The 57,420-nt window shown below is 70.8% G+C and carries 53 protein-coding genes, 1 rRNA gene and 1 pseudogene (1 of these 55 only partly in view); 19 read left to right on the top strand and 36 right to left on the bottom strand.

Translation table 11 applies throughout. The annotated features are described in order from the left end of the window. Nucleotides 1–739: the 5' portion of a PrsW family intramembrane metalloprotease gene (locus ABZ815_RS36395; protein WP_357705754.1), read on the bottom strand. 458 nt of this gene lie to the left of the window's left edge; 739 of the gene's 1,197 nt are visible here — the first part of the coding sequence; its start codon is at nt 737–739; its stop codon lies off the left edge, out of view. A gap of 115 nt (nt 740–854) precedes the next feature. Next, entirely contained in the window at nt 855–1,799 is a 945-nt protein-coding gene (locus ABZ815_RS36390) for a heme o synthase (protein ID WP_357705753.1), read from the bottom strand. 257 nt (nt 1,800–2,056) lie between these two features. Between ABZ815_RS36390 and tkt the strand changes: the two genes are divergently transcribed. From tkt to pgl, 6 genes are read left to right on the top strand one after another with little or no spacing between them, the layout of a single operon-like run. After that, complete coding sequence (gene tkt, locus ABZ815_RS36385) at nt 2,057–4,165, top strand: transketolase (protein WP_357705752.1); 2,109 nt, start codon at nt 2,057–2,059, stop codon at nt 4,163–4,165. Between the two features lie 7 nt (nt 4,166–4,172). Further along, nucleotides 4,173–5,264 carry a transaldolase gene (tal, locus tag ABZ815_RS36380; protein ID WP_357705751.1) on the top strand — a complete coding sequence of 364 codons (1,092 nt, stop codon included), beginning with the start codon at nt 4,173–4,175 and terminating at the stop codon, nt 5,262–5,264. Continuing rightward, nucleotides 5,261–6,877 (top strand): glucose-6-phosphate isomerase, encoded by a 1,617-nt coding sequence (locus ABZ815_RS36375; protein ID WP_357705750.1) that lies wholly within the window; start codon nt 5,261–5,263, stop codon nt 6,875–6,877. Before tal ends, ABZ815_RS36375 begins: the two co-directional genes overlap by 4 nt. A gap of 1 nt (nt 6,878) precedes the next feature. Further along, a complete protein-coding gene (gene zwf, locus ABZ815_RS36370) occupies nt 6,879–8,480 on the top strand; it encodes a glucose-6-phosphate dehydrogenase (protein ID WP_357705749.1) in 1,602 nt (533 codons plus the stop codon). Continuing rightward, nucleotides 8,480–9,394, top strand: coding sequence for a glucose-6-phosphate dehydrogenase assembly protein OpcA (locus ABZ815_RS36365; protein WP_357705748.1), 915 nt, complete (start codon nt 8,480–8,482; stop codon nt 9,392–9,394). Before zwf ends, ABZ815_RS36365 begins: the two co-directional genes overlap by 1 nt. A gap of 27 nt (nt 9,395–9,421) precedes the next feature. Further along, entirely contained in the window at nt 9,422–10,195 is a 774-nt protein-coding gene (pgl, locus tag ABZ815_RS36360) for a 6-phosphogluconolactonase (RefSeq protein ID WP_357705747.1), read from the top strand. An 80-nt stretch (nt 10,196–10,275) separates the two neighbouring features. On the opposite strand, the gene add is transcribed toward pgl, so the two are convergent. Further along, the gene (gene add / locus ABZ815_RS36355; RefSeq protein ID WP_357705746.1) at nt 10,276–11,295 is read right to left on the bottom strand and encodes an adenosine deaminase; all 1,020 of its coding nucleotides are present in this window, start codon (nt 11,293–11,295) and stop codon (nt 10,276–10,278) included. A gap of 100 nt (nt 11,296–11,395) precedes the next feature. Here add and ABZ815_RS36350 point away from each other — a divergent pair, with 100 nt between their 5' ends. Further along, the gene (locus tag ABZ815_RS36350) at nt 11,396–12,199 is read left to right on the top strand and encodes a class I SAM-dependent methyltransferase (RefSeq protein WP_357705745.1); all 804 of its coding nucleotides are present in this window, start codon (nt 11,396–11,398) and stop codon (nt 12,197–12,199) included. Between the two features lie 588 nt (nt 12,200–12,787). Here the strand turns inward: ABZ815_RS36350 and ABZ815_RS36345 are convergent. After that, nucleotides 12,788–13,573 carry a hypothetical protein gene (locus ABZ815_RS36345; protein WP_357705744.1) on the bottom strand — a complete coding sequence of 262 codons (786 nt, stop codon included), beginning with the start codon at nt 13,571–13,573 and terminating at the stop codon, nt 12,788–12,790. A gap of 74 nt (nt 13,574–13,647) precedes the next feature. Between ABZ815_RS36345 and ABZ815_RS36340 the strand changes: the two are divergent. Further along, nucleotides 13,648–14,064 (top strand): annotated as a pseudogene (locus ABZ815_RS36340) (Clp protease N-terminal domain-containing protein); the annotation flags it as partial. Nucleotides 14,065–14,238: 174 nt separating this feature from the next. On the opposite strand, the gene ABZ815_RS36335 reads toward ABZ815_RS36340, so the two are convergent. Then, nucleotides 14,239–15,261: a GNAT family N-acetyltransferase gene (locus ABZ815_RS36335; RefSeq protein ID WP_357705743.1), complete on the bottom strand. Its 1,023-nt coding sequence runs from the start codon at nt 15,259–15,261 to the stop codon at nt 14,239–14,241. A 108-nt stretch (nt 15,262–15,369) separates the two neighbouring features. Here ABZ815_RS36335 and ABZ815_RS36330 point away from each other — a divergent pair, with 108 nt between their 5' ends. From ABZ815_RS36330 to ABZ815_RS36320, 3 genes are read left to right on the top strand one after another with little or no spacing between them, the layout of a single operon-like run. Then, on the top strand, nt 15,370–16,038 hold the full coding sequence (locus ABZ815_RS36330) for an FAD-dependent oxidoreductase (protein ID WP_357705742.1): 669 nt from the start codon (nt 15,370–15,372) through the stop codon (nt 16,036–16,038). After that, nucleotides 16,035–16,745, top strand: a complete 711-nt coding sequence (locus ABZ815_RS36325) for an FAD-binding oxidoreductase (RefSeq protein WP_357705741.1) — start codon at nt 16,035–16,037, stop codon at nt 16,743–16,745. The genes ABZ815_RS36330 and ABZ815_RS36325 overlap by 4 nt, the downstream gene beginning before the upstream one ends. Nucleotides 16,746–16,772: 27 nt before the next feature. Further along, nucleotides 16,773–18,377 (top strand): amidohydrolase, encoded by a 1,605-nt coding sequence (locus ABZ815_RS36320; protein WP_357705740.1) that lies wholly within the window; start codon nt 16,773–16,775, stop codon nt 18,375–18,377. Between the two features lie 49 nt (nt 18,378–18,426). Here ABZ815_RS36320 and ABZ815_RS36315 read toward each other — a convergent pair whose 3' ends face one another. From ABZ815_RS36315 to gap, 5 genes are all read right to left on the bottom strand, one after another. Further along, nucleotides 18,427–18,771 (bottom strand): RNA polymerase-binding protein RbpA, encoded by a 345-nt coding sequence (locus ABZ815_RS36315; RefSeq protein ID WP_082310244.1) that lies wholly within the window; start codon nt 18,769–18,771, stop codon nt 18,427–18,429. A gap of 77 nt (nt 18,772–18,848) precedes the next feature. Beyond that, nucleotides 18,849–19,079, bottom strand: coding sequence for a preprotein translocase subunit SecG (secG, locus tag ABZ815_RS36310; RefSeq protein WP_090942947.1), 231 nt, complete (start codon nt 19,077–19,079; stop codon nt 18,849–18,851). Nucleotides 19,080–19,178: 99 nt separating this feature from the next. Then, complete coding sequence (gene tpiA / locus ABZ815_RS36305) at nt 19,179–19,964, bottom strand: triose-phosphate isomerase (protein ID WP_357705739.1); 786 nt, start codon at nt 19,962–19,964, stop codon at nt 19,179–19,181. 1 nt (nt 19,965) lies between these two features. Further along, on the bottom strand, nt 19,966–21,153 hold the full coding sequence (locus ABZ815_RS36300) for a phosphoglycerate kinase (RefSeq protein WP_357705738.1): 1,188 nt from the start codon (nt 21,151–21,153) through the stop codon (nt 19,966–19,968). Between the two features lie 37 nt (nt 21,154–21,190). Continuing rightward, entirely contained in the window at nt 21,191–22,195 is a 1,005-nt protein-coding gene (gene gap / locus ABZ815_RS36295) for a type I glyceraldehyde-3-phosphate dehydrogenase (RefSeq protein WP_357705737.1), read from the bottom strand. Nucleotides 22,196–22,377: 182 nt separating this feature from the next. On the opposite strand from gap, the gene ABZ815_RS36290 reads away from it, so the two are divergent. Further along, nucleotides 22,378–23,034: a hypothetical protein gene (locus tag ABZ815_RS36290; RefSeq protein WP_357705736.1), complete on the top strand. Its 657-nt coding sequence runs from the start codon at nt 22,378–22,380 to the stop codon at nt 23,032–23,034. A gap of 244 nt (nt 23,035–23,278) precedes the next feature. On the opposite strand, the gene whiA is transcribed toward ABZ815_RS36290, so the two are convergent. The 7 genes from whiA to ABZ815_RS36255 form a co-directional block, all read right to left on the bottom strand. Continuing rightward, nucleotides 23,279–24,259, bottom strand: a complete 981-nt coding sequence (whiA, locus tag ABZ815_RS36285) for a DNA-binding protein WhiA (protein WP_138714326.1) — start codon at nt 24,257–24,259, stop codon at nt 23,279–23,281. 72 nt (nt 24,260–24,331) lie between these two features. Next, nucleotides 24,332–25,288, bottom strand: coding sequence for a uridine diphosphate-N-acetylglucosamine-binding protein YvcK (gene yvcK, locus ABZ815_RS36280; protein ID WP_357705815.1), 957 nt, complete (start codon nt 25,286–25,288; stop codon nt 24,332–24,334). Between the two features lie 11 nt (nt 25,289–25,299). Further along, nucleotides 25,300–26,166: an RNase adapter RapZ gene (rapZ, locus tag ABZ815_RS36275; RefSeq protein WP_357705735.1), complete on the bottom strand. Its 867-nt coding sequence runs from the start codon at nt 26,164–26,166 to the stop codon at nt 25,300–25,302. 44 nt (nt 26,167–26,210) lie between these two features. After that, a complete protein-coding gene (uvrC, locus tag ABZ815_RS36270; protein ID WP_357705813.1) occupies nt 26,211–28,115 on the bottom strand; it encodes an excinuclease ABC subunit UvrC in 1,905 nt (634 codons plus the stop codon). Between the two features lie 161 nt (nt 28,116–28,276). Continuing rightward, entirely contained in the window at nt 28,277–28,729 is a 453-nt protein-coding gene (locus tag ABZ815_RS36265; RefSeq protein ID WP_357705734.1) for a Rieske (2Fe-2S) protein, read from the bottom strand. 76 nt (nt 28,730–28,805) lie between these two features. Continuing rightward, complete coding sequence (locus tag ABZ815_RS36260) at nt 28,806–29,261, bottom strand: Rieske (2Fe-2S) protein (protein WP_357705733.1); 456 nt, start codon at nt 29,259–29,261, stop codon at nt 28,806–28,808. 117 nt (nt 29,262–29,378) lie between these two features. After that, the gene (locus tag ABZ815_RS36255) at nt 29,379–29,795 is read right to left on the bottom strand and encodes a Rieske (2Fe-2S) protein (protein ID WP_357705732.1); all 417 of its coding nucleotides are present in this window, start codon (nt 29,793–29,795) and stop codon (nt 29,379–29,381) included. A 220-nt stretch (nt 29,796–30,015) separates the two neighbouring features. On the opposite strand from ABZ815_RS36255, the gene ABZ815_RS36250 reads away from it, so the two are divergent. Next, nucleotides 30,016–30,732, top strand: coding sequence for a DUF2306 domain-containing protein (locus ABZ815_RS36250; protein WP_357705731.1), 717 nt, complete (start codon nt 30,016–30,018; stop codon nt 30,730–30,732). A 157-nt stretch (nt 30,733–30,889) separates the two neighbouring features. On the opposite strand, the gene uvrA is transcribed toward ABZ815_RS36250, so the two are convergent. Further along, on the bottom strand, nt 30,890–33,730 hold the full coding sequence (gene uvrA, locus ABZ815_RS36245) for an excinuclease ABC subunit UvrA (RefSeq protein WP_357705730.1): 2,841 nt from the start codon (nt 33,728–33,730) through the stop codon (nt 30,890–30,892). A gap of 217 nt (nt 33,731–33,947) precedes the next feature. Here uvrA and ABZ815_RS36240 point away from each other — a divergent pair, with 217 nt between their 5' ends. Beyond that, nucleotides 33,948–34,739: a maleylpyruvate isomerase family mycothiol-dependent enzyme gene (locus ABZ815_RS36240; protein WP_357705729.1), complete on the top strand. Its 792-nt coding sequence runs from the start codon at nt 33,948–33,950 to the stop codon at nt 34,737–34,739. Beyond that, a complete protein-coding gene (locus ABZ815_RS36235; RefSeq protein WP_357705728.1) occupies nt 34,736–35,392 on the top strand; it encodes an MBL fold metallo-hydrolase in 657 nt (218 codons plus the stop codon). Before ABZ815_RS36240 ends, ABZ815_RS36235 begins: the two co-directional genes overlap by 4 nt. A gap of 1 nt (nt 35,393) precedes the next feature. On the opposite strand, the gene ABZ815_RS36230 is transcribed toward ABZ815_RS36235, so the two are convergent. The 13 genes from ABZ815_RS36230 to ABZ815_RS36170 form a co-directional block, all read right to left on the bottom strand. Beyond that, nucleotides 35,394–35,669, bottom strand: a complete 276-nt coding sequence (locus ABZ815_RS36230) for a hypothetical protein (protein WP_357705727.1) — start codon at nt 35,667–35,669, stop codon at nt 35,394–35,396. Nucleotides 35,670–35,704: 35 nt separating this feature from the next. Then, entirely contained in the window at nt 35,705–36,532 is an 828-nt protein-coding gene (pssA, locus tag ABZ815_RS36225; RefSeq protein ID WP_352364447.1) for a CDP-diacylglycerol--serine O-phosphatidyltransferase, read from the bottom strand. Then, nucleotides 36,519–37,160, bottom strand: a complete 642-nt coding sequence (locus ABZ815_RS36220; protein ID WP_357705812.1) for a phosphatidylserine decarboxylase — start codon at nt 37,158–37,160, stop codon at nt 36,519–36,521. Before ABZ815_RS36220 ends, pssA begins: the two co-directional genes overlap by 14 nt. A gap of 108 nt (nt 37,161–37,268) precedes the next feature. Next, entirely contained in the window at nt 37,269–38,252 is a 984-nt protein-coding gene (locus ABZ815_RS36215; RefSeq protein ID WP_357705726.1) for a TerC family protein, read from the bottom strand. Between the two features lie 176 nt (nt 38,253–38,428). Next, nucleotides 38,429–39,607 (bottom strand): glycosyltransferase family 4 protein, encoded by a 1,179-nt coding sequence (locus ABZ815_RS36210; RefSeq protein WP_357705811.1) that lies wholly within the window; start codon nt 39,605–39,607, stop codon nt 38,429–38,431. Between the two features lie 187 nt (nt 39,608–39,794). Further along, nucleotides 39,795–41,387, bottom strand: a complete 1,593-nt coding sequence (locus ABZ815_RS36205) for a lipid II flippase MurJ (protein ID WP_357705725.1) — start codon at nt 41,385–41,387, stop codon at nt 39,795–39,797. A 72-nt stretch (nt 41,388–41,459) separates the two neighbouring features. Next, nucleotides 41,460–42,311, bottom strand: coding sequence for a hypothetical protein (locus tag ABZ815_RS36200; protein ID WP_357705724.1), 852 nt, complete (start codon nt 42,309–42,311; stop codon nt 41,460–41,462). A gap of 1 nt (nt 42,312) precedes the next feature. Then, on the bottom strand, nt 42,313–43,287 hold the full coding sequence (locus ABZ815_RS36195; RefSeq protein WP_357705723.1) for a copper transporter: 975 nt from the start codon (nt 43,285–43,287) through the stop codon (nt 42,313–42,315). Continuing rightward, nucleotides 43,284–44,480 carry a putative cytokinetic ring protein SteA gene (gene steA, locus ABZ815_RS36190; protein ID WP_357705810.1) on the bottom strand — a complete coding sequence of 399 codons (1,197 nt, stop codon included), beginning with the start codon at nt 44,478–44,480 and terminating at the stop codon, nt 43,284–43,286. Before steA ends, ABZ815_RS36195 begins: the two co-directional genes overlap by 4 nt. A gap of 73 nt (nt 44,481–44,553) precedes the next feature. Further along, a complete protein-coding gene (recN, locus tag ABZ815_RS36185) occupies nt 44,554–46,263 on the bottom strand; it encodes a DNA repair protein RecN (protein WP_357705722.1) in 1,710 nt (569 codons plus the stop codon). 94 nt (nt 46,264–46,357) lie between these two features. Next, on the bottom strand, nt 46,358–47,260 hold the full coding sequence (locus ABZ815_RS36180; protein ID WP_357705721.1) for an NAD kinase: 903 nt from the start codon (nt 47,258–47,260) through the stop codon (nt 46,358–46,360). Beyond that, the gene (locus ABZ815_RS36175; RefSeq protein WP_357705720.1) at nt 47,257–48,069 is read right to left on the bottom strand and encodes a TlyA family RNA methyltransferase; all 813 of its coding nucleotides are present in this window, start codon (nt 48,067–48,069) and stop codon (nt 47,257–47,259) included. The genes ABZ815_RS36180 and ABZ815_RS36175 overlap by 4 nt, the downstream gene beginning before the upstream one ends. Further along, nucleotides 48,066–48,239, bottom strand: coding sequence for a hypothetical protein (locus ABZ815_RS36170; RefSeq protein ID WP_357705719.1), 174 nt, complete (start codon nt 48,237–48,239; stop codon nt 48,066–48,068). The genes ABZ815_RS36175 and ABZ815_RS36170 overlap by 4 nt, the downstream gene beginning before the upstream one ends. A gap of 127 nt (nt 48,240–48,366) precedes the next feature. Between ABZ815_RS36170 and ABZ815_RS36165 the strand changes: the two genes are divergently transcribed. Next, nucleotides 48,367–48,714 (top strand): SCP2 sterol-binding domain-containing protein, encoded by a 348-nt coding sequence (locus tag ABZ815_RS36165; protein ID WP_357705718.1) that lies wholly within the window; start codon nt 48,367–48,369, stop codon nt 48,712–48,714. A 278-nt stretch (nt 48,715–48,992) separates the two neighbouring features. Here the strand turns inward: ABZ815_RS36165 and ABZ815_RS36160 are convergent, their stop codons facing one another. Continuing rightward, nucleotides 48,993–49,964: an HAD-IIA family hydrolase gene (locus ABZ815_RS36160; RefSeq protein ID WP_357705717.1), complete on the bottom strand. Its 972-nt coding sequence runs from the start codon at nt 49,962–49,964 to the stop codon at nt 48,993–48,995. 104 nt (nt 49,965–50,068) lie between these two features. On the opposite strand from ABZ815_RS36160, the gene ABZ815_RS36155 reads away from it, so the two are divergent. Next, nucleotides 50,069–50,506, top strand: a complete 438-nt coding sequence (locus ABZ815_RS36155; protein WP_357705716.1) for a TipAS antibiotic-recognition domain-containing protein — start codon at nt 50,069–50,071, stop codon at nt 50,504–50,506. A 329-nt stretch (nt 50,507–50,835) separates the two neighbouring features. Here ABZ815_RS36155 and ABZ815_RS36150 read toward each other — a convergent pair whose 3' ends face one another. After that, nucleotides 50,836–51,261 carry a tetratricopeptide repeat protein gene (locus ABZ815_RS36150; protein WP_357705715.1) on the bottom strand — a complete coding sequence of 142 codons (426 nt, stop codon included), beginning with the start codon at nt 51,259–51,261 and terminating at the stop codon, nt 50,836–50,838. Nucleotides 51,262–51,375: 114 nt separating this feature from the next. Between ABZ815_RS36150 and ABZ815_RS36145 the strand changes: the two genes are divergently transcribed. Beyond that, on the top strand, nt 51,376–52,989 hold the full coding sequence (locus tag ABZ815_RS36145; protein ID WP_357705714.1) for a DUF1015 domain-containing protein: 1,614 nt from the start codon (nt 51,376–51,378) through the stop codon (nt 52,987–52,989). Between the two features lie 82 nt (nt 52,990–53,071). Here ABZ815_RS36145 and ABZ815_RS36140 read toward each other — a convergent pair whose 3' ends face one another. Next, the gene (locus tag ABZ815_RS36140; RefSeq protein ID WP_357705713.1) at nt 53,072–53,473 is read right to left on the bottom strand and encodes a single-stranded DNA-binding protein; all 402 of its coding nucleotides are present in this window, start codon (nt 53,471–53,473) and stop codon (nt 53,072–53,074) included. A 110-nt stretch (nt 53,474–53,583) separates the two neighbouring features. Here ABZ815_RS36140 and ABZ815_RS36135 point away from each other — a divergent pair, with 110 nt between their 5' ends. After that, complete coding sequence (locus tag ABZ815_RS36135) at nt 53,584–54,510, top strand: MBL fold metallo-hydrolase (protein ID WP_352326199.1); 927 nt, start codon at nt 53,584–53,586, stop codon at nt 54,508–54,510. A gap of 73 nt (nt 54,511–54,583) precedes the next feature. On the opposite strand, the gene ABZ815_RS36130 is transcribed toward ABZ815_RS36135, so the two are convergent. Together ABZ815_RS36130 and rrf are read right to left on the bottom strand one after the other, a co-directional pair. Further along, nucleotides 54,584–55,630 (bottom strand): hypothetical protein, encoded by a 1,047-nt coding sequence (locus ABZ815_RS36130; protein WP_357705712.1) that lies wholly within the window; start codon nt 55,628–55,630, stop codon nt 54,584–54,586. A 1,703-nt stretch (nt 55,631–57,333) separates the two neighbouring features. Then, nucleotides 57,334–57,420: ribosomal RNA gene (gene rrf, locus ABZ815_RS36125) — 5S ribosomal RNA — on the bottom strand; the annotation flags it as partial.

Below are 57,420 nucleotides of genomic sequence, written 5' to 3'. Positions count from 1 at the left end.
CGCCGTAGGAGGCCAGGCCGTTCCACAGGCCGTGCAGGATCATCGCCCCCGACCAGCCGGCCAGCACCAGGAAGACCCGCTCGGGCCCTTCGCGCTGGGCCGCGTACGCGACGGCCACCCCGATCATCGAGCTGAACAGCGGATGGGCGAACGGCGACAGGACGCCGCGCAGCACCACGGTGACGGCCAGGCTGCTGACGCCGTTGCCGTTGAGCGCCGACAGGTAGTAGCTGACGTTCTCGCTCATGGCGAAGCCGAGGCCGACCATGCTGGCGTAGATGATGCCGTCGGTGGGGCCGTCGAGCTCGGCCCTGCGGAACTTGAGCAGGCCGAGGAGTACCAGGCCCTTCATCGTCTCCTCGACCACCGGCGCGCCGAAGGTGGCGGCCAGGTTGCGGGCGCTGGTCGGCGAGAGCTTGGCGGTGTCGATGAAGTAGTGGAGGTTGAGCGAGTTGATCGCGCCGGCGACCAGCACGGCGATGCCCGCGCCCCAGGCGAAGGCGAAGATCAGGTTGCTGCGCGGCTCGGGCTCCATGCGGTCGAGCGCCAGCACGGCGGCCAGCAGCAGCGGCACCGGCGCCAGGGCGAGCACGAGCGCGATGAAGAACTGCACCGGCTCGCCGTTGATCACGTCGAAGGAGAACGAGACCAGGGCGCAGATGCCGGTGAGGACCAGCCCGGTGATCAACGCGAATGACGGGCGGTCCTTCAACACCCAGCGTGGATCACGGGTCGCCATACCGTGACTTTAACGGATCGAAGGGCCGGTGCCCGTGTGGGCCGCCCGCGCGGGACAGCCACTCCTCACCCTGCGGACACGCGCTCCGGCGGCGTCGCGGACGGCGGGCACGGGATCAGGCCAGCAGCGGGTCGATCGCGACGGCGAGGAAGAGCAGCGCGAGGTAGGCGTTGGACCAGTGGAAGAACCGCATCGGGCGCAGGTCGACGCCGCTCCTGCCGGCGTTGAGCCGGGCCAGCAGGCGGTGGACCTCCCACAGGCAGACCACGCCGAGCACCGCCGCGACGACCGGGTAGAACAGCGTGGTGCCGGCCACCGGCCACAACGCCAGCGAGCACAGCACGGTCGCCCAGGTGTAGGCCACGGACTCCAGGATCACCCGCCGCTCGGTGGCCACCACCGGCAGCATCGGCACCTTCGCCGCCGCGTAGTCCTCCTTGTAGCGCATGGCGAGGGTCCAGGTGTGGGGCGGCGTCCAGAAGAACACCACGCCGAACAGCACCAGGGGCGCCCAGTCGAGCCGCTCGGTGATGCCCGCCCAGCCGATCATGACCGGCATGCAGCCCGCGATGCCGCCCCAGACGATGTTCTGGGCGGTGCGCCGCTTCAGGATCATCGAGTAGACGATCACGTAGAACAGGATCGCGCCGGTGGACAGCACCGCTGCCAGCCAATTGGTGGTGACCCACAGGCCAACAGTGGACAAAATCCCCAGAACGATCCCGAACACCAGCGCGCCGCGCGGCGACACCTGGTGCCTGGCCAGCGGCCGACGGCGGGTGCGCCGCATCTTCTGGTCGATGTCGCGGTCGACGTAGCAGTTGAGCGCGTTGGCGCTGCCCGCCGACAGGGTGCCGAACACCATGACGGCGACCGACCTCCACAGCGGCGGCAGGCCGCCGGCCGCGAGGAACATCACCGGCAGGGTCGTGATCAGCAGCAGCTCGATGATCCGCGGCTTGGTGAGCGCGACGTAGGCCTTCACGACCATGCCGAACGTGCGCGGCGCCCCGGACTCGGTCGAGGGGGCCGTGGCCTGCCTGTTGGTCAGCACCGTCAAGGCGCTTCCAGCCTGTGCGGAGTCAACGCGTAACCTCTGATTGGAGCGGATCGATGAGTGGCGCCGTGACGCCTCTGCGAACAAACAAACTGTAGTCGCAGGGCCGGACGGTCCGGCCAATGGGGGGCTTGAGCCATTCGTGGACACGCGAGGGTGGAATGGGAATCGATCGCCAGCTCCACTCGGTTAGGGTCCCGTGTGGGCGGGATAGCCAACAGGTACTGCCAAATGACAACTAGATTCCGGAGATCGAGCACTTGAGCACCGAACTCGTGCCAGCCCTTGAGTGGACCGACCTCGACAAGAAGGCCGTCGACGTCGTCCGGGCCCTGGCGATGGACGCAGTGGAGAAGGCGGGCTCGGGTCACCCCGGCACCGCCATGAGCCTGGCCCCCGCCGCATACCTGCTGTTCCAGCGCGTGATGCGCCACGACCCGAGCGACCCCAACTGGGCGGGCCGCGACCGGTTCGTGCTGTCGTGCGGCCACACCAGCCTGACGCTCTACATCCAGCTCTACCTGTCCGGCTACGGCCTCACGCTCGACGACCTGCGCCGCCTGCGCCAGTGGGACAGCCTGACGCCGGGTCACCCCGAGCACGGCCACACCGCCGGCGTCGAGACCACCACCGGCCCGCTCGGCCAGGGCCTGGGCAACGCGGTCGGCATGGCGATGGCGGCCCGCCGCGAGCGCGGCCTGTTCGACCCCGACGCCGAGCGCGGCGCCTCGCCGTTCGACCACCACATCTGGTGCTTCGTCAGCGACGGCGACATCGAGGAGGGCATCAGCCACGAGGCCAGCGCCCTGGCCGGCCACCAGAAGCTGGGCAACCTCGTCGTGGTGTACGACGACAACCACATCTCCATCGAGGACGACACCCTCATCGCCAAGTCCGAGGACGTCGTCAAGCGCTACGAGGCCTACGGCTGGCACACCGAGAGCGTCGACTGGACCGCCGGCGGCGAGTACGAAGAGGACGTCCAGGCGCTCTACGAGGCGCTGGAGGCGGCCAAGGCCGAGACCGACCGGCCCTCGTTCATCCGGCTGCGCACGATCATCGGCTGGCCGGCGCCGAACAAGAAGAACACCGGCAAGATCCACGGCGCGGCCCTGGGCGAGGCGGAGATCGCCGCGACCAAGGAGATCCTGGGCATGGACCCGGCCAAGAGCTTCGACGTCTCGGCCGAGGTGCTCCAGCACGCCCGCGAGGTGGTCGCCCGCGGCCGCGCCGACCGCGCCGAGTGGGACAAGGGATACGCGGAATGGCGCCTGGCCAACCCCGAGCGGGCCAAGGAGTTCGACCGCATCTCCCACCGAGAGCTGCCCGCCGGCTGGGCCACGGCCCTGCCCGAGTTCGAGACCGGCTCCTCGATGGCCACCCGCAAGGCCAGCGGCGAGGTGCTGGGCGCGCTGGCGCCGGTGCTGCCCGAGCTGTGGGGCGGCTCGGCCGACCTGGCCGAGTCGAACCTGACCACGATGAAGGGCGAGCCGTCCTTCATCCCCGAGGAGTACCAGACCAAGGACTTCCCCGGTAACCGCTACGGCCGCACGCTGCACTTCGGCATCCGCGAGCACGCCATGGGCGCGATCCTCAACGGCATCGCCCTGCACGGCGGCACCCGCCCGTACGGCGGCACGTTCCTGGTCTTCTCCGACTACATGCGGCCCTCGGTGCGCCTGGCGGCGCTGATGAAGCTGCCGGTCACCTACGTGTGGACGCACGACTCCATCGGCCTCGGCGAGGACGGCCCCACCCACCAGCCGATCGAGCACCTGTGGGCGCTGCGCGCGATCCCCGGCCTCGACGTCGTCCGCCCGGCCGACGCCAACGAGACCGCGTACGCGTGGAAGACGATCCTGGAGCACACCGACCGTCCCGCCGCCCTGGCTCTGACCAGGCAGAACGTGCCGGTCTACGAGGGCACCAACGCTGACGGCGTGGCCCGCGGCGGCTACGTGCTGCGCGAGGCCTCCGACGGCCAGCCGCACGTGATCCTGATCGCCACCGGCAGCGAGGTCGAGGTGGCCGTCCAGGGCCGCGAGCTGCTGGAGGCGCAGGGCATCTCCACACGCGTGGTGTCGATGCCGTGTGTCGAGTGGTTCAACGGGCAGGACTCCGCTTACCGGCAGACCGTCCTGCCGAGCGCCATCAGGGCTCGGGTCGCGGTCGAGGCCGGCGTCGCGCTCGGCTGGCACCAGTTCGTCGGCGAGTGCGGCGAAGTGGTCAGCCTGGAGCACTTCGGCGCCTCGGCGCCGTACAAGACGCTGTACGAGCAGTTCGGGCTCACGGCCGAGCGGGTGGCGGCGGCGGCCAAGGCGAGCCTCGCCAAGCTGGGTCAGGACAAGGGCGAGACGACGGGAAACTGAGAAGAAGATGAGCGACAACCTCAACAAGCTGTCCGGCCAGGGCGTCTCCGTCTGGCTCGACGACATCAGCCGCGAACGGCTGCGCACGAGCAACCTTGAGCAGCTGATCCGGGACAAGAACGTCGTCGGGGTCACCTCCAACCCGACGATCTTCGCCGGCGCGCTCAGCAAGGGCGACGCCTACAACGCCCAGCTCCACGACCTGGCCGTACGCGGCGTCACCGTGGAGGAGGCCGTACGCGCGATCACCACGTACGACATCCGCTGGGCCGCCGACGTGCTGCGCCCGGTCTACGACGCCACCGACGGCGTAGACGGCCGCGTCTCGCTGGAGGTCGACCCACGTCTGGCCCGCGAGAGCGAGAAGACCGTGGCCGAGGCCAGGGCGCTGTGGTGGATGGTCGACCGGCCCAACCTGTTCATCAAGATCCCGGCCACCCTTGAGGGCCTGCCCGCGATCACGCAGGCGCTCTCGGAGGGCATCAGCGTCAACGTCACGCTGATCTTCTCCCTGGAGCGCTACCGCGCGGTCATGGACGCCTGGCTGGCCGGTCTGGAGGCCGCGCAGGCCAAGGGCCTCGACCTGGCCGCGATCGAGTCGGTGGCCTCGTTCTTCGTCAGCCGCGTCGACACCGAGATCGACAAGCGGCTCGACCAGCTCGGCAAGCCGGAGCTGAAGGGCAAGGCGGGCATCGCCAACGCGCGCCTGGCCTATGCCGCCTACGAGGAGGTCGTCAGCTCCGAGCGCTGGCAGCGCCTGCGCGCCGCGGGCGCCCGTCCGCAGCGCCCGCTGTGGGCCTCGACCGGGGTGAAGAACCCCGAGTACTCCGACACCATGTACGTCGACCAGCTCGTCGCCCCCGGCACCGTCAACACGATGCCGGAGAAGACCCTCGACGCCACCGCCGACCACGCCCAGGTCACCGGCGACACCGTGCGCCCCTTCTACGAGCAGGCCTGGAACACCATGGCCGCGCTCAAGGACGCCGGTATCGACTACGACGACGTGGTGCGCGTGCTGGAGGAGGAGGGCGTCGAGAAGTTCGAGGCGTCCTGGAACGAGCTGCTCGAAAGCGTCACCAAGAATCTGGTGCCATGATCGAGGTGTCCTACCGCGAGGAGGGGGTGGCCGCGGCCGCCTCCTCCGTCGCGGGGCGCCTCGTCGCCGACGGCGTGCCCGCGCGGCTGGCCGGCGGCGACCCCACGCTGTGGGGCGAGGACGCCGAGGCGGTGGCGGCGGTCCGGCTCGGCTGGCTGACGCTGCCGCGCACCTCCCGCGAGCTCCTTCCCGAGCTGGGCAAGCTCGTGGAGCGGGCGCGGGCCGAGGGCCTGACGAACGTGGTGCTGGTCGGGATGGGCGGCTCGTCGCTGGCTCCCGAGGTGATCTGCCAGACCGCCGACGTGCCGCTGACCGTGCTCGACACGACCGACCCCGCGCAGGTCAGGCGGGCCCTGGACGACCTGCTGGAGTCCACGGTCGTGGTGGTGGCCAGCAAGAGCGGCTCGACCGTCGAGACCGACTGCCACCTGCGCATCTACGAACAGATCTTCACCGAGGCGGGCATCGCGCCCGCCGACCGGATCGTGGTCGTCACCGACCACGGCTCGCCGCTGGAGCAGCGGGCGATCGACGGCGGCTACCACCTGGTCCTGGCCGCTCCCGACGTGGGCGGCCGCTACTCGGCGCTGTCGGCGTTCGGGCTGGTGCCCAGCGCGCTGGCCGGGGCCGACGTCGAACGGCTGCTGGACGACGCCGAGGAGGTGCTGCCGCTGCTGTCGCAGGACATCGGCAACCCCGGCCTCGACCTGGGCGCGGCACTCGGCGGCGCGGCGCTGGCCGGGCGCGACAAGCTCGTCCTGGAGGACCAGCTCTCCGGCATCAACGGGCTGCCCGACTGGATCGAGCAGCTCGTCGCCGAGTCCACCGGCAAGCAGGGCAGGGGCATCCTGCCCATCGTCAACGCCGACCCCAACCACACCCACGACGAGCTGATCGTCGCGATCGAGTCCGACGACGGCGCCGTACGCGTCGACGGGCCGCTCGGCGGCCAGTTCCTGGTCTGGGAGTACGCGACCGCCGTGGCCGGGCTGCTGCTGGAGATCGACCCGTTCGACCAGCCGAACGTGGCCGAGTCCAAGGAGAACACCGCGGCCCTGCTGGCCCTGCCCGACCTGCCGCTCGGCGCGCCCACGCTGGTCGACGGGCCCGTCGAGGTCTACGGCGCGGTCCGGTCGCACGACCTGCCCGGCGTGCTGGCCGAGCTGCTGAAGGCCATCCCGCACGACGGCTACCTGACCGTGATGGCCTATCTCGACCGGCTGGCCGCCTTCGACGCGCCCGTGCCCGAGGGGGCCGACTTCGAGCAGATGACCGACGCGTGGATGATGGCCGACGCCGCCACGCTGCGCGCCCTGCTCGCCATCCGCACCAACCGGCCGGTGACGTTCGGATGGGGGCCGCGTTTCCTGCACTCCACCGGCCAGTACCACAAGGGCGGGCCGCAGAACGGCGTGTTCCTGCAGATCACCGGGGCGGTGACCGACGACGTCGCGGTCCCGGGACAGCCGTACACGCTGGGACGGCTCCAGCTCGCGCAGGCGCTGGGCGACCTGGCCTCGCTGGAGACCCGCGGACGGCCCGCCGTACGCCTGCATTTGACGGACCGCGCGACGGGTGTCGCGCATTTGCTCGCAGCCGCACAGGAGGTTTGAGATGACTGATCAGGCATCTCCTGAGGAAGAGGTCGTCGCGGTGGCGGCGGCCGTGGCGAACACCGCCACGACATTGGAGGTCGCGGAGGCCAACCCGTTGCGCGACCCACGGGACAAGCGGCTGCCGCGGGTGGCGGGGCCGTGCGTGCTGGTGCTGTTCGGCGTGACGGGCGACCTGGCCAAGCGCAAACTGTTGCCGGCCATTTACGACCTGGGCAACCGCGGCCTGCTGCCGCCCGGTTTCTCGCTGGTCGGTTTCGCCAGGCGCGATTGGAAGGACCAGGACTTCGCCCAGTTGACGCACGACGCCGTCAAGGCGCACGCGCGTACGCCGTTCCGCGAGGAGGTCTGGAAGCAGATCCTCGAAGGCATCCATTTCGTGCCGGGCGAGTTCTCCGACGACGGAGCCTTCGACGCGCTGGCGATGGCGTTGGCGGAGATCGACCAGACCCGTGGCACGGGCGGCAACTACGCTTTCTACCTGTCGGTGCCGCCCAAGTTCTTCCCCGTGGTGGTCGAGCAGCTCAAGCGCACCGGGCTGTCCGACGCGCCCGAGGGGTCGTGGCGGCGGGTGGTCATCGAGAAGCCGTTCGGCCACGACCTGAAGTCGGCCCACGAGCTGAACGAGATCACCAACTCGGCGTTCCCGGAGAGCTCGATCTTCCGGATCGACCACTACCTGGGCAAGGAGACGGTCCAGAACATCCTGGCGTTGCGCTTCGCCAACAACCTGTACGAGCCCATCTGGAACCGCAGCTTCGTCGACCACGTGCAGATCACCATGGCCGAGGACATCGGCATCGGCGGGCGCGCGGGCTACTACGACGGCATCGGCGCGGCCCGTGACGTGATCCAGAACCACCTGCTCCAGCTCCTCGCGCTGGTCGCCATGGAGGACCCGACCTCCTTCGACGCCTCGGCGCTGCGCCGGGAGAAGGAGAAGGTGCTCAAGGCCGTGCGGCTGCCGTCCAACCTGGGGCTCAACACGGCCCGCGGCCAGTACGCGGCCGGGTGGCAGGGCGGCGAGAAGGTCGTCGGCTACCTCCAGGAGGAGGGCATCCCCGCCGAGTCGATCACCGAGACGTACGCGGCGATCAAGCTGGAGATCGCCAACCGGCGGTGGGCCGGGGTGCCGTTCTACCTGCGTACCGGCAAGCGGCTGGGCCGCCGGGTCACCGAGGTGGCCGTGGTGTTCCAGCGGGCGCCGCACCTTCCCTTCAGCAAGACCGACACCGAGATCCTGGGCCAGAACGCCCTGGTCGTCCGCGTGCAGCCGGACGAGGGCATCACCGTGCGGTTCGGGTCGAAGGTCCCGGGCACCGCCATGGAGGTGCGCGACGTGTCGATGGACTTCGCCTACGGCGAGTCGTTCCTGGAGTCCTCGCCCGAGGCGTACGAGCGGCTGCTGCTCGACGTCATGATCGGCGACCCGCCGCTCTTCCCGCACCAGCGCGAGGTCGAGCTGTCCTGGACGATCCTCGACCCGATCGAGGACTTCTGGGCCACGCAGGGACAGCCCGAGGGGTACGAGTCGGGCTCGTGGGGCCCGGAGTCGGCCGACGCGATGATGGCGCGCGACGGCCGCGTGTGGAGGAGACTCTAGTGACGACGTTCATGCTGTCGGACACGACGGCCGGCAAGATCTCGGCGCAGCTCATGCTGCTGCGCCACCAGATGGGCGCGCCCGCCATCGGCATGGTGCTGACCCTCGTGGTGGTCTCCGAGGAGCGCCACCAGTACGACGCGCTGCGCGCCGCCACCGAGGCGGCCCGCGAGCACCCCTCGCGCATCATCGTGGTGATCAAGCGTGAGGAGGCCGAGCCCAACCGGCTCGACGCCGAGCTGCGCATCGGCGAGAACACCCCCGGCGAGGTCGTGGTGCTGCGCCTGTACGGCGAGCTGACCCAGCACGCCGACTCCGTGGTCAGCCCGCTGCTGCTGCCCGACACGCCCGTGGTGGCCTGGTGGCCGGGCGCTGCGCCCGACGTGCCGTCCAAGGACTCGATCGGCGCCCTGGCCCAGCGACGCATCACCGACGCCAAGGGCTTCGAGAACGGCGGCGTCAAGTCGCTGGTGACCCGGGCCAAGGGTTACGCCCCCGGCGACACCGACCTGTCGTGGGCCCGGCTGACGCCGTGGCGCAGCCTGCTGGCCGCCGCGTTCGACCAGCCGGTGGGCAAGGTGCGCAAGGGCGTGGTGGAGGGCAGCCCCGGCCACCCGAGCGCGTCGCTGCTGGCGGCGTGGCTGTCGGAGCGGCTGGGCGCGCCGGTCAAGGTGGCCGAGTCGGCCGGTCCCGGCCTGACCGCCGTGCGGCTGCAGGTGAGCGAAGGCGAGCTGACGGTCGTGCGCTCCGACGCGCGGCTGGCCACGTTGTCGCGTCCCGGTCAGCCCGACCGGAACGTGGCCCTGGCCAGGCGGCACACCTCCGAGCTGATGGCAGAGGAACTGCGGCGGCTGGACAGCGACGAGGTCTACGAGGCCGCCGTCAAGCGTTTCGCCCGTTCGTACAAGGGCTGACCCCCCTTCACTCCAGAAAGAAGTGTCGTGAGCGTTCCCAACGTTGTCGTGCACCGCGACGCCGACGTCCTGGCCAAGGCCGTGGCGGCGCGCATCATCACGCGCCTGGTCGACGTGCAGTCGGCCAGGGGGTCGGCCTCGATCGTGCTGACCGGCGGCACGGTCGGCATCGCCACGCTGGCCGCCATCGCCGCCACGCCCGCCCGCGACGCCGTCGACTGGCGGCGCCTGGACGTCTGGTGGGGCGACGAACGTTTCGTGCCCACCGGTGACAAGGAACGCAACGAGACCGGCGCCCGCCAGGCGCTGCTCGACCACGTGGACCTGGACCCCGACCGGGTCCACGTCATGCGCGGCCCCGACTCGGGCCTGACGGCCGAGGAGTCGGCCGACGCGTACGCCGCCGAGCTGCGCGCCGCGGCCCGCCCCGAGGACCACGGCCCGGTGCCGGCCTTCGACGTCATGCTCCTCGGCATGGGCCCCGACGCGCACGTGGCCTCGCTGTTCCCCGGCATGCCCGCCCTGTACGACACCCGCCCGGTCGTCTCCGTGCACGGCTCCCCCAAGCCGCCCCCCACCCGCATCTCCCTGACCCTGCCCGCCATCCAGGCGGCGCGCGAGGTGTGGGTGGTGGCGGCCGGCGAGGAGAAGTCGGGCGCGGTACGCCTGGCGCTGTCGGACTCGGGCCCCGTCCAGGTGCCGGCCGCCGCCGCCCGCGGCCGAGCCGGCACCCTGTTCCTCCTGGACCGCGCGGCCGCCGGCAAGATCCCCCCAGAGCTGGGCCGCCTGGCTTCCCCCTGAGGTCAGAGGGGGTCGGGAGCGGGGGTACAGGCGAACGTCTCGCCGTACCTCCGCTGCGCGACCGGCGGCTCCGGCGGCGGTCAGGCGGTCGTGGTGAGGGTGTCGATCTCCTTGAGGAGAGTCTGCTTGCGGTCGGCGGCCAGGTAGGAGGCGTTGACGGCGTTGCGGGCGAGTTGTGCAAGTTCGGGGGCGCCCAGGCCGAGCACGTGGGCGGCGGCCCGGTACTCCCCGGCCAGGGTGGTGCCGAACATGGGCGGGTCGTCGCTGTTGAGGGTGACGTACAGGCCCTCCTCCAGCATCCGGGGCAGCGGGTGGGCGGCGAGGTCGGGCACCTGGCCTGTGCAGACGTTGGAGGTGGGGCAGACGTCCAGGGGGAGCTGGGTCTCGCGCAGGTGGGCGACCAGGCGGGGGTCGGACAGGCAGTTGATGCCGTGGCCGATGCGCTCGGCGCCGTAACCCTCGATGACCTCCCACATCGTCTCGGGGCCGCTCATCTCGCCGCCGTGCGGGACGCTGTGCAGGCCGGCGGCGCGTGCGGCGGAGAAGGCGGCGCGGTAGGCGTCGCGGTACTTGGGACGCTCCTGTTCGATGCCTCCGATGCCGAAACCTACCAATGCGGCGGGAGGTTCGCTCAGGGCGTGCTCGACGGTGACCCGGGCGGACTCCTCGCCGTACTCGCCGGGGATGTCGAAGATGTAGGCCATCTCCACGCCGTGCTCGGTCAGGGAACGCCGGGCGGCCAGGTCGAGGGCCTCGGTCACCTCGCGCATGGGCATCCCGACCACGTGGTGGGCGTACGGGGTGACCTGGAGCTCGGCGTACCGGCCGCCCTGGGAGGCGAGGTCCTTGGCCAGGCCGAGGACGAGGGTGGCGACGTCCTCGGGCTCGCGGACGAGCCTGTTGACGGCCTGGTACACGCGGGCGAAGTGAGGGAAGTCGAGGAAGGTGTAGAAGCGGCGCAGCTCCTCCTCGGTGGTCGGGACCTCGCTTCCGGGGTGGCGACGGGACAGCTCCAGCACGGTGGCTACTGAGGCCGAGCCGACCAGATGTACGTGCAGTTCCACCTTGGGAAGCGCGTCGATGAAGGCGTCGATGGTCATGGCGACGACCATAAGCCTGAGATTTCGCCCTAAAACAGGGAAAGGGGCGAAATTTCACGTGAAGATGTTAGATTTCGGCTCCGGGGTAGGCTCGTGGCCCGTGAGGGACCCTGAGGCCTACGACCGCGGCTTCGCGCGGCTCAGCTCGCACACCGTCGAACCGCTGCTCGCCGCCCTGGCCCGCGGTCCGGGACAGCACCCGGGACAGCGCCCCGGACAGCGTCCGGGGCGGCGTCGAGAGCGGCGTCCCGAGCGGGTGCTCGACGTCGGGTGCGGCACCGGCGTGGTCACGGCCGCCGCGCTCGCGACCGGCGCCGCGGTCACCGCCGTGGACGCCGACCCCGCCATGCTGGAGCTGGTCGCCCGCCGCCACGCCGGCGCCACGGTCCGCCGGGCCACCCTGCCCGTCCTGCCGTTCGAGGACGCCTCCTTCGACGCCGTGGCGGGCAACTTCGTCATCAACCACGTCGCCGACACCCCGGCGACGCTCGCGGAGCTGCACCGCGTGCTGCGTCCCGGCGGCGCCGTCGCGCTGACCTGGTGGAAGTCCGACGAGATGACGGCCACGAACGTCTTCGCCGAGGCCCTGGCGGCGGCAGGGGTCCCGTACGAACCCCCGGCCCGCCCCTTCGCCGCCGTGGACCGGCCCGAGCGGTTCGCCGCGCTGCTGGAGGCGGCGGGCTTCACGGAGGTGGGCGTGCGGACCCTGCGCTGGCGGCACCGGGTGGACGTCGCCGCCTGGTGGACCGGCGTCGTCGAGGCGGGCGGCCCGCGCTTCGAGACGATCGCCCGGCAGCCGCCGGAGACCGCCGCCCGCGTCAGGGCCTGCTACGACCGCCTGGCCGCCCCGTACGCCGCCACGGGCTTCCCCGTCTGCGCCCACCTGGCCCACGGCCTGCGCTGACCCAGGACCAGCGGCAGCCGCCGGGCGAGGTCCTCCGACCTGGCCAACGCCGAGGGTGTGAGCAGCTTCAGCCGCGGGCCGACGAACTCCCGCCGGTGATGTGGCGGCTTACAGGGAGGGGACGGCGCCCGACTGCAGGAACACGCCCAGGAGGGGCTGTAGGGGCCCCAGCTTGAAGATGCGGGTCGCGGGGCCCCCAGGTGGGTGGCCACGCTGGTCAGGCTCGCACCGGCCAGGTCGGCGCCTCGCTGGAGACCGTCACCACGCGGACACCCGGGGCGGCCAGGAGCAGTGGCAGGAGCAGCCCGGTGAGCGCGAAGTGGCCGAGGTGGTTGGTGGCGAACTTCAGCTCCCAGCCCTCCTCGGTCAGGCGGCGGGGGGCATCGCGATTCCGGCGTTGTCGACCAGCAGGTCCAGCTTGTCCATCGTGCCGCCGACGGCGGGCCGGCTCGCGGGCGGTGGGCAGGCCGGGGCCGCTTGCCGCTGTTGGCGCCGGTCACGACGGCCGTTCTGCCGGTGAGGTCCGGGATGTCGGCGGGCGTCCAGGGCGTCATCGCCCCTCCTTCCGGCGTACGGAAGTCGTCCACCTCAGCCCAGCCGCTGCCGCGCATGGCGTTCCTCGCGGCGGGTGACCTGGAGCCGTTGCCGGACCTCCTCCAGCCTCTTGCGGGCCTTGGCGAGCTTGCGTTCCAGTCGGGCGACCTTCTCGGCGCGTTCGTCGTACTCGCGGGTGACCGACTCCAGCGTCTCGGCCCACTCCCGGTGGGCCGCCTCGGCCTCCTCCCGCTCTCGCGCCTTACCGGCTTCCCGCGCTTGCCTGGCCTCGGCCTCCGCGCGGGCCTTCTCCTCGGCCGCCGCGTCCTTCCCGGACGGTCCGCGCCTCCGCGACGGCTCGGATCGGGGCGCGGTGACGGGGGCGGGGGCGAAGCCGCTGTAGCTGAGCGGCCTGGCCAGGCGGCCGGCCCGTACCTGGTCGGCGGCGCCGGCGTCCACGACGGCGGCGTCCAGCGTCTGGTCCACCTCCGTGGCGGCCGCCGCCGACAGGCCGCCCGCCTGCCTGGCCAGCCGCGCCACCTTGGCGGTGACCTCGCTGCGCCGCTGGGTCAGCTCGGCCAGCGCGTCGGCGTCCTGCGCCTGCCACGCCGCGCGCAGCCGCTCCCCCACGCCGAGCAGGTCGGCCAGCTCACCGGGGTGCTCCCGGGCCAGCCGGTTGACCGCCCAGGCCGAGACGGTGGGCTTGCGCAGCTTCGCGATGTCGCGGGAGAGCCGTACGTCGCCCGCCGCCTTGGCCGCGCTCGCCTCGGCCGCGCGGGCAGCGGTGAACTCCGCCGGCGGGACTGCGTAGAGGCGGCCGGCCACCTCGTCAAGATCCACACAGGACAAATACCCCACACGCCGCGGTTTGTAGCGCATAGTGGAGGCAGCCCCAGTCGAACGGAGGCCCCCCGGTGTTCGAGCGCTTCACCGACCGCGCGCGCAGGGTCGTCGTCCTCGCCCAGGAGGAGGCGCGGCAGCTGAGCCACAACTACATCGGCACCGAGCACATCCTGCTGGGCCTCATCCGCGAGGGCGAGGGGCTGGCCGCGCTGGTGCTCGACGGCTGCGGTGTGGAGCTGGAGGGCGTACGGACCTTCGTGGAGCGCGAGGTGGGCCGCGGCGCCAGCTCGCCGAGCGGGCACATCCCCTTCACCCCGCGCGCCAAGAAGGTGCTGGAGCTGTCCCTGCGCGAGGCCCTGCAACTGCGCCACAACTACATCGGCACCGAGCACATCCTGCTCGGGCTGATCAGGGAGGGCGAGGGGCTGGCAGTCCAGGCGCTGGTGGAGGCCGGCGCCGACCTGGCCGACGTACGCCAGCGCCTGCTCGACCGCGTGGGCCGCGGCACCAGGGAACGCCCGACGGAGGTGTACTTCGGCGGCGGCTCGGTGCTCGGCGAACGGCTCACCCGCATCGAGGAGAGCCTGGAACGCATCGAACGCCACCTCGGCATCGGACCAGCCGCCGGACCCGCCGAGAAGGACGAGCCCCGCGAGGAGGGCCTAGGCTGAGGCCCGCACGCCGACCGGCAGCCGCGCCTCCACGACCCCCGGATCCTCGGTCTGGCCGAGCGCGGCGCCCAGGGTGGTCAGCAGGCCGCGCATACGCGCGTTGTCGGCCAGCAGGGTGGCTCTGACCTCGGCGTACCCCAGGTCACGAGCCTGCCGCACCAGCATCCCGGCCAGCACCGTGCCCAGGCCGCGCCCCTGCCAGCGGTCCTCCACCAGGAAGGCCATCTCGGCGATGCCGGGGTCGGGGGTGAACATGAGGTTCGCCATGGCCACGACCTGGCCGTCGTGCCCGGCGACCAGCGAGAAGCCCTTGCCGCGGTCGCAGAGCCGGTCGAACGTGCGCGGCGGCAGCGCGGGCATCGAGGTGAAGTAGCGGAACCTGCGGGCCTCGGGCGAGCACCTGTCGTGCAGGTCGCGCACGGCCTCGCGGTAGATCGAGGTGAGCGGGCGCACGGTGACCTCGGCGCCGTCGGCCAGTTTCACCGCGCGTTCGGCGGGGGTCCGGCCGGGCGCGGGCTGGGCGAGGCGGGCGAAGGAGGCCGCCCGCGCGGCCTCGGTCAGCGTGAACGGCAGCCCGGCGCGGCGCAGCCGTACCGCGCGCCGCTGGGCCACGGGCACGACGAGCAGGGTCGGGTCGGGCAGATCGTTCACCGGTTCACCGTAGACCCAGCGGGCGTCGTCCGCGCGCAGCAGCTCGGCCAGCAGCTCGGGGAGCCGCCAGGGCGTGGAACGCAGCCGGGAGGCCAGCAGCAGCGCCCTGGTCGGCTCGTCGGTGAGCTCGTGGGCGGTGGCCGGCACCACCTGGACGCACCGGCCGCCGGCGGCCTCCAGCGCCTCGCGCACGGCCTCGGGACCGGCCGGGATGTCGGCGACGAACTCGTCGACCGTGCCGTCGGCGTCGGACTGGACGCTCAGGCCGAGGATGTTGCCGCCCCTGGCGGCCAGGGCCGAGGCCAGCGAGGCCAGCCGTCCGGGTCGCTCGTCCACCGTGGTCCGGATGCGCAAGAATCCCATATGGGAGAGCATGCCCGGCATGTGTTACATGCCCGCTAACGACGGGTTTCATGACGAATTTCGTCGTGAGATGCGCCACCTAATCCCGATATAGCAGGATATGGGGCCATGAATGCGCGAGTTCCCTTGTCGTCCGGATTCGTCAACGGTGACGTCTCCTTCTGGTACCGCTCGTCCGGGGTGCCGGAGCCCGGTCCGCGGCTCGACGGCGACCTGGACGCCGACGTGGCGATCGTCGGGGCGGGCTACACCGGGCTGTGGACCGCGTACTACCTCAAGAAGGCCCGCCCCTCGCTCCGGGTGGTGCTGCTGGAGCAGGAGTTCGCCGGGTTCGGCGCCTCGGGGCGCAACGGCGGCTGGCTGACCGGCGACCTGGCCGGCTCCCACGAACGGTACGGCTCGGACGCCCGCCGCCTCCAGCGCGAGATGTACGCCTCCATCGACGAGGTCATCGCGGTCTGCCGGAACGAGTCGATCGACTGCGACATCGTCAAGGGCGGCGTGGTCAACGTGGCCCGCACCCCCGCCCAGGCCGACCGGCTGCGCGACTCGGTGGCCTCGGCCCGCGCCTGGGGCATCGAGGAGGCCGACCTGCGCCTGGCCGACCCGTCGGAGCACGTACGGGTGTCGGGGGCCCTGGCGGCTTCCTGGAGCCCCCACTGTGCCCGCATCCAGCCCGCCAAGCTGGCCCAGGGGCTGGCCAGGCCGTACGCGACCTCGGCGTCCCCCTCTACGAGCGCACCCCGGTCACCGAGATCGCCCCGGGGAGGGCGGTGACCCCGTACGGGACGGTCAGGGCGACGTACGTCATCCGCGCCACCGAGGGCTTCACCGCCCGCCTGAACGGCCTGCGCCGCCAGTGGCTGCCCATGAACAGCTCCATGATCGTCACCGAGCCCCTCCCCGCCTCCTTCTGGGACGAGGTCGGCTGGCGGGGCGCCGAGCTGCTCGGCGACCTCGCGCACTACTACATGTACGCCCAGCGCACCGCCGACGACCGCATCGCCTTCGGCGGCAGGGGCCGTCCCTACCTGTACGGCTCCCGCATCGACGCCCGCGGCCGCACCCACGAGTGGACGGTCGAGGCCCTGTGGCGGCTCCTGGTCGACTTCTTCCCCCAGGCCCGCTCCTCCTCGGTCGCGCACGCCTGGTCGGGTGTGCTGGGGGTGCCGCGCGACTGGTGCTCGACCGTGCACGTGGACCCCGCGACCGGCCTGGGCTGGGCCGGCGGGTACACCGGACACGGCGTGACCACGACGAACCTGGCCGGGCGCACGCTGCGTGATCTGATACTCGGGGAGGAGACGCGGCTGACGTCGCTGCCCTGGGTGGGGCGCAAGGTGCGCTCCTGGGAGCCCGAACCGCTGCGCTGGATGGGCGTGCACGCGATGTACCGCCTGTACCGGGTGGCCGACCACCGTGAGCGTTCCATGCCCAGGACCTCGGCCCTGGCCCGTTTCGCCGATCTGATCACCGGCCACTGACGCCGTCCTGAGAAAGGGAGAACCCCCATGAACATCCTCTTCCGCGGTGGAGCCGCCTTCATCGGCGGCGCCGTGCGGCGCGACGCCGTACTGGTGCGGGACGGGGTGATCGCCGCCGTCGGCCCGGAGGGCGAGCTGTCCCGCGGCGCCCCCGGCCACGACACGGTCGACCTGGACGGCGGCCTGCTGACGCCGGGCTTCACCGACGCGCACATCCACCCGGTACAGGCCGGACTCGAAAGAGCAAAGTGCGACTTGTCAGAGATCTTCGGCCTAGACGCCTACATTTCCAAGATTTCCGACTACGCCACGAAAAATCCTGAAAAAGAGTGGATCGACGGCGGAGGCTGGGACATGTCAGCCTTCCCCAACGGTCTCCCCCACCGCTCCCAGCTCGACTTCCTCGACCGGCCGGCCTACCTGATCCAGCGTGACCACCATGCCGCCTGGGTCAACTCCCGCGCCCTCGACCTGGCCGGCATCACCCGGGACACCCCCGACCCCGCCGACGGCCGCATCGAGCGCGACGCCGACGGCACCCCGTCCGGCGTGCTGCACGAGGGCGCGATGGACCTCGTCGGCCTGCTCACCCCGCGCCCCACCGCCGAGGACCAGGCGCGGGCGCTCACCGAGGCCGAGCAGCACCTGTTCTCGCTGGGCATCACCGGCTGGCAGGACGCCATCGTCGGCTCGTACGCCGGCTCGGACGACCAGCTTCCCACCTACCTCGACGCCGCCCGCGCGGGACGGCTGCGCGCCCGCGTGGTGGGCGCGCTGTGGTGGGACAGGACGCGCGGCGAGGACCAGATCGAGGACCTGGTGCGCCGGCGGGCCGCCGCCGAGGGGCTGGACCGGTTCGCCGCCACCTCGATCAAGATCATGCAGGACGGCATCACGGAGAACTTCACCGCCGCGACGCTGGAGCCGTACTGCCGGTGCGGCGGCACGGGCCTGTCGTACGTCGACCCGGGCAAGCTCAAGCAGTACGTCGCCGAGCTGGACCGGCTCGGCTTCCAGGTGCACTTCCACGCCATCGGCGAACGCGCCGTGCGCGAGGCCCTGGACAGCTTCGAGGGCACCGACCCGGCCAACCGCCACCACATCGCCCACCTGCAGATCATCGAGCCCTCGGACGTGCCACGCTTCGCCGCGCTGGGCGTGACGGCCAACCTGCAACCCCTGTGGGCCACCCACCACGCCCAGATGGACGAGCTGACGCTGCCGTTCCTGGGCGAGCCGCGCTCGTCGTGGCAGTACCCGTTCAGGGATCTGCAGGCGCACGGCACCCGGTTCTGCGCGGGCAGCGACTGGCCGGTCTCCGAGCCCGATCCGATCCAGGGCATGCACGTGGCGGTGAACCGTACCGAACCGGGCGGATCGGTGCACGCGGGCTACCCGACGGCGCAGACGCCGTTCCTGCCGGGCCAGCGCCTCGACCTGGCCACGGTGATGAGCGCGTACACCGAGGGGTCGGCCTGGATCAACCGCTCGCCGGCGGGTGTGATCGCGCCCGGCCGACCGGCCGACCTGGTGGTGCTCGACCGCGACCCCTTCGACCTGCCCCCGGCCGACATCTGGACGACGCGGGTGCGCATGACGTTCGTCGACGGCGTGGCGGTGCACGGGCGATGACGCGCGAAGGGCCCCGGTGACCAGCACCAGGGCCCTTCCGCCGGCTCGCCTACCAGGGGGACTTGTTGTTGCGCAGGCGCTCCAGTGCCTCCTCGAGGATCGCCTTGCCGTCCTTGTCGCTCCGGCGCTCCTTCACGTAGGCCAGGTGCGTCTTGTACGGCTCGTTCTTGGGCGGGGCAGGCGGGGCCTCCTCGTCCTGTCCGGCTGGGAGGCCGCAACGTGGGCAATCCCACATCTCGGGGACCGCCGCGTCGCTGGCGAAACTGGGGCGCGTCTCGTGCATGTTGGCGCACCAGAACGAGACCCGCACTCTCGGAGCTGCCTCGCCGCGTTCGGCCTCCCCCATAGGGCCGGCGCCGACTCGGCTGCCACGGATCGCGTTGCCACTACCCACGGATGAACTCCTCGCTAGATCGCCCCGCGTCGTGACACGGGGGGAGAATCACTGTCACGCGTTAACCAGTTGTTGTCTCAGGGCCGCATGAGCAGGCCGAGAGCGATGATGCAGACGAACCAGACGGTGCCCGTGATGACGGTCAGCCGGTCGAGGTTGCGCTCCACCACCGAGGAACCACCGAAGTTCGACGAGAAACCGCCGCCGAACATGTCAGACAGGCCGCCACCCTTGCCCTTGTGGAGCAGGACGAGCAGGATCATGAGACCGCTCGCCAGGATGAGGGCGATGGAGATTCCGATTTCCACGGTATGCCTGTTCCTTCAGTGCTCTGTTACGCGTGACGATTCAAACTTGCCTCTTGAGGGTACGGCCTGCTGTCAAGTCGCACCCTCAGAACGACTCAGTTAGCCAGGCAATTCGGAGAATCGGCAGATCTTGGCGAACTCCCCTGCGTCGATGCTGGCACCGCCCACGAGCGCGCCGTCGACATCGGGTTGAGCCATGATCCCCACGATATTGCCGGACTTGACCGAGCCACCGTAAAGGATACGGACCGCGGAGGCCACTTCGGGGTCGTAGAGCTCTGCGAGTCTCACCCGCAACGCTCCGCAGACCTCCTGGGCGTCCTCCGGGGTGGCCACCTCGCCCGTGCCGATCGCCCACACGGGCTCGTAGGCCACCACTATCGATTTTGCCTGCTCGGCGCTGATTTTGCGCAGGGCGCCGTCGAGTTGGCCGAGACTGTGCGCGATGTGGCCGCCCTCTTGGCGTACGGCCAGCCCCTCGCCCACGCACAGGATGGGCGTGAGCGAGTGCCGGTAGGCCGCCTGCACCTTGGCGTTGACGAGATCGTCGTCCTCGCCGTGGTACTGGCGCCGCTCGGAGTGGCCGATGACCACGTACGTGCAGCCGAGCTTGGCCAGCATGACGCCCGACACCTCGCCGGTGTAGGCGCCGCCGTCGTACTGGGACAGGTCCTGGGCGCCGTAGACGATGCGCAGCTTGTCGCCGTCGACCAGCGTCTGGACGCTGCGCAGGTCGGTGAAGGGCGGCAGGACGGCCACCTCGGCCTTGTCGAAGTCCTTGTCGCTGAGCGCGAAGGCCAGCTTCTGGACCAGGGCGATGGCCTCAAGGTGATTGAGGTTCATCTTCCAGTTGCCGGCGATGAGCGGCTTGCGCTGCTGGGCCACCTCAGTCCTCCAGAGCCGCGAGTCCGGGAAGGGTCTTGCCCTCAAGGTATTCCAGGCTGGCCCCGCCGCCGGTGGAGATGTGCGAGAAGCCGTCCTCGGGCAGGCCCAGCCTGCGCACGGCCGCCGCGGAGTCGCCGCCGCCGACCACCGTGAAGGCGTCGGAGCCGATCAGGGCCTCGGCCACCGCCCTGGTGCCGCCGGAGAACGCGTCGAACTCGAACACGCCCATCGGCCCGTTCCAGAACACGGTCTTGGCGTCGGCCAGCTTGCTCGCGAACAGCTCGCGCGTCTTCGGCCCGATGTCGAGCCCCTCGCGGTCGGCCGGGATCGCCGTGGCCTCGACCACCTCGTGCTCGGCGTCGGCCGCGAACGTGACGGCCGCCAGCACGTCGACCGGCAGCACGAGGTCGACGCCCCGCCTGCCGGCCTCGTCGAGGAAGCCGCGCACCTGGTCGAGCTGGTCCTCCTGGAGCAGCGACCGGCCCACCTCGTAGCCCTGGGCCTTGAGGAAGGTGTAGGCCATGCCGCCGCCGATCAGCAGCCGGTCGACCTTGGTCAGCAGGTTGGCGATGACGCCCAGCTTGTCGGAGACCTTCGCCCCGCCCAGGACGACCACGTAGGGACGCTCGGTGTCCTCGGTCAGCCTGCGCAGCACCTCGACCTCGGCCACGACCAGCCCGCCGGCCGCGTGCGGCAGCAGCTTGGGCACGTCGTAGACGCTGGCGTGCTTGCGGTGCACCGCGCCGAACCCGTCGCCGACGTAGAGCTCGGCGAGCCCGGCCAGCTTCTCGGCGAACGCGCCGCGGGCGGCGTCGTCCTTGGACTCCTCGCCGGGCTCGTAGCGCAGGTTCTCCAGCAGGGCGACCTGGCCTTCCTGGAGGGCGTCGACCGTCTGCCGCGCGCTGTCGCCGACCACGTCGGCGGCGAAGGCGACGTCCTGGCCGAGCAGCTCGCCCAGGCGGGCGGCCACCGGCTTGAGCGAGTACTTGGGATTGACCTGCCCCTTGGGCCTGCCCAGGTGGGCGCAGACGACGACCTTGGCGCCGCGCCCGGCCAGCGCCCGGATCGTCGGCAGCGACGCCCGGATGCGGCCGTCGTCGGTGATCGTCTCCCCGTCGAGCGGGACGTTGAGGTCGGCGCGCACGAGCACGCGCCGCCCCTTGACGTCGAGATCGTCGAGCGTGCGCATGCTCATGCTCCTGTCCCCGCAGTGGCCTCGACCATGCTCACAGGCCGCGGCCGACCAGCTCGATCAGGTCGGCGAGGCGGTTGGAGTAGCCCCACTCGTTGTCGTACCAGCCGACGACCTTGACCTGGTTGCCGATGACCTTGGTGAGGCCGGCGTCGAAGATGCAGGAGTGGGGGTCGGTGACGATGTCGGAGGAGACGATCTCGTCCTCGGTGTAGCTGAGGATGCCCTTGAGCGGGCCCTCGGCGGCGGCCTTGATCGCGGCGTTGACCTCCTCGACGGTGACCTCGCGGCTGACGTCGACGGTGAGGTCGGTGGCCGAGCCGGTGGGGATCGGCACGCGCATGGCGAAGCCGTCGAGCTTGCCCTTGAGCTCGGGCAGCACCAGGCCGATGGCCTTGGCGGCGCCGGTGGAGGTGGGCACCACGTTGAGGGCGGCGGCGCGGGCGCGGCGCAGGTCCTTGTGCGGGCCGTCCTGCAGGTTCTGGTCCTGCGTGTAGGCGTGGATGGTGGTCATCAGACCCTTCTCGATGGTGAAGGTGTCGTGGATGACCTTGGCCATCGGGGCCAGGCAGTTGGTGGTGCAGGACGCGTTGGAGATGATCGTGTGGCTGGCCGGGTCGTAGGAGCCCTCGTTGACGCCCATCACGATGGTGACGTCTTCGTTCTTGGCCGGCGCGGAGATGATGACCTTCTTGGCGCCGTTGTCGGCGTGCACCCTCGCCTTGGAGGCGTCGGTGAACAGGCCGGTCGACTCCACCACGACGTCGACGCCGAGGTCGCCCCACGGCAGCTTGGCCGGGTCGCGCTCCGCGAACGCCTTGATCGCCTTGCCGTCGACGGTGATCTCGTCGCTGGAGGCCTTCACCTCGTACGGCAGGCGGCCCAGGATGCTGTCGTACTTCAGCAGGTGGGCGAGCGTCGCGTTGTCGGTCAGGTCGTTGACCGCGACGATCTCGATGTCCTTGCCGCTGGCGGCGACCGCGCGCCAGAAGTTGCGACCGATGCGGCCGAAGCCGTTGACGCCTACGCGGATGCTCACGGAAACCGATCTCCTCGAACAGATGGCGGTTGAATCTCAACCACGAACACTATCGGACCCAAATTGGTTTAGACCACTGCAGGTACCGCCCTGCGTATCCCCGTTCAGGCGGCGTAATTTGCGAGCTTCGAGTAAAGTGCCCGACTCGTCGGAGTAAATTCGTGCATTCTCTGGGGGCTGAGATGTCACATGAGCGGTCCGGCCTGCTTCCTGGACTGATCGCGGGGCTGGTCGCCGCGCTCGTCTGCGCGGCGGCACTGGGGTTCGCGGTGCTCTTCCAGGACCGGCTGCCCAAGGCCGTGGCCACGCTGGGCAACGGCCACGCCTTGTCGGTGACGCTGTCGCTCCTGATCGCGCTGCTGGTCGCCCTGGCCGTGGGCGCGGCCCGCCCGCGCAACCGGGCGCTGCCGGTGGTGGCCGCCCTGTACGCCGCGGCGGCGGTCGCCGGAGGGCAGATCTCGGGCGCGTCCATCATGATCGGCGCCGCGCGGCGCACGCCCGCGTCCGGCACGTCCTCCTCCCCCCGGCTCGGCGACGTCACGGCGGCCAACGCCGGCGAGGGACTGCCCCACGCCCTGGCGGTCTACCGCGAGCCGCTCGGGCAGACGTGGCAGATGTGGCTGTACATCGCGGTGGCCGCCGCGGCCGCGCTCCTGCTGGTCACGCTGCGCGTCTTCCGCGTACGCCGCGCCGACCGGGCCGCCCTGGCCCAGCAGGCGGCCGAGGCGGCCGACGAGCCCGGACAGGAGTACCGGGCGCCGTTCGAGCCGGCCCAGTCGCCCGCCCAGCAGGCCGCGCCCGCGGACCTGTTCACGCCGCGCAAGCCCGCCAAGGACTGAACGGCCCTCGCCGGGCCGGCGCACCTCCACGGAGGCGGCCCACAGGGCGCTCCGTCACGGCGAGCGGCCCGTGAGCCCTCACGACCGGCCATGACGGGCGGCCACGGACGTCGGCGCGTGCGGGCCACCGAGCAGGCCACCGAGCAGACCACCGAGTAGGCCACCGAGTAGGCCACTGTGCGGAGCCGTACGGGATGGGGGTCTCCCGGACGACGCCGCACGCGCCCGCACGGCGACGAACCCGCTAGGGCGCCAGCATGTCGACGGTGAGATTGGCCTCGGTGTTGGGGATGCCCAGGTCGGAGGCGCGCTTGTCGGCCATCGCCAGCAGCCGCCTGATGCGCCCGGCGATGGCGTCCTTCGTCAGCGGCGGGTCGGCGATCTGCCCGAGCTCCTCCAGCGACGCCTGCTTGTGCTCCACCCGCAGCCTCCCGGCCACCACCAGATGGTCGGGCGCCTCCTCACCGAGGATCTCCAGCGCCCGCTGCACCCGCGCGCCCGCCGCGACGGCCGCCCGCGCCGAGCGCCGCAGGTTGGCGTCGTCGAAGTTGGCCAGCCTGTTGGCGGTCGCGCGCACCTCGCGGCGCATCCGGCGCTCCTCCCAGGCCAGCACGCTGTCGTGCGCGCCCAGCCGGGTGAGCAGCGCGCTGATCGCGTCGCCGTCGCGGACCACGACACGGTCGACGCCGCGCACCTCCCGGGCCTTGGCGTGGATCTTCAGCCGCCGGGCCGAGCCCACCAGCGCCAGCGCCGCCTCCGGCCCCGGGCAGGTGACCTCCAGGGACATCGAACGCCCCGGCTCGGTCAGCGAGCCGTGCGCCAGGAAGGCGCCCCGCCAGGCCGCCTCGGCGTCGCAGGCCGCGCCCGCCACGACCTGCCGGGGCAGGCCACGCACCGGACGGCCGTGGTTGTCGATCAGGCCCGTCTGCCGGGCCAGCGCCTCACCGTCGCGGTAGACGCGCACCACGTAGCGCGAGCCCTTGCGCAGCCCGGCCGGCGCGAGCACCAGCACCTCGGCCTTGTGACCGAACACCTCTCCGATGTCCTTGATCAGCCGCCGCGCGGTGGCGTTGGTGTCGAGCTCGGCCTCGATCACGATGCGGCCGCCCACCAGGTGCAGGCCGCTGGCGAACCGCAGCAGCGTCGAAACCTCCGCCTTGCGGCAGCACGGTTTCAGCACCGGCAGGCGGCTCAGTTCGTCCTTCACCACACCTGTCATCGCCATAAGCGTTAGTCCTTCCCCCATTCAGACCGGCTCTCGCCAGTCTCTCGCACCTTCGCGCCACGCCGACCAGGATCAACGCTTCTGGAGGAAAATCTCGTCCAGGACGGAGGCAAGACGTCGTGGGTCATGCCGGGGCGAGCCGTCGGCCGCGGCCACGTCGGCCAGGACGAGGCGGGCGCCGAGCGCCGCCGCGGCCTTGTCGAGCGCGTCGAGGTCGTCGACCACGCCGGTGTCGGCGAGCACGATGTCGAAGGCCAGGTCGGGGGCGTGCTGGCGGAGCACTTCCAGGTGCTGCTGGGGGGAGAAGTCGTCGGTCTCGCCCGGCTGGGGGGCCAGGTTGAGCGTGACGAGCCGTTTGGCCCTGCTCTCGTGCAGCGCGCGGGCCAGCTCGGGAACCTTCAGGTGCGGCAGCACGCTGGTGAACCACGAACCCGGCCCGAACACCAGCCAGTCGGCCTCGTGCACCGCGGCGACCGCCTCCGGACGCGCGGGCGGGTCTTCGGGCACCAGGGAGATGGCCTGCACCCGGCCCGGCGTGAGCGCGCAGGCGACCTGGCCGCGCACGGTCGAGGTGACGCCGTCGAGCTCGACCTCGGCCACGATGTCGAGGGGCACCGAGGCCATCGGCAGCACCCTGCCATGCGCGCCGAGCAGCCGCCCGACCCAGTCGAGGCCGGCCACCGGGTCGCCGAGCAGCTCCCACAGCGCCACGATCAGCAGGTTGCCGACCGCGTGCCCGTGAAGCTCGCCCTCGCTGCGGAACCGGTGCTGGACGACCTCGCTCCAGGTGATGCCCCACTCGTCGTCGCCGCACAGCGCGGCCAGCGCCATGCGCAGGTCGCCGGGCGGCAGCACGCCGAGCTCGCGGCGCAGCCGTCCGCTGGAGCCGCCGTCGTCGGCCACGGTCACCACCGCGGTCAGGCGGTCGGTCACGACCCGTAAGGCCGACAGCGAGGCGTACAGCCCGTGGCCGCCGCCCAGGGCCACCACGCGGGGGCCGTTCAGCGGATGGGGCAGGGACGTCTCCATACGTTCATGGGTCACTCCCGGCCCACATCCCGGTGGCTGACCTGGACCTCCATGCCGCGGTCACGCAGACGCGCGGCGACCTGCTCGGCCATGGCCACGCTGCGGTGCTTGCCGCCCGTGCAGCCCACGGCCAGGGTCGCGTAGCTCTTGCCCTCGCGGGCGTAGCCGGTGGCCACGACCTGCAGGACCTCCTCGTAGGCGTCGAGGAACTCCTTGGCACCCGGCTGGCCGAGCACGTAGTCGCTGACCGGCGCGTCAAGGCCGTTCATCGGCCGCAGCTCGGGCACCCAGTGCGGGTTGGGCAGGAACCGGCAGTCGACGACGAGGTCGGCGTCGACCGGCAGCCCGTACTTGAACCCGAAGGAGACGACGTTGAGCCGCAGCCCCGGACGGTCCTCCCCGCCGAAGTAGGCGACGATCTTGTTGCGCAGGTCGTGCACGTTGTGGGACGAGGTGTCGATCACCAGGTCGGCGTTGGCCCGCACCTCGCGCAGGATGCCGCGCTCGCGGGTGATGCCGTCGACCAGACGGCCCTCGCCCTGCAGCGGATGGGGCCTGCGGACGTTCTCGAACCTGCGCACCAGCTCCTCGTCGCTGGCCTCGAGGAAGACGACCCGCACGCGTACGCCGCGGCCCTCCAGTTCCTCGATGGCCGCGTTGAGGTCGGTGGTGAAGGCCAGGCTGCGCACGTCGACGACCGCGGCCACCTTGTCGGCGGCCAGCTTGACCTTGCCCGCCTCCTCCGCCATCGCGAACAGCAGCCCCGGCGGCAGGTTGTCGATGACGAACCAGCCCAGGTCTTCCAGCGCCTTGGCGGCCGTGCTGCGCCCCGCCCCGGACATGCCGGTGACGATGACGAACGCCGGCTCGGTGCTCATGGCCTCACTCCGTTCGCCGACACCCTGCGCTCCCTCGCGGGTGTTCACGATGTATCTCCCTTCAGCGTCGACACGATGACCTCCGCGAGGGCCGGCCCGATGCCGGGAACCTCGCAGATCTCGGCCGCGCTGGCCTCGCGTAGCTTCTTGACGGAGCCGAAGTGCTTGAGCAACGCCTGCCTGCGCGCCGGCCCGAGGCCGGGCACGCCGTCGAGCGCGCTCTCCTTCACTGACTTGGACCTCTTGGAACGATGGTAGGTGATGGCGAACCTGTGTGCTTCGTCGCGCACGCGTTGCAGCAGGTAGAGACCCTCACTTGAACGAGGCATGATCACTGGCTGGTCGTCGCCGGGCAGCCACACCTCCTCCAGCCGCTTGGCCAGGCCGCACACCGCGACGTCGTCGATGCCGAGCTCGTCGAGCGCCCGCTGCGCGGCGGCCGCCTGGGGGCCGGCGCCGTCGACGACGACCAGGTTGGGCGGATAGGCGAACTTGCGCGGTCTGCCCGTCTCGGGGTCGATGGGACCGTGGCCGTCGTCGTCCTCCGCGGCCAGCTCGCCGGTGGCCGAACGCTCCTCCAGGTAACGCCGGAACCGCCGCATGATCACCTCGTAGATCGAGGCGACGTCGCCCTCCTTGGTCCTGACCGCGAAGCGCCGGTACTCGCTCTTGCGCGCCAGGCCGTCCTCGAAGACCACCATGGACGCCACGACGTTCTCGCCCTGGAGATGGGAGACGTCGTAGCACTCGACGCGCAGCGGCGCCTGGTCGAGGTCGAGCGCGTCGGCGATCTCCTGCAGCGCCTTGCTGCGCGTGGTCAGGTCGCCCGCCCGGCGGATCTTGTGCTGGGCCAGCGACTCCTTGGCGTTGCGCTCGACGGTCTCCATCAGCGCCTTCTTGTCGCCGCGCCGCGGGACGCGCACCTCGACCCGGGCCCGGCGCTGCTCGGTCAGCAGCTCGGCGACCGCCTCGGCGTCGGGCGGCAGCGCGGGCACGAGCACCTCGCGCGGCATCGACTCGGGGCCGGCCTCGCCGTACATCTGCAGCAGGAACTGCTCGACCAGCTCGCCGGGCGAGGACTCCTCGACCTTGTCGACCACCCAGCCCCGCTGCCCGCGAATGCGGCCCCCGCGCACGTAGAACACCTGGACGGCGGCCTCCAGCGGATCCTCGGCCAGCGCGATGACGTCGGCGTCGGTGGCCTCGCCGAGCACCACGGCCTGCTTCTCCAGCGCGCGCTGCAACGCCTGGATGTCGTCACGCAGCCGGGCCGCCCGCTCGTACTCCTGCTCGCCGGCGGCCTCGCGCATGTCCTTCTCAAGGCGCCTGATGAAGCGGGTGGTGTTGCCCGCCATGAAGTCGCAGAAGTCTTCGGCCAGCTCGCGGTGCTCCTGCGGGGTCACCCGCCCCACGCACGGCGCAGAGCACTTGTCGATGTAGCCCAGCAGGCAGGGACGCCCGATCTGCCCGGCCCGCTTGAACACCCCCGCGCTGCACGTGCGCACCGGGAAGACGCGCAGCAGCAGGTCGACGGTCTCGCGGATGGCCCAGGCGTGCGAGTAGGGGCCGAAGTACCGCGTGCCCTTGCGCTTGGCCCCCCGCATGACCTGGACGCGCGGGAAGTCCTCCCCCAGCGTCACGGCGAGGTAGGGGTAGGACTTGTCGTCGCGGTACTTGACGTTGAAGCGCGGGTCGAACTCCTTGATCCAGGAGTATTCGAGCTGCAGCGCCTCGACCTCGGTGCCGACGACGGTCCAGTCGACGTCGGCGGCCGTGGTGAGCATCGACTGGGTGCGCGGATGCAGCGCGGAGAAGTCGGTGAAGTAGGAGTTGAGCCGCTGCCGCAGGCTCTTGGCCTTGCCGACGTAGATCACCCGGCCGTGCGCGTCCCTGAACCGGTAGACCCCCGGCGACTCGGGGATCGAACCTGGTCTGGGCCGGAAACTCAAGGGGCTGCCCGCTGCTCTCGCCACGGTCAAAGACTAGTAGGCGCCACCGACAAGGTGACCCGCCGAGCCTTCGGACGGCTCGACAGGGCTCACCTTCTCCTCTGACCAGGCTCCTTTGATCAGACTCCTCTGACCAGACTCCTCTGACCAGACTCCTCTGATCAGGCCAGGGTGATCTGGTCGCCCTCGACCTTGATCTGCTGCGCGGCCAGCGGCTTGTCGGCCGGCCCGTCGGTGACCGAGCCGTCGGCGATGTTGAACTTGCTGCCGTGGCACGGGCACACGATCGCGCCGTCCGCGACGCTGCCCACGGGGCAGCCCTTGTGCGTGCAGATCGCGCTGAACGCCTTGAACTCGCCCGCCGTCGGCTGCGTCACCACGATCTTCTGGTCCTTGAAGACCGTGCCACCGCCGACGGGGATGTCGGCGGTCTTGGCCAGCGCGCCGCCGGCCTGCGGAGCGCCTGACTGTGTGGCGCCCGGCTGCGTGGCGCCCGGCTGTGCGGCGCTCGACTGGCCGCCCGCGTCGGGGGCGGTGGCCGCCGGCGTCTCGGCGTTCCCGCCGCAGGCACTGATCGCCAGCGCCAGCCCGCCCGCGCCCACTCCCGCTATCACTGCCCGTCGGCTGCGAAGGTCATTTCCCATGTGTCCCACCCAATCGGAGACAGGTGAGAAATTCATGAGACACGGATTAGGCGAGTCTGATCTTGTCGCCGTCCACGGAGATCTTCTTCTCGGCGAGCGGCGCGCCGGCGGGGCCGTCGGCCACGGAACCGTCCTCGATCTTGAACTTGCTGCCGTGGCAGGGGCAGTTGATGGTCCCGTTCGAGACGCTGGCGACCGTGCAGCCCGCATGGGTGCAGACCGCCGTGAACGCCTTGAACTCCCCTTCGGTCGGCTGCGTCACCACGACCTTCTGGTCCTTGAAGACCGTGCCGCCGCCGACCTGGATGTCGCCGGTGTCGGCCAGCGCCTTGGGCTTCTTCTTCGCCTTCTTCTTGGGCTCGGCGGACGACGGCTCCTCCGTGGCCGACGCCTCGTTCGCCGCCGCCGTCGGCGAACCGTAGCTCGCGCACGCCGTCAGAACCGCCGCGAGCCCGGCGCCTCCGGCACCGAGCATGACCGTCCGGCGCGTCGTTTCTGTCATGGTGCGTCCTCCCAGGTCTCGGTCTCACTTGCAGGTACGGCCGGCGCCCCGGCACCGGTTCAGCCTGCACGAGCCCAATCCCGAAAACCACGCACAATTACCCAGAACGATCCGTCCTCAGACGACGACGATGCCGTCGCCCTCCACCTTGACCTGGTAGACGGTCAGCGGCGCGGTCGCGGGCCCCTTGGTGGCCTGTCCGCTGTCGGCGGCGAACTCGCTGCCGTGGCACGCGCACGTGATGACGTTGTCCTTCGGCGTGCCGACCGTGCATCCCTTGTGCGTGCACACCGCGCTGAACGCCTTGTAGACGCCCTTCGCGGGCTGCGTGATCACGATTCGCCACTCCTCGACGAGCGTGCCGCCGCCGACGGGCACGTCCGCCGTCTTGGCGAGCACCTTGCCCTTGATCGCCGACACCGGCTGCGCCTTGGCGTCACCCGCGCCGCACCCCGCCAGCGCCAGCCCGCACGCGGCCACCCCCGCCACGCCGAGCATCTCGCGCCGGCCGATTCCGCCGCGATTTTCGGGCATGGCTTCGCCCCGATCCGTAACCGTCATGAATTAGCCGACCCTTCGCGTCTCCGCCGACCCCCAGCAGGTCAAGCCGTTACCCGTGCTTCAACTTTATTGGCCCCACCCCTCGGTCCGACCATCGGGTGACCTCTGCGGCACGCCGTCGCGGCAAGGCGGGGTCAAGGTGCCGTCAGTGGGCGGTGCGCCCGCGGTCAGCGCCGCGCACGAGCCTGTGCGCATGACTCTCACCGACACTCCCGCACCCACGACGTCCGGGCCGCGCTGGTGGCGCCGTCCGTGGGTGGTTCCGCTCGGGGTGGTGGCGATCGCGTTCGTCGCCTTCTCGCTGCCGCCCTACCTGTCGCTGGACCCGAGCCGGTCGCGGGTGCCCGCCCCCGACTTCTTCCCGCCGCACTTCGTGGTGCTCTCCCTGCACGTGATCTTCGGTTCGATCGCGATGATCTCGTGCTGTCTGCAGGTCTGGCCGTGGTTCCGGGCCCGCCACCCGCGCGCCCACCGCATGATCGGCCGCGTGTACGTCTTCGGCGGCTGCCTGCCCGGCGGCGTGCTGGGTCTGGTGGTCAGCCTGGCCACTCCGTTCGGCCCGGTGACCAGGGCCAGCGGGGTGGTGCTGGCCCTGGTGTGGCTGGGCTGCACCCTGGCCGGCTGGCGGATGGCCAGGCAGCGCAGGTTCGTCGATCACCGCAGGTGGATGATCCGCAGCTTCGCCCTGACGATGTCGATCATCACCAACCGCCTGTGGGGCGCGGTGTTCGTCATCTCGCTGTCACCGCAGCTCGACACCACTTTCCACGGCGACCAGGAGCTGCTGGCCGGCACGGTGGGCGCGCTGAGCGCCTGGCTGGGCTGGGTGCTGCCGCTGCTGTTCGCCGAGTGGTGGCTGGAGCGCGGCGACGCCGCCAAGCGCCGCCGCCGCACCCCCGCCACCGCCTGACCGACAACAGGCGCCGTCACCCCCGAACCACCGCCTGACCGGCAACAGGCGCCGTCACCCCCGAACCATCACCTGACCGACGGCAACCGCCGTCACGCCCGAGCCGCCACCGTCCGGCTCAAGGCGCAACGTCGCCACACCTGGGCCGCCGCCTGCCTCAGAGCGAGAGGATCTTCCGCAGGAAGCGCCCGGTGTGGCTCTCGTTGACCAGCGCCACCTCCTCCGGCGTGCCCGTGGCCACCAGCGTGCCGCCACGGGACCCGCCTTCGGGGCCCATGTCGATGATCCAGTCGGCGGTCTTGATGACGTCGAGGTTGTGCTCGATGACGATCACCGTGTTCCCGCCGTCGACCAGCCGCCCGAGCACGCCGAGCAGCCTGCGGATGTCCTCGAAGTGCAGGCCGGTGGTGGGCTCGTCGAGCACGTAGATCGTCCGCCCGGTCTGGCGGCGCTGCAGCTCGGAGGCGAGCTTGACGCGCTGCGCCTCACCACCGGACAGCGTGGTCGCCGGCTGCCCGAGCCGTACGTAGCCCAGGCCGACGTCGTTGAGCGTCTGCAGGTGCCGCTTGATGGCCGGAATCGCGTCGAAGAAGCCCAGCGCCTCCTCGATCGGCATGTCCAGCACCTCGGCGATCGTCTTGCCCTTGTAGTGGACCTCCAGCGTCTCCCGGTTGTACCGGGCGCCGTGGCAGACCTCACAGGGGACGTAGACGTCCGGCAGGAAGTTCATCTCGATCTTGATCGTGCCGTCGCCCGCGCACGCCTCGCAGCGCCCGCCCTTGACGTTGAAGCTGAAGCGCCCCGGCTGGTAGCCGCGCACCTTGGCCTCGGCGGTCTGGGCGAACAGCTTGCGCACGTGGTCGAAGACCCCGGTGTACGTGGCCGGGTTGGAGCGCGGCGTACGGCCGATCGGCGACTGGTCGACGTGCACGACCTTGTCCACCTGGTCCATGCCGTTGATGCGCGAGTGCCGCCCCGGCACCGTGCGGGCGCCGTTGAGCTCCTTGGCCAGCGCGTTGTAGAGGATGTCGTTGACCAGCGTCGACTTGCCCGACCCGGACACCCCGGTCACCGCCGTGAACATGCCCAGCGGGAACTCGATGTCGACGCCCTTGAGGTTGTGCTCGCGGGCGCCCTTGACCGTGATCTGCCGCTTCTTGTCGCGCTTGCGGCGCTTGGCCGGGATCGCGATGCTCCTGCGGCCCGACAGGTACTGGCCGGTCATGGACTCCTCGCTGGCGAGGAGCTCCTGGACGGTGCCGGAGACCACGACCTGGCCACCGTGCTCGCCGGCGCCCGGACCGATGTCGACCACCCAGTCGGCGGCGGCGATGGTGTCCTCGTCGTGCTCGACGACGATCAGCGTGTTGCCCATGTCACGCAGCCTGATCAGCGTGTCGAGCAGGCGCATGTTGTCGCGCTGGTGCAGGCCGATGGACGGCTCGTCCAGCACGTAGAGGACGCCGACCAGCCCGGAGCCGATCTGCGTGGCCAGCCGGATGCGCTGCGCCTCGCCACCGGCGAGGGTGGCCGCGGCGCGGTCCATGGTGAGGTAGTCGAGGCCGACGTCGAGCAGGAAGCCCATGCGGGCGTTGATCTCCTTGACCACCCGCTCGGCGATGTGCATGTCGCGGTCGGACAGCTTCAGCTCCGCCAGGAACTTGGCGCACTCGCCGATCGACATGGCCGCGACGTCGGCGATCGACCTGTCGTCGACCGTGACGGCGAGGGTGACCGGCTTGAGCCTGGCGCCCTTGCAGGCCGGGCACGGGATCTCGCGCATGTAGCCCTCGAAGCGCTCGCGCGTGGCGTCGCTCTCGGCCTCGGCGTGCCGGCGCTGCACCCAGGGGATGACGCCGTCGAAGGTGGTGTAGTAGGAGCGCTGGCGGCCGTAACGGTTGCTGTACCGGACGTGCACCTGCTCGTCGTGGCCGTACAGCAGCGACTTCTGGGCCTTCTTGGGCAGCCGCTCCCACGGCGTGTCGAGGGTGAACCCGACGGTGTGGCCGAGCGCCTCGATCAGCCTGACGAAGTATTCGCTGGTGTGGCCGCCCGACCAGGGGTGCAGCGCGCCGTCGCCGAGCGTGCGCTCGGGGTCGGGCACCACCAGGTCGGGGTCGACCTCCATCTTGGTGCCGAGGCCGGTGCACTCGGGGCAGGCGCCGAAGGGCGAGTTGAAGGAGAACGAGCGCGGCTCCAGCTCCTCGAACGACAGGTCGTCGTAGGGGCAGTAGAGGTGCTCGGAGTAGAAGCGCTCGCGGCCCGGGTCGTCCTCCGGCAGGTCGACGAACTCCAGCGTGATCGTGCCGCCGGACAGCTGCAGCGCGGTCTCGACGGAGTCGGTGAGCCGGCGGCGCGAGGACTCCTTGACCGACAGGCGGTCAACGATGACCTCGATGTCGTGCTTCTCGTACTTCTTCAGCGTCGGCGGCTCCTCCAGCCGCACGACCGTGCCGTCGACCCTGGCCCGCGCGAAGCCCTTGGTCTGCAGCTCGCGGAACAGCTCGGCGTACTCGCCCTTGCGGCCGCGGATGACGGGGGCGAGCACCTGGAAGCGGGTGCCCTCCTCCAGGTCCATGACGCGGTCGACGATCTGCTGCGGCTGCTGCCGGGCGATCGGACGGCCGCAGGTCGGGCAGTGCGGCTTGCCGATGCGCGCCCACAGCAGACGCAGGTAGTCGTAGACCTCGGTGATGGTGCCGACGGTCGAGCGGGGGTTCTTGCTGGTGGCCTTCTGGTCGATGGACACCGCGGGCGACAGGCCCTCGATGAAGTCGACGTCGGGCTTGTCCATCTGGCCGAGGAACTGGCGGGCGTAGGCCGACAAGGATTCGACGTAGCGGCGCTGCCCCTCAGCGAAGATCGTGTCGAAGGCCAGGCTCGACTTGCCGGAGCCGGAGAGGCCGGTGAAGACGATCAGCGAGTCTCGCGGCAGGTCCAGCGAGACGTCCTTGAGGTTGTGTTCTCGTGCACCACGCACGATCAGGCGGTCTGCCACGGCGATCCCGGAGGTCGAAAGGCGGATAGGTCCACGGGGGATGGTAGACGGGGGCACCGACATTTTCGGCGAGCCGATCCCCGGCCCCCGAAAATCCGTCCTTCACAGGTTACGGCCATCTCCCGCGTCGGCAGGAGCCCTTTGCAAGTCAACCACTTGACCTGCTGCTTTATGCCCGACCGCGACACCTGCCCCCTAGATGGGGAAATATCTGGACATGACCGTTCTACCCGCGCTGCAGGCCGAACTGGCCTCCGCGACCGACCGGCTGCTGGCCACGGCCGCGTCCCTGTCCGACGCCGACGTGACGGCCCCGTCCCTGCTGCCCGGCTGGACCAGAGGGCACGTGCTCGCCCACCTGACCGGCAACGCGGGCTCCCACCTCAACCTCCTGACCTGGGCGCGGACGGGCGTCGAGACCCCGCAGTACCCGTCCGTGGAGGCCAGGGCCGCCGAGATCGAGGCCACCGCCGCCCGGCCGGCCGCCCGGCACCTGGCCGACCTGGCGGACAGCGCCGCCCGCCTGGCCGCCGCGATCCGCGACCTGCCCGCCGAGGCGTGGCGGACGCCCGTCCATGGCATGCGACCGCCGTCACATCCTGCCTGGTACATCCTGGTACGCCGCCTTCGCGAGGTGGGCATGCACCACGTTGACCTCGACGCGGGGTACGGCCCGCACGACTGGCCGCGGACGTTCGTCCACCGCGAACTGCACGACCTCCGCCACTCCTGGCCGTACGGCAGCAGCACGGTGAGCGAGGTCGTCCTGACCGGCAAGCCGGGGCAAAGGTGGCAGAACCTCGGTCAGGGCCCCGCCGTCCAGGGCGCGCCGGTCGACATGCTGGCCTGGTTGACAGGGAGGTCGGACGGCGAGGGCGTTACCCTGGTGCCCGCGGGACAGCCGTCGACGCCCGGTGACGGTGGCGCGCTCCTTCCCGAGCCGCCGCCGTGGCTGACGATGCCGGCCCCCGCTGATCTGCCCGCGACGCCCCCGAAGGACTATCCATGACCTACACCGGCGACGTCCAGGTCGGCGGCCCCGCCGACGTGCGCGAGCTGCCCGCCCTGACCATCTCCAAGCTGGCGGTCGGCCCCCACGACAACAACGCCTACCTGCTGCGTTCCACCGAGACCGGCGAGGAGCTGCTGATCGACGCCGCGGCCGACGCCGACCGGCTGCTGGCGCTCGTCGGCGACCAGCCGCTCGGCGCGGTCGTCACCACCCACCAGCACGGCGACCATTGGCAGGCCCTCGAACAGGTGTCCCGGGTCACCGGCGCCGAGGTGATCGCCCATCCGCTCGACGCGCCCGCGCTGCCCGTCCCGGCCGGCCGCACGGTCGAGCACGGCGACACGATCTCCCTCGGCCCGGTCAGCCTGGAGGTCATCCACCTGCGCGGCCACACCCCGGGTTCGATCGCCCTGCTCTACGACGGCGGCCCCGACGGCCGTCACCTGTTCACCGGCGACTCCCTGTTCCCCGGCGGGGTGGGCAACACCGGCAAGGACCCGGAGCGGTTCGAGCGCCTCTTCACCGACGTGTCCGAGCGGCTCTTCGACCGCCTGCCCGACGACACGTGGGTCTACCCGGGCCACGGCCGGGACACGACGCTCGGCGCCGAACGTCCCTCGCTGGCCGAGTGGAAGGCCAGGGGCTGGTAGCTCACCGTCCCGCGGCCAGCACGCGCACGATGCGGCTGGCCGCCAGGGCCGGATCGTCGGCCAGGCCGACGAGCTCACCCCACGACCAGCGGTAGAACCAGCCCTCGGGCAGCGGCACGCAGTCGATCGTCTCGGCCAGCAGCGCGGTGTCGGGATCGCTGATCCTCAGCGCGGGCGGATAGGCCCGCAAGGTGGCGGTCAGCCCGCGCTGCTCCAGCTCCGTGGCCAGCTTGCCGAGATAGTACGTCCGCGTGTGCTCGCGTGGCGTAGCCGACATGGATCCATCAAAGCCGAAGATGGATGAAAAATCCCCTAGTTGCCGATTCGCTCGGCTTCCTTGCGCAGCTCCCGCTTGTAGAACAACATGCGCAGCGGGATGGCCGCGACGAGCGCGATCTGCATGGTCGCGCCGATCTTGATGGGCAGGTCGCCGCCTTCCGGCCAGGCCACCCAGACCGTGAGGAACGCCACGTTCACCATGATCCAGCCGAGGACGACCGCCGCCAGCTGCCCCTTCGGCTTGGGGTACTCGATGCGGCTGACCATCAGCCAGGCCACGCCGAGCACCGCGAACAGCGCCCAGATGCTGGGCTGGAACAGCAGCACGATCGAGATCACGGTCATCGCGCCCATCGGGATGGGCAGGCCCATGAAGTCGCCGCTCTTGGTCTTGACGCACGCGAAGCGCGCCAGGCGTACGACACCGGCGACCAGCACGGCCGCCGCGGCGGTGACCACCGCGATGAACGGCACCGAAGGCGGCGCGCCGACACCCCAGATCACGACCATGAACGCGGGCGCGAACCCGAAGCTGATCACGTCGGCCAGGTTGTCCAGCTCGGCGCCCATCGCCGAGGCGCGGAAGCGCCGCGCGACGAGCCCGTCGAACAGGTCGCAGGTCGCGCCGATGAGCAGCAGGACGATGGCGGTGGCGAAGTAGCTCGGCGTCGGCGTGAACTTGCCGTCGGCGACCGTGAGCTGCTGGATCGCCGAATAGGCCAGGACGCAGACCGCGAGGAACCCGCAGACCGCGTTGCCCAGCGAGAGCGAGTCCGCGGCGGACAGGCGGAACGCCTTGCCCACAGGACCGCGGGGCTCTTCCTCGCCCGCCTGCCAGCTGCCGGCGTCAGCCGTGGTCAATTCTGGTCACCCCCGCAACCGTCTTCTCACCCACGGAGACCGCGGGCGAGATGCCTTCGGGAAGGTAGATGTCGACCCGCGAGCCGAACCGGATGAGACCGATTCGCTCGGTCTGCGCCACCTTGGCCCCAGCGCTCAGGTACGGCACGATCCGGCGCGCCACGGCGCCCGCGATCTGCACCATCTCGATGTCGCCCAGCGCGGTCTCGAAATGCCACACCACGCGTTCGTTCTGGTCACTGTCCTTGTTGAACGCCGGCAGGAACCCACCTGCCACATGCTGCACGGACGTGACATTTCCCGCAAGAGGGGCACGATTGACGTGCACGTTCAGGGGGCTCATGAAGATCGCGACGCGGGTGCGGCCGTCCGGCCAGGGGTCGATGCTCTGCACCACGCCGTCGGCGGGCGACAGGATGCGCCCCTCGCCTGGAGTGCGCTCGGGGTCGCGGAAGAACCAGAGCATGCCACCGGTGAGCGCACCCAGCGGGGCCGCAGCCAGGGCCCAGCGCCGGTCTCGGCGCGTCAGCAGCGCGGTGGCGGCCGCCGCGGCCGCCGTCGGGAGGAGCCACGGGGAGACCCCGCGCGCGAGCCGGACGCGGCTCGACTTAGCAGAATCGTCTGACACGTACAACCTTTGATGGTGACTGGACTAGGCGCTTTGCCATGCTGTTACGGAACTCGCAACTATTACACGGCGCAACTACACAAGCAAAGCGCCTCGATAGCCGTTCCGCTAGACCTGCTCCGGGTGCGTCTGCTCGCCTTCGCCGCTCATCATGCGGGCCTTGATCAGGCTCGCAACCGTGGTGATCGCCATGGTGGAGCCGATGACCGTGAGCGACACCCAGATGGGAATTTCGGGTGCCCAGGAGACGCCGCTGGCATGCAACGCCTCCATTATCAGCTTAACCCCGATGAACCCGAGGATGAACGCCAAACCATAGCTGATGTAGACGAGTCGCTGCAGCAACCCGCCCAGCAGGAAGTAAAGCTGACGCAGCCCCATCAGGGCAAACGCGTTGGCCGTGAAGACGACGTAGGGGTCCTTGGTGAGCCCGAAGATGGCCGGAATCGAGTCGAGGGCGAACAGCAGGTCGGTGGTTCCGATGGCGATCATCACGATGAGCATGGGGGTCACCATGCGGCGTCCGTCGATCTTGACGGTGACCTTGGAACCGACGTACCCCTCGGTGGTCGGGAACGCCCGGCGCACCCACCTGAGCAGGATGTTCTCGTTGAACTCCTCTTCCTCGCCCTTGAGGTGCTGCCGGATCAGATTGACGGCGGTGTAGACGAGGAAGGCGCCGAAGACGTAGAAGAGCCAGCTGAACCGTTCGAGCGCGGCGGCCCCGAGCGCGATGAAGATGCCGCGCATGACCAGCGCGAGCACGATGCCGACCAGGAGCACCTTGTGCTGGTAGGGCCGCGGCACCGCGAACCGGCTCATGATGATGAAGAAGATGAACAGGTTGTCGACGCTCAAGCTGTATTCAGTGATGTAACCGGCGAAGAACTCCCCCGCCTTGTCGGCCCCGAACGTGGCCCACAACCCCACACCGAACAACGCGGCCAGGGCGACATAGAAGGTGACCCAATATCCGGCCTGCCGCATGGAGAACTCACGGGCCTCACCGCGGTCGACGATCCACAGGTCAAAGGCGAGGACGACGAGCAGACCGCCGATGACGGCGATCCAGGCCCACACAGGTACGGTCACGGTTCAAACCCTCCGGCATGCATGACTCATTGCCGGAGGTCTCTCCCGCCCGCGAACAACGCGGACCGGCAGCCCCGGGGGCCCCGTGGAGCGGGGCTGCACCGTGATGACGAGGCTGTCGCGAAGGGATACTCCCCTCCCTAACCCACGCAGTATACGCCGACACTTTGCTCCCATCATCCATACGATCTTGCCGCCTCGTACACCCCGAGTACGCTTTCCACGGCATCGTCACCATCCGGCAACTCCCGTCCCCGCAGCGTCGCCGCCTCCGACAGCGTCCGCGCGACCCCCGGCTCGTCCAGGACCTTCCGCAACGCGCTCCGCAGCCCTTCGGCGTCCCCGTACGGCACGAGCATCCCGGCGTCGCCCACCAGCCACGGGATCCCGCCCACGCCTGACGCGATCACCGGCTTGCCCGCCATCAGGGCCTCGCTGAGGCTGAGCGGCAGCCCTTCCCAGCGGCTGCAGTTGACCACGACGGAGGCGGCCGCGAGCAGGTCGGGGATGTCGCCCCGGTCTCCCAGCAGCAGCACGGGCAGGCTCCGCCCCCTGATCCGGTCCTGGAGCTCCTCCCGCAGCGGCCCCTCACCCGCCACGGCGAACAGGGGCATCGGGCCCTCCCACGGCCCCGCCGCCACGTCGAGCAGGGTGTCGAGTCCTTTCTGCTGGGCGAGCCGGGCGATCGTGAGCACCAGGGGACGGTCGCCCGCCCCCAGTTCGTCCCGAACCTCCTCCGGCGTACGCCGGGCCGGGCGGAGCGGGGGCGCGGGCACCACCGCCTCCCCCACCTTCCGGGCTCCCAGGGCGGTCATCCGCTCCGCCAGGTCCGGCGAGACGACCAGCACCCGATCGGCCCGCCGCGCCACGATCCGCTCCAGCACCCCGTAGACGAATCCCACGAAACCGCCGGCGGTCAGTGCGTTGTGCAACGTGACCACCACCCCCGGCCCCTTCCCTCCCGACGAGCCCCCTGCCGGCGTTGAGCCCCTGGCCTCCTGCGATCCGATCCCCTGACGCCCTGTCTCTTGGTACTCGGCCCCCGCGCGCTTCGACGTCCGCGGCCTGATCGCCCGCAGCGCCAGGCTCGCCAGCGCCCCCGCACGGAGGCCATGAGCGTGGACGACGTCGGCATCCCGCGTCAGCCGCCGAATCGCGAGCACCGCGCGCAGATCGTTCAGCGGATGCGGCCGATCGGACACGGGCACCTCGGCGAACGTGGCTCCCGCCTCCCGGAAGGAGAACGCCTCCTCGACACTCCCCGGCCCCACCACCGCCGCCTGATGCCCGCGCCGCACCAGCCCTTCGACGAGCATCCGTACATGCCGCCCGGTACCACCGGACGTGGTGCCCATCACAAAAGCCACCCGCAAGACCCCTCCAAGATCCTCATCGGAACCCGTGACCACACCTCAAAGCCGAAACCGTAAAGGGCAGGTCACCCCCACACGACCGCTCACTTCAAGGCCCTCATCGCGGAAGATCAGGAACCGCAGGAGACCATGAACCGCCCCCGCAGAGCAGCGGACCCGCCGTAGAGGATCAGCCGCCCCGCCTGAACAGCCCGGCCACTGCCCTGGCGTCCGACCGGTCCACAGCAACCACGACAACAACCCCCACCACCACGGCCACCACCGCCGCCAGCACCACAGCACCCACGTTCGGCCAGATACCGGAGACACCGAGCCGCCCCACCACCCACGCGCCCGCCAGGTACCCCAGCACGCCACCACCGACCGCCGCCCCCGCGGCCCTGGGAAGCCCCGCTGCGGCCCCGCTCCCCCGCGCCCGAACCACGGACGCGAGCAGCAGCACCCCACCGGCGGTCATGCCGAGGCTCATCCCCAGCGCCATGCCGCCGATCTTCCACTCGGCGGGCAGCACCAGCACCAGCACGGTCTGCGCGACGATGACGACCAGCCACCCGGCCACAGTCCCCGTAGCCGCCGCCCGCCCGAGCCCGGCCGCGTAGAGCACCCGGCTCAGGTGGGCGATGAGCCCGTAGCCGACGATGCCCGGCGCGAACAACGCGATCGCCAGGGCGAGCTGAGGCGGCGGCACCTCGCTCCTGCCTCCCAGGAACACCACCGCCCCGGGCCCCGACGCGGCGGCCAGCACGCCGGCGGCCAGCCCCGTGACCAGCACCACGGCCCGCGTCGTACGCGCCGCCAGCGCCGAGAACGCGACCGCGTCACCCGCCTGCGCCGACAACCGGGGGAACGCGCTGGTGGCGATGGGCACGGCCAGCACCGCGTACGGCACCAGGTAGATCGCCCACGCGTAGTTGTAGACGGTGAGGGCTCCGTTGCCGATCGCCTTGTTCGACAGCAGCACCACGACGATCATGGCGGCCTGCTGGGCGAGCAGCGCCGCGATCCCGGCCAGGGCGAGCCTGCGCACCTGCCCGGCCACGCCGTCGGGGAAGCGTAAGGTGGGCCGCCACCGCAGCCCCAGCCGCGACACGGGCCCGAGCACGGTCAGCACGAGCGAGAGCACCCCCAGGCTGGTGCCCACCGACAGGGCCAGCTCGGCGGGCCCAGGCAGCTGAGCCGGGTCGGCCGTCCCCCCGCTGAGCGGCACGAACAGCAGGTACGCCACGATGACCACGATGCTGGACACCAGCGGCGCGACCGCGGGCCCGGCGAAGCGACTGTGCGACTGCAGCACGCCGTAGAGGACCACGGCCACGCCGTACAAAGGGATCTGGGGGGCGAAGACGACCAGCATCCGCGTGGCGAGGGCGACGAGATGGGCCGTGTCGCACCCGTGGACGGCCTCGCCGAGGAACAGGCCGATGACCGGCCGGGCGAACAGCGCGGTGAGCGCCCCCAGCGGCACCAGGACCACGACGACCCACGTCAGCAGCGCCGAACTGATGTGCCCGGTGCGCTCGCGCGAGGCGGCGGACCCGGCCAGCACCGGCACCACCATGCCCGCCAGCGCGCCCCCGACGACGACCTCGAAGACGATGTTGGGGATCTGGTTGGCCGTCATGTAGGCGGTGGACAGGCAGTTGGTGCCGACGGTCTGGGCGAAGGCGTATTGCTTGACGAAGCCGGCGATCCGCGCCAGCACGGTGATCGCCCCGATGAGCAGGGCGCCACCCGCCACACCCCGCGCCGTCACGCTCCGCACCCGGCCTCCCCCGCCCAGTATCCGGTCACGCGGACATCCTGGCAGGTGCCACCGACAATCGCGCCCGGAGGGTCACACGGGGTCGACGGGACGCCGCCCGAGCATGTCGATCCGGTTGAGCACCGGGTTCGTGGCGATGACCTTGGTGAAGCTGACCTTCTCCGAGGCCGCGGTGAGCGCGGCGACCGTGCCCAGGAGGACGAGCCTGCCCGGCCTGCCGAGCTTGGTGACCGCGGCCAGCCCGAGCAGGGCGCCGAGCGAGTTGGCGCCCGCGTCGCCGAGCATCGCGCGCTCGCCGAGGTCGTCGGGCAGCAGCGCGGCGGCGGCCCCCAGCGGCACGGCGGCCAGGGCCGCGGCGGCGGGCGACGACCGCAGCAGCGAGATCGCCAGCAGCGGCCCGCCGGCCAGCAGCCCGACCTTGATCGCCCGCCCGGGACGAAGGTCGAACAGATTGGCCAGGTTGGCCGCGCCCGCGATGGCGGCACCGTTGACCAGCGTGTCCACGGGCCCGTCGGAGACGAGGGCGGCGGCGCCGAGCCCGGTGGCCCCGATGCCGAGGATCTTGACGGCGCCGCTGGTGACCTCGCCACGGGTCAGGGCCGTCAGGTGGCCCTTGAAGCCCTTGGAGGACGTGGTGCCGTAGAGGTCGTCGTAGGCCCCTAGGGCGCCGGTGCCGACGCCCGCCAGCACCGCGGCCAGCCGGGTACGCGGCGTCAGGCCAGGCGTGAGCGCGGCCGCCACGCCGGAACCGGCGACGAACGCGGGCCCCTCCAGGAGGGTGATGGGCTCGCCGCGGTGGTTCTTGCGCGTCCAGCGCCCGCCCAGGTCGGCCGGACGGTTCCGGGTGAAGGCGGAGTAGGCGGCACGGGCGGCGGCGGCGCCGATCGCGGCGCCGGCCAGCGCGTAGAGCAGGCCACGGGCCATGTCAGCTCCCTGACTGGGTCGGTGAAGGCGTGGTGGTCGGCAACGCGGGCTGGGTGGCCGAGGCCCCCTTGCCGATGCCGTACTGGCCGGCGCGCCCGTTCAGTTGCTCCCGGAGAGCGTAGACGACCACGACCCGGCCCGCGGGCATATCGACGGTATCGACGGTGGACACGCGCTTGGAGACGTCGCCGTCGTCTCGAAGGGCGCTGACAGCGCCCCCGGTGACAGCCGTGTTGGCGGCGCTGCCGGCCAGCACCGCGCCCTTGCCCGCCGCGTCGAGCCGGTCGGCGACCGAGACGAGCGCGCCGAGCTGGGTCTCGGCCTGCTCCCCCTCGTACGCCTTCTCCGGCGCGAACATCACCGCGAGCATGGCCCGCTTGGCGGGGTCGCCGTCGATGCTGACCAGCCCGCCGGCCTCGAACCCGCTGAGGACGGCGGCGGTCGCGGCGTTGGGCGTGCCCGCCTGGGCCTGGTCGGTGGTGAGCAGCGTGGAGGCGAGCAGCGCGCCCGCCTTGTCCCAGACGGTCGCCGTGGACGGGAAGACCATGTCGACCGGCTTGAGCTGGTTGACCAGGCCGTCGAGCACGCCGCTGCGATCGGGGTCGAAGAACTTCTCGGTCAGCGTGACGCGCCCGCTCACCTCCACGCCCGCCTCCTCCAGCACCTGCTGCTCGGCCTCGCGGAACGCGGTGCTCGAACCCGGCGTCTCGACCAGCAGCACGTGCTGGCCGGTCAGCTCGCCGGCCACCAGCTTCGGCGTGACGCTGGCGACGAAAGCGTCGTTGCCCGCCTCGCGGCCCTGGAGCTGGTCGATCTGCACGCGCAACTCGTCCTTCGTCTTGGTGAGCTGCGCGCTGATCTCCTGCGCGGACTTGACCGCGGGCTCCTGCAGCAGCGTGGTGCCCAGGACGATCCCGACGGCCAGCGCCAGGAAGATCGCGACGATGGAGACGACGTGGTAGCGAAAATCGATCACGAGAAGAGTCCGACCAGCCAGAAGATGAATGCGTTCCAGACGTCTTGCAGGCCGTTCAGCCAGGTCTGGCCGAGCGGTGACAGGAAGAGGGCGACCCCCATGGTGATCAGCGCGGTGATCACGAGCAGCAGGAGCTGCGGGGTGGTGATGCGGCTACGGTAGAGCCTGCTCACGCCCTTGGCGTCGATGAGCTTGCTGCCGATGATCAGCCGGGTCAGGAAGGTGCTGGCCATGCCGGAGCGCCCCTTGTCGAGGAACTCCTCCAGGGTGCCGTGGGTGCCGACCGCGACGATCAGCTCGGCGCCCTTGTCGTCGGCCAGGAGCATCGCGATGTCCTCGCTGGTGCCGGTGGCCGGGAAGATGACCGCCTCGCGGCCGAGCTGGTGCACCCGCTCCAGGCCGGGCGCGCGGCCGTCGCGGTAGGCGTGCACGACGAGCTCTGCGCCGCAGGTCAGCGCCTTGGTGGAGACGGAGTCGAAGTCGCCGACGATCACGTCGGGGAGGTAGCCGGCCTCCAGCAGCGCGTCGGCGCCGCCGTCGACGCCGACGAGGACGGGCCGGTATTCCCTGATGTAAGGGCGAAGGGTGGCGATGTCTTCCTTGTAGTGATAACCGCGCACCACGATGAGGACATGTCTGCCCTCCATCGGGGTGCGGATCTCAGGCACGCCGACTCCATCGATGAGAAGCTTGCCCTCACCGCGAACGTACTCCATCGTGTTGACGGCGAAAGCCTCGATCTGCACGGCGAGCCCGGCGCGTGCCTCGGCCATGGCGGCCTCGACGGCCTCGGTCGTCTGCTCGTCGCCCTTGCCCACGACGTCGTCGTCGAGGTAGATGACACCCTCGTGCACGCGGACGACGTCGCCGTCCTTGACGCGCTCGAACAGCTCGGGGTTGGCGTTGTCGACGAACGGCACACTCGCGTCGAGCAGGATCTGCGGGCCCAGGTTGGGATAGCGGCCGCTGATGCCCGCGGCGACGTTGACCACAGCCGCCGCGCCGCATGCGACGAGCGCCTCCGCGCTGACCCGGTCAACGTCGACATGGTCGATAATCGCTATTTCCCCGGGCTGGAGGCGTTTGGTGAGCCTCTTGGTTCGCCGGTCGATTCTCGCCACTGCCGTCACACCGGGAAGGTCACCGACCTTCCTGCCACGGAGGCCCGGCATCTTGCTCCCCGGAACCTTCATCATGACCATCCTGCCAGAGGGAAACAGCGCGGAGGCCAAGCACTACGCGGCGTGTCCACTATGTCACACAGAATCACCTGTCGGCCGCTGCGAGTCCCAGCAGCTCCTCCGCGTGTGCCCGGCCCAGCTCGGAGTCCTCCAGACCGGCCAGCATGCGGGACAGCTCGCGTACGCGCCCCTCGTGGTTGAGCGTGACGACGCCGCTGCGCACGACACTGCCGTCGCTCGCCTTCTCGACGACCAGATGCTGGTCGGCGAAGGCCGCCACCTGCGGGAGGTGAGTGACGACTATCACCTGCGCGGTGCGGGCGAGCCGGGCCAGCCGGCGCCCGATCTCGACCGCGGCCTTGCCACCGACCCCCGCGTCGACCTCGTCGAACACGAACGTCGGCACCGGGTCGGCACCGGCGAACACGACCTCGATGGCGAGCATGACGCGGCTCAGCTCGCCGCCGGAGGCGCCCTTGTTGAGCGGCAGCGGCGGCGCGGCCGGATGCGCGGCCATCCGCAGCTCCACCTCGTCGACGCCCTCCGGGCCGAACTCGGCGCTCTGGGTGAGCTGCACCACGACCCGGGCGTGCGGCATGGCCAGCGCGGTCAGCTCGTCGGTCACGGCCTGGCCGAAGCGCTCCGCGGCGGCCTCGCGCACCTTGGTGAGCTCGGCGGCCAGGGTGGTGAGCCTGGTGGTGAGCTCCTCGTGCTCGCGGGTGAGCTCCTCGATGTGCTCGTCGTCGCCTTCGAGCTCGCCCAGGCGGGTGGCCGCCTGCTGGGCCCAGGCCAGCACCCCGGCGCTGTCCTCGGCGTACTTCCTGATCAGGCTGCCCAGCACGGACCTGCGCTCCTGGACGGAGGCCAGGCGGGCCGGGTCGGCCTCGATGGACTCGGCGTAGGCGGCCAGGTCGGTGGCGACGTCGGAGATCAGATATCCGGCCTCGGCGAGCCGGTCGGCCACGCCGGCGAGCTGGGGGTCGAAGTCGCGCACGGCCTCGACGGCCGCGCGGGCCTCCCCGAGCAGCGAGATCACGTCGCGGGCGCCGCCGGCGGCCTCCATCGGATCGCCGAGCAACGCGGTGTGGGACGTGGTCGCGGCGCTGCGCAGCGCGTCGGCGTGCGAGAGGCGCTCCTCCTCCTCGCGCAGGTGGACGTCCTCGCCCGGCTTGGGGTCGATCTTCTCGATCTCCTCCAGGCCGAACCGCAGCAGGTCGGCCTCCTGGGCGCGCTCCCTGGCCTTGGTGGTCAGCTCGTCGAGCAGCGCCCCCACCTGCTTGTGCCGCTTGTACGCCTGCGAGTACGCCCGCAACGGCTTGACCAGCTCGTTCCCGGCGTAACGGTCGAGCGCGGCGCGCTGCCTGGCGGCCTGCAACAGCCGCTGCTGGTCCATCTGCCCGTGCACGGCCACCAGGTCGTCGGCCAGGTAGGTCAGCGTGCCGACGGGCACCGTGCGCCCCCCGAGCCAGGCCCTGGAGCGGCCCTCGGCCGAGACGGCGCGCGAGATGATCAGCTCGCCGTCCTCGACCTCGCCGCCGAGGTCTTCGACCTGCTGGGCGACCCGGCCGCCGGGCTCGACGACGAGCGTGCCCTCCACGGTCGCCTTGTCGGCCCCCGGACGGATGCGCGAGGGGTCGGCCCGGCCGCCGAACAGCAGCCCGAGCCCCGTGACGACCATCGTCTTGCCCGCGCCGGTCTCGCCGGTGACCACGTTGAAGCCCGGCGAGAGCTCAAGTACGGCCTCGTCGATGACGCCGAGCCCCTGGATGCGGACCTCCTCGACCCTTGGTCGCACTGCCCACTCCCGTCACTGCCGTGCCTGATGGCCGGTTGGTTGTGTCCGGACACCTGTTGCCCATGGGATCCTACGCGTTCTCCCCTCCATTCATTCAGGGTCGCACTCTCCCGCGCCATCCCTGAACCGGTAGTTCGAACTTGGCGACCAGCCTGTCGGTGAAGGGGGCGCCGGTGTTCTCCACGCCGTGCAGGCGGGCCAGGCGGACCGGCTCGGCGCCCCTGCGAACCTCCACACGCGAGCCCGAGGGCAGCTCGAAACGCCGCCGTCCGTCGCACCACAGAACGCCGCCGGGAGTGTCCGGCAGGATCTCCACGGCCATCGTCGATCGGGGCGAGACCACCAGCGGCCGGGCGAACAGCGCGTGGGCGCTGATGGGCACCAGGAGCAGCGCCTCCACCTCCGGCCAGACCACCGGCCCGCCGGCCGAGAACGCGTACGCCGTCGAACCGGTAGGAGTGGCACAGATCACGCCGTCGCAGCCCCAGCGGGACAGCGGCCGCCCGTCGATCTCGGCGACCACCTCCAGCATGCGTTCCTGCTTCTCCACGGTGACCTCGTTGAGCGCCCACGTGTCGGCGATCACCCGGCCGTTCTGCCTGGCCAGGACGTCGATCGTCATGCGCTCCTCGACGTCGTAGCGCCCGGCCACCACGCTGTCGACCGCCGAGGCCAGGTCGGCCACCTCCGCCTCGGCCAGGAACCCGACGTGCCCGAGGTTGACGCCGAGCAGGGGCGTGCCGGCGGGCTTGGCCAGCTCGGCCGAGCGCAGCAGCGAGCCGTCGCCGCCGAGCACGATCATGACCTCGGCGTCCTTGGCCGAGCCCGGATCGTCACTGGGGACGACCTCAACCCCGCCGCAGCCGATGTCGACGGCCTCGGTGTCCAGGACGCGTACGTTGATGCCCGCCTGGACCAGCCGGTCGATGACCAGGCGGGCGCTCTCGACGGCGGCCCCCCGCCCGGTGTGGACGGCGACGAGCACGGTGCGGTTCATTGCGGCCCTTCTGCGACGGCACGCTGGATCTCGGCATCGAGCTCGGCGACGGGGGGCTCACCCTCTCCTTTGCCTAGCCAGAGCAGATATTCGACATTTCCGGACGGACCGGGCAGCGGGCTCGCGGTCACGCCCCGCACGCTCAGCCCCAGCTCCCGCGCCTTGGCCGCGGCGTCACGCACCGACCGGGCCCGCAGCTCGGGGTCGCGCACCACGCCGCCCGCCCCCACGAGCTCCTTGCCCACCTCGAACTGCGGCTTGACCAGCATGACGAAGTCGGCCCGCGGCGCGGCGACCTGCGCCAGCGCGGGCAGCACGAGCCTCAGCGAGATGAACGACAGGTCGCCCACGACCAGCGTGGGCGCCTCGCCGACCATGTCGGGGGTCAGATCGCGCACGTTGACCCGTTCCATCACGGTCACCCGTTCGTCGGTGCGCAGCGACCAGGCGAGCTGCCCGTAGCCGACATCGACGGCGAGCACGTGAGCCGCGCCGTGACGCAACAGCACGTCGGTGAAGCCTCCCGTGGAGGCCCCCGCGTCGAGGCACCTGCGCCCCTCCACCGACAGGCTCTTGAACGCCTCCAGCGCCCCGAGAAGTTTGTGCGCTCCGCGCGAAACGTAGTCGGGCCCGTCGGCCGACTCGGCGACGACGATGGCCGAGGCCGTGTCGACCTGGGTCGCGGGCTTGCTCGCCTGCTGCCCGCCCACGCTGACCCGCCCCGCCTCGATGAGCTGGGCGGCCTGCTCACGCGACCTGGCCAGACCTCGGCGCACCAGCTCGCTGTCGAGGCGAATCCTCCGGCTCACCGCTCGCCCAGCGCTTCGTCGCCCGCACCCGCGAGAGTGGACTCCAGCCCGGCGAACGCCTCCTCGAACACCGCCACGTGCTCGTTGACCGGCAGCTCGCCCACACGACCGAGACCGGCCACGATGGCGTCGACCCGCTCGTCTCCGGTTTCCTCCGGCAGCTCACCCATGACTCGACCGTAACGCCTCGGGCGAGCGCCCGGGACCTTGGCAGGCGTGTCACGCGTTGAAGCTCATACGGGGGTGCTAGTGATGTGGAACGCTACCGACCGCAAAGGGAAAGAAAGGATGCCCAACATGGCAAGCGTCGAGGAGTGCCGGGCGGCACTGGCCAGGCTCGTCGCCCAGTTCGACGAGATCGGCGCGGAGGATCGTGCCAAACACGTGGTCGAGCGCACGGTCAGCGCCCGGGTGTCCGACCTCGGTGTGACCTTCTACGGGCGGCTGCACCACGGGGGGCTCGACCCGTTCACCGAGGAAACGCCGGCCGGGGGCAAACCGGCCGATGTGAAGATCACCATTGCGAGTGACGACCTGATCGCGCTGGTCGACGGCGAACTGGACCTGGCCCGCGCCCTGCTAGGGGGGCGGGTGAAGATCGACGCGAGCTTCGGCGACCTGCTACGCCTGCGCAAGCTGATCTGACCGGTTCCGTTGTTCAACGCATTCGTTAACTGTTAGGCGACAGGCGAACAGCATCCCTACCCCTCGGCCCCCGATCGGCGAGCCGCCCTCCGGCGGCCACGTCGCCCCCGGCGACCCGCCCTGACGATCGCTCCCCACTCGCTCCTCCATGATCAGCACGCCGTACGTGTTCGCGTCCGGCGTGCTGCGGGCCATGGAAGAGTACGACACCGCATCGGTCACTCGATGCAAGGCCGCCGATCGACAAGGAAGGCCAGGTCTAAGGAGGCCCCCGGCCCTCACCCGACGCGCTTCAGGACCTCCTTGACCGCGTCCTCGCCGACCTGGCCTTCCCCGGCCGCCGCCCAGGCCGCGTCGCAGGCCGCGCGCAGCCCGTCGATCCGGCTGCCGTCTCCTTCGAGGCGCAGCACCCCGTCCCGCCACTCCGCCTGCCATCCTCCGCAGGCCCCCTCCCGCACCTCGGGATAGGGCTGGACCAGCGCACCGAGGTCCTCGGCCAGGTACGTGGGCCGGTGCCGGGGCTCAGCGGTCAGCACGTCGAGCGGGGTGGCCACCCCGGTGAGCACCAGCAGGCTCTCCACGCCCGCGTTGGAGGCTCCTTCGATGTCGGTGTCCAGCCGGTCCCCCACGACCAGCGGCCGCCGGGCGCCCGTACGGATCATCGACTCCCGGTGCAACGGCGGATCCGGCTTACCGGCATAGACCGGCTCGACCCCGGTGGCAGCGGCGATGACCCGGACCATGGCTCCGTTCCCGGGCAGTTCACCGCGCCCGGTCGGCATGGTGCTGTCACCGTTGGAGGCCACGAACAACGCCCCCTGCCGTACGGCCAGCGCCCCCTCCGACAGCAAGGCATAGGACAGACCCGGAGCGATCCCCTGAACCACCGCGGCAGGCGACTCGGCCGCGACGGACACCGGCCTGAGCCCGTGGTCACGTACGGCCACCCGCAGCCCCGACCCGCCCACGACCAGCACCGCGGCGCCTGGAGCCACCCGCTCGGCGACCACTCGCGCGGCCGCCTGTGCCGAGGTCACGACATCGGCCGCCGTGGCCGGGACGCCGAGTTCCCGCAGGTGGGCGGCGATGGCGGCCGGCGTGCGGGAGGCGTTGTTGGTCACGTAGGCGAGCCGCACGCCCTTGCCCTGAGCCGCCTCCAGCGCCTCACTTGCCCCGGGCACGGCGTGCGGTCCCAGGTAGACCACACCGTCGAGGTCGAGCAGCAAGGTGTCATAGCCGTCAATCAGCACAGCGCCTCTTCCCGTTTGACTCTCACGCCGCGTGAGACTTTAGCGTCGCCTTCGTACCCCGCCACAGGAAGCCCTGACGGGAAACCCGTTCTGGAAGGACGACCATGCCCCGCACACTCAATCTGACGACCGACGAACGCACCGAACTCTTCGGCGACTTCGCCCACGACGAACACTCGGCGGAGGCCGAGGAACGCTGGGGTGACACGCGTGCCTGGGCCGAATCCGCGCGCCGCACCTCGTCCTACACGAAGGAGGACTGGCAGCGGTACAAAGCCGAGGCATCCGCCCTCTCGGCCCGCCTCGCCGATGCGATGAACGCCGGCATCCCCGCCGACAGCGACCTTGCGATGGACCTGGCCGAAGAACACCGCGCCCACATCTCCCGCTGGTTCTACGACTGCACGTACGACATCCACCGCGGCCTCGCCGACCTGTACGCCTCCGACCCCCGCTTCACCGCCACCTTCGACCGCACCTCCCCCGGCCTCGCCACCTACCTCCGCACCGCAATCCTCGCCAACACCACCCGCCAGAGCTGAGCCGGCCCCTTTGAGCAGTCGGCCATGCGGAGAGTCACGTCACAGGCGACGCATGACGGCCCGGACAATCCTTCCTGAGGCGCCGGACAGCATCGTCGCAGTAGCCAGGAACATCAGTCGCCGTCGGCGGCCGGAGTCCACGCAGACGTGGGCGCGGCACATTCGACCGCACAGAGCCCTCGTCAGGCCCGCGATGCGGCAGGCACCGCCCGCCCAGCAACGTTCCCCGCCTGACAGCGCACATCTGAGGTGGCACCTATCGGGCCCGAAAAGATCCACCCGAGCAATGACACTGCACGACGGCGGGCCCCTGTCCGCGCCCTACACCCCTACATCTCCCGGCGAGCCCTCAACGTCGCGCGCACACTCTTCAAAGCCGATACGTAATGCCGCTCGTCCGGCCGCATGGCCACCGCGATGGCGAGCGGCTCCTGAGCCCCTTCCAGGTCCCCCGTACGCCACAACGACAACCCCAGCCCGAAATACGCATAATCCTCAGCCGGATTCGCATCCACGATCTGCCGGAAGCTGGCCGCGGCCTCCGCATACTGGCGGGAGTTGAACTGCGCCCGAGCCAATGCCTCAAGGATGCTCCGCGACTGTGGCTCAGCCGCAGCCGCCCGCTCCAGCAATGCCGCGGCAGCCGCGGGACTCCCCTCCTTCAGCAACTTCACACCACGCTGATACCAGTCGTAGACACCGCCCCCAGGAACGCCGCCCAAGGACTCATCGTGACCATTTCCGCCCTGAACCATGCGTGAGGACTCCTTCATCGCCGGACGACGAACCTCGCTCCCGCTCCGCCGCGATAGGGGCGCGACAGCAAACGATTGGGGCAACTCCTGGTAGGCGCAAGCTTTTATGGGAGCATGCCCGGTATGGGGACTCCTGAACTGCCGGTGCCGGACGGACTGGTGCTACGGCCCTTCCGAGGCGTACGTTTCGATGTCGAAGATCCCGCCAAGGTGACCTCCCCACCGTACGACCTGATCAGCGACGCGGACGTCGAAGCTCTCCTTGCCTCTCACCCGAACAACGTCGTCCGCCTCATCCTTCCCTGCAACCCCGAAGCGACACCCTCCGCCGAAGGCAGCCCTCCTCGCGGCCCGGCCGGCCCCCCGTCCAGGCTTCACCACCGGCCCGAGGTGCCGCTCGAAGCCCGTTACGCCGAGGCCAGGGACACCCTGAGGGCCTGGCTGGACGCCGGCGTCCTGGTGGCCGACGACACCCCCGCCCTGTACGTGTACGAGCAGAGCGGCCCGCACGTCCTCCAGCGCGGCCTGATCGGCGACGTCGGCCTCATCGACCCGGCCGAGCGCGTCATCCTCCCCCATGAAGACGTCATGCCCGGACCGATCGCCGACCGCCTGGCCCTCATGAGCACCACCGAGGCCAACCTCGAACCCATCTTCCTGCTCTACAACGGCGACCACGGCAGGGCCACCCGTCTGGTGGACGAGGTGGCCACCAAGCGACCGCCCCTCGTCACGGCCGAAACCGAGGACGGCCTCACCCACCGGCTGTGGGCGATCACCGACCAGGACGAGATCGCCGCGATCAACGCCGACCTGCGCAACCGTCAGGCCTTGATCGCCGACGGCCACCACCGCTACGCGACGTACCGCGTCCTGCAGCGCCAGGAACACGCCGCCCGCCAAGCCCTTCGGGACGGAACTCACCAGGCCACGCCCAACGCCGTGCCACAAGAAGCCCCTCTGCACACCCCCCAGGACACGTTTCCCCAGAGCTCTCGGGACATCTCCCTGAGCGCTCCCCCAAGCATTCCCACCGTGACGGACCACCCGGCAAGCCCCACTCCCAGCCCGGTCACCTCGATCCGTCACGAGTTGATTGACCACCTCGCCCATCCCTCGGAGGCCCCGGTCTCCGCCCCGGCCGAGCCCCGGCGGGCGCTGGGCCCCTGGGACTTCGGGCTGGCCCTGATCGTCGACTCCACCGCCTACCCACCCGATCTCAAGGCCATCCATCGGGTCATCCCCGGCCTGCCCTTGACCGAGGCCGCCGCCAGGGCGAGGGGCGCCTGGCAGGTGCACGACCACGACGACCTGCGGCAGGGCCTGGAGGCATTGGAGAACGCTCCCGAGCCCGCCTTCCTGCTCGCCGGAGAAAGCGGCACCCACCTGCTCACCGACCCCGACCCGGTGCAGCTCAACCTGGCGATGCCCGACCACCACTCGGAGCGCTGGAACTCGCTCAACACCTCCATCCTCACCGAGTTCATCCTGCCCAAGGTGTGGGGCATGGAGGACGACGACCAGGCCGTACGCATCGTCCACCACGACACCGAGGCGGCGCTGCGGCTCGCGATCCAGACGGGCGGCACAGCCGTCATCCTCAAACCGCTCATGGTTCACGACGTGCTGGCGGTGGCCGCGGGCGGCGAACGAGTCCCCCGCAAGTCCACCTCCTTCGGCCCGAAACCACGCACCGGCCTGGTGCTACGCACGTTCGCCATCGACTGACCCCGCACGCCCTCACCTGCTCGCCTCACCCCGTGCCGTCGACCCTCCACGCCCGCGACGGAACCCGGCCCCGGACCGGGCATCAGATCTGGCCACCCGCCCCGGCCAACTGAGCCACCTTCCGAGGCCCCCGGCTCGGAGCCATCTCCTGGGACGGCTCAGGAACCGGCTCCTCGACCGGCCTGGCGGCGCTCACCTCCACCTCGTACCGCCAGACCTTGGCGGCGGACGGACCGAAGACCCGGCAGCGGAAGGCGCCCGTCACCTCGACGAAATCCCTCGGTTTGAGGCCCCGCACGGTCTCCGCCACCTCGGGATCGAACGTGACACAAGGGATGCTGTCCGTGAGCGCCGGGCCCCGCTTGTGCCTGCGCCGGCGGCGTACGATGACCCGCCACTTCGTGGCCATGTCGCCGCTCGGCATCGCGTATTCCTCGACCGCCGCGGACAACCGCCCCGCGAGCACGACCTCGTTCCGATCCATTGACGTCCTCCCGTTTGTGTTCCGGCGGAGATCACTCTCTACGATGAAGGGAAGCCCGGATCGATACGAACGTCGTTCTGGGGATAACGGATGTACGCGCGGGAGTTCCTGTGGACAACATCACCGCACTAGGCGGCGACGTCTATGAGATCGACACCAAGATGGCCGGATACTCGGGCATCACCGCCGGCTATCTGATCCTGGGGGACCGGCCGTGCCTGGTGGAGACGGGCACCTCGACCTCGTCCCCCGTGGTGCGCGACGCGCTCGCCTCGCTCGGCGTCGGCCCGGACGACCTGGCCACGGTGGTCGTGACCCACATCCACCTGGATCACGCGGGCGGCGTGGGGGACATCGCGAAGTTCTTCCCGTCCGCCCAGGTGGTGGTGCATGAGAAGGGCGCGCGCCATCTGGCTGATCCGTCGCGTCTGATGGCCAGTGCCCGGATGGTCTGGGGCGACCAGCTCGACACCCTCTTCGGCGAACTGTCCCCCACCGAAGCCGAACGTATCGTCGCCCTGGGCGACACCGGCGCCATCGACCTGGGCAACGGCCGCACGCTGAGCAGCCACTACTCCCCCGGCCACGCCAAACACCACGTCGGCCTGATCGACTCCGCCACCGGCGACCTGTACGTCGGGGACGCCGCGGGCGTGTACCTGCCCCAGACCGGCGACCTGCGCCCCGCCACGCCGCCACCGGACTTCGACCTTCAAACGGCCCTCGACTCGATCGCCCTGTTCCAGGCGCTCGGTCCGCAACGGTTGCTGTTCAGCCACTACGGCCCGGTCGGCGCCGTCCAGGAGACGCTTGAGCGATCCGCCGAAGAGCTCCGCGTCTGGGTGGATCTCACCCGCCAGGCACATTCGGAGGGCCTGGACCTCGATCACGCGGTCGCCATGGTCCGCGACCGCACCAAGGAGCGCTACACCGCCCTGCAGTCGGACGACGTGACAGCCGAGCAGTTCGAACTGCTGAGCGGCGCCCCGTCGAACGTCGCGGGCATCCTCCACTGGCTCAACCGCGTCGAACGATGACGAGCCCACACCTCGCCTGAGACAAAAGCTCCGCCGTACCCCAGACCATCAGGGCACGGCGGAGCAGCAACACTTACTCGTCGTTCTTCTTCGGCCGGTCCTGAGCGGATTCGCCCGTCTCGACCTCCAGCACGTCACCGAAGTCCGGCTCGATGAACGCGGGCGTGATCCCCGGCGTCTCGGCCTCGGCCGGCTTCTCCTCGGCCGGCTTGGCCTCCTCAGCGGTGTCCGTCGGCTCGCCGGCCTCGGGCTCTGCCGCCTCGGGACTCACGGCGGCCTCAGGCTCGGCCGCCTCAGGGGTCTCGGTGGCCTCCGGCTCCAGGAGGTCGTCCGCCTCGGCCAGGGCCTCGGTGTCCTCTTCCTCCTCCTCGGCCAGCTTGCCCTCGTCGGCGACACCGGCGTCGTCGAAGTCGTCCTCGGAGTCGAGGTCTTCCTCGAAGTCCTCCTCGACGTCCTCGATGACGGCTCCGGTCAGCTCGGCGTACCGCTCGGCCGCGTCCGTCTCGCCGTCCTCGTCGAAGGCCATCGCCCGCGCGAACCAGTCGGTGGCCGCCTCCTGATGCCCGGCATCGGCCAGGGCGTCCGCGTAGGCGAACGCGAGGCGCGCCGACCACGGCTTGGGCTGCGGGTCGCGCAGCTCGGGCAGACGCTGGAGGGTGATCACGGCCGCGTCCTGCTGACCCAGGTCACGCCTGGCGCCGGACTCGACGATGGTCAGCTCGATGCGTCCGGCCCGGTCAAGGCGCTCCGCCTCCGGCGAACGTACGAGATCGATGGCCCGCTCCGGACGGCCCAGACCGCGCTCGCAGTCGGCCATGACCGGCAGGTACGCATCCGACCCCGTCATCCTCCTGGCCGCACGCAGGTCGCTGAGCGCCTCGGAGAAGTGTCCGGCCCGGTAGGCGACGATGCCCGCAGCCTCACGTACGACACCGATGCGAGCCGCGAACCGGCGCGCCACCTTGGTGTGTTCGTGCGCCTTGTCGGGATCGTCCTCCTCCAGGGCGCGCTCAGCGGCGACCAGGTGCCTGCCGACCAGGTCGGAGAGGTCGCCGGGCAGGGAACGCAGCTCCTCGCGTACTTCCTTGTCCAGCTCCTCCGCGGTGATGTCGGGCGCCACCTCGGGCAGCCTCTCGCGCTGCGGGGCGTCGGAGTCGCGCTCCTCCCTGCCGTACCTGGCACGGGTGCCACCGCCCGGACGCTCCCCGCGGTCGTCCCGCGAGAACGGGCGCGACTCGCGGTAGCCGCCCTCGCGACGAGGCCCGTAGGAGTCGTCGCGACGCGGGCCACGGTCGAAACCTTCGCGGCGCGGACCACGGTCACCGTAGCCGCCGCCCTCGCGACGAGGACCACGGTCCTGGAAGGGGCGACGCTCGTCACCCTCACGACGCGGCCCCCGGTCGAAGCCCTCACGGCGCGGACCACGGTCATCGCCCTCACGACGCGGACCACGGTCGAAACCTTCGCGGCGCGGACCACGGTCACCGTAGCCGCCGCCCTCACGCCGAGGCCCACGGTCCTGGAAGGGACGACGCTCGTCACCCTCACGACGCGGCCCCCGGTCGAAGCCCTCACGGCGCGGACCACGGTCATCGCCCTCACGACGCGGACCACGGTCGAAACCTTCGCGGCGCGGACCACGGTCACCGTAGCCGCCGCCCTCACGCCGAGGCCCACGGTCCTGGAAGGGACGACGCTCGTCACCCTCACGACGCGGCCCCCGGTCGAAGCCCTCACGGCGCGGACCACGGTCATCGCCCTCACGACGCGGACCACGGTCAAAGCCCTCCCTGCGCGGACCACGGTCATCGCCCTCACGACGCGGACCACGGTCAAAGCCTTCGCGCCGCGGCCCGCGATCGCCATACCCGCCCTGACGGCGGTCACCGTAGCCGCCGCCCTCGCGCCGGTCACCATAGCCACCGCCGCCCTGACGGCGGTCGCCGTAGCCGCCTCCGCCTTCGCGACGCTCACCGTAGCCGCCCTCGCGACGGGGCCCGCGGTCATCCCGGTCCCGGTAGGAGCGGCCCTCCTCCCGGAAACCACCCTCACGCGGCGGGCGCTCGTCGCGAGCGCCTTCCCCGCTTCGGGGCGCTCTGTCCTCGCGGTTGTACGGACGCGGCCGGCCCTCGGAACGGAACGGACGATCGCCACCGGAATCACGCCCGCGAGAGCCGTATCCGCCAGTCCTGCCGCCGCCAGAGCGCCTGTCCCCGTAGTCGCCGCGCCCGCGCTGTCCGCCGTCCGATCCGTTATCTCTGTTCACTTCTGGTCCATTTCGTTGGCTCACTCAGCGGACTCACAACGGCGGTCCACCGTGGCTGGTCGCCGCCCACCCTCGGGCCTTACGCGACGAAGGCCACCCGTGGGGGTGGCCCGCTCCCTCCAGCCTAGCAAGCCCTCGCACGTTCACGAGCCCTCCAGACGCCCCCGCAACCCTCCAGCCGGCCACGAACCAAGTGGGATCGCCTGCTGTGATCCCACCTCCGTCCGCGTCCGAAGAGCGACACCTCCCCGAAGGAGCGGAACATTGACGTCATCGACGAGTCCAACCAGGGACCAGACCCGTGTCTCCCTCATGGCGAAGAGCCCGACATTGAGGCCCTAAGGCCACGGGACTCTCCCCCAGAAAGGCCAGCCCATGGGCCAGCTGCAGCTTGCGCTGTCGTCGGGCAATGCCGTGACCGGCGGCCGGCGTCGCATGCGCCCGACCCGACCTGCCTAGCCTCCCGCGTTCGAGGAGCGACAGTTGAAAGCCCTTGGGAAGGGCCCACAACGCAAAGAAGGCCCCACACAACCGTGTGGGGCCTTCTTCGAAAGATTGTCCGGCGGTGACCTACTCTCCCACACCCTCCCGAGTGCAGTACCATCGGCGCAGAGAAGCTTAACTTCCGGGTTCGGAATGTAACC

Origin of the sequence: Nonomuraea sp. NPDC047529, assembly GCF_040642995.1 — a bacterium.
Classification (GTDB): domain Bacteria; phylum Actinomycetota; class Actinomycetes; order Streptosporangiales; family Streptosporangiaceae; genus Nonomuraea.
This window is presented reverse-complemented; position numbering and strand designations above follow the sequence as displayed.

Coding starts and splice junctions, on each gene's coding strand:
- ABZ815_RS36375 (WP_357705750.1), top strand. CDS start 5,261: ATGATCGAGGTGTCCTACCGCGAGGAGGGGGTGGCCGCGGCCGCCTCC.
- ABZ815_RS36165 (WP_357705718.1), top strand. CDS start 48,367: ATGGCAAGCGTCGAGGAGTGCCGGGCGGCACTGGCCAGGCTCGTCGCC.
- ABZ815_RS36180 (WP_357705721.1), bottom strand. CDS start 47,260: ATGAACCGCACCGTGCTCGTCGCCGTCCACACCGGGCGGGGGGCCGCC.
- whiA (WP_138714326.1), bottom strand. CDS start 24,259: ATGGCGATGACAGGTGTGGTGAAGGACGAACTGAGCCGCCTGCCGGTG.
- ABZ815_RS36140 (WP_357705713.1), bottom strand. CDS start 53,473: ATGGATCGGAACGAGGTCGTGCTCGCGGGGCGGTTGTCCGCGGCGGTC.
- ABZ815_RS36290 (WP_357705736.1), top strand. CDS start 22,378: ATGTCACATGAGCGGTCCGGCCTGCTTCCTGGACTGATCGCGGGGCTG.
- ABZ815_RS36170 (WP_357705719.1), bottom strand. CDS start 48,239: ATGGGTGAGCTGCCGGAGGAAACCGGAGACGAGCGGGTCGACGCCATC.
- ABZ815_RS36150 (WP_357705715.1), bottom strand. CDS start 51,261: ATGGTTCAGGGCGGAAATGGTCACGATGAGTCCTTGGGCGGCGTTCCT.
- ABZ815_RS36335 (WP_357705743.1), bottom strand. CDS start 15,261: ATGGGATTCTTGCGCATCCGGACCACGGTGGACGAGCGACCCGGACGG.
- ABZ815_RS36145 (WP_357705714.1), top strand. CDS start 51,376: ATGCCCGGTATGGGGACTCCTGAACTGCCGGTGCCGGACGGACTGGTG.
- ABZ815_RS36260 (WP_357705733.1), bottom strand. CDS start 29,261: ATGACAGAAACGACGCGCCGGACGGTCATGCTCGGTGCCGGAGGCGCC.
- ABZ815_RS36330 (WP_357705742.1), top strand. CDS start 15,370: ATGAATGCGCGAGTTCCCTTGTCGTCCGGATTCGTCAACGGTGACGTC.
- ABZ815_RS36200 (WP_357705724.1), bottom strand. CDS start 42,311: ATGGCCCGTGGCCTGCTCTACGCGCTGGCCGGCGCCGCGATCGGCGCC.
- steA (WP_357705810.1), bottom strand. CDS start 44,480: ATGAAGGTTCCGGGGAGCAAGATGCCGGGCCTCCGTGGCAGGAAGGTC.
- ABZ815_RS36240 (WP_357705729.1), top strand. CDS start 33,948: ATGACCGTTCTACCCGCGCTGCAGGCCGAACTGGCCTCCGCGACCGAC.
- ABZ815_RS36255 (WP_357705732.1), bottom strand. CDS start 29,795: ATGCCCGAAAATCGCGGCGGAATCGGCCGGCGCGAGATGCTCGGCGTG.
- add (WP_357705746.1), bottom strand. CDS start 11,295: ATGACCATCGACGCCTTCATCGACGCGCTTCCCAAGGTGGAACTGCAC.
- yvcK (WP_357705815.1), bottom strand. CDS start 25,288: ATGGAGACGTCCCTGCCCCATCCGCTGAACGGCCCCCGCGTGGTGGCC.
- tal (WP_357705751.1), top strand. CDS start 4,173: ATGAGCGACAACCTCAACAAGCTGTCCGGCCAGGGCGTCTCCGTCTGG.
- ABZ815_RS36300 (WP_357705738.1), bottom strand. CDS start 21,153: ATGCGCACGCTCGACGATCTCGACGTCAAGGGGCGGCGCGTGCTCGTG.
- ABZ815_RS36235 (WP_357705728.1), top strand. CDS start 34,736: ATGACCTACACCGGCGACGTCCAGGTCGGCGGCCCCGCCGACGTGCGC.
- ABZ815_RS36320 (WP_357705740.1), top strand. CDS start 16,773: ATGAACATCCTCTTCCGCGGTGGAGCCGCCTTCATCGGCGGCGCCGTG.
- ABZ815_RS36250 (WP_357705731.1), top strand. CDS start 30,016: ATGACTCTCACCGACACTCCCGCACCCACGACGTCCGGGCCGCGCTGG.
- zwf (WP_357705749.1), top strand. CDS start 6,879: ATGACTGATCAGGCATCTCCTGAGGAAGAGGTCGTCGCGGTGGCGGCG.
- rapZ (WP_357705735.1), bottom strand. CDS start 26,166: ATGAGCACCGAGCCGGCGTTCGTCATCGTCACCGGCATGTCCGGGGCG.
- ABZ815_RS36155 (WP_357705716.1), top strand. CDS start 50,069: ATGCCCCGCACACTCAATCTGACGACCGACGAACGCACCGAACTCTTC.
- ABZ815_RS36230 (WP_357705727.1), bottom strand. CDS start 35,669: ATGTCGGCTACGCCACGCGAGCACACGCGGACGTACTATCTCGGCAAG.
- ABZ815_RS36210 (WP_357705811.1), bottom strand. CDS start 39,607: ATGGGCACCACGTCCGGTGGTACCGGGCGGCATGTACGGATGCTCGTC.